Below are 52,094 nucleotides of genomic sequence, written 5' to 3' on the forward strand. Positions count from 1 at the left end.
GGCTAGGGTTCATACGTGGGTCAGGTTTGAACGGAAATCAGTGACGGTTGAGGGTCAGTTCTTGCCGGAAATCAACACGGGGTCAATTTCCATGGAAATTGACCCCCTCTTGGACACTATCGCAGGACTGGCATGCCGCATGGTTTCGTCCGATCCTAGAGCGAAAGGTTGGAGTTCCCGTCAGCCTAGATCTTTGCGGCGAACCGCCGCTTTACTTCAGAACCTGCCGACGGGCCGGTCATCCTGAACGACGGCAGCCAGCCTCCGGTCCAAGCCGCTCGCACGGCAACTGCTCCGGCAGCCACCGTTGATCTCGACCGAGCACGCCTGACAACGTCGCTCTGGAAGCCAATCGGCCTTGCCCTTCAACAGGAGCAGGACCAGGCGCAAGGAACCGCGGGCGACCATAGCGCACTGCCCACGACGCGAAATCCACGCCAGCAGCGGTTGGCGAGTTCATGCCGCCAGCCGCTCAAGCACCTCATCCGTGTAGCTATGCCGCTGTGCAGGCCAACCCGTCCGAAACTCCCCGGCGATCTTCCGGGTGTGCTCTTGAACCAGATCAGACGCGCGTCGCAGGCGCTTGTAGTCCAGCGGCAAGATAACGGCACGCTCCAGAGCCTCCTTCAGCGGCAAGATGGGGTACTCGGTGCCGAGCCGAGCGATATCCGACTGGGTGTAGGTGGTGTGGTGCACGCTGCGAGCCTGCTCCTCAGTCAACGTGCCCTTCCGGATGGCGTGCTCCTGCGCTTCATGGCCGCAGATCTGCATCGCGTGCGACAAAGGAACGCCTGCGTCGTGAAGCACATTCACCACCGTATGCCTGAAGCTATGGAACACAAGCTGGGGCGATGTCAGGCCGATGACGTCAAGGTTGGCTGCAAACCTGACTGACTGCGTCTTGGACGGATCCCTCAACGCCGTGGGGGTCGTCCAATCCCTATTCGGGAACAGGTACTCCGCGCCCAGGCGCCGCAGGTGCTTGACGTACTCGATGAACCCCAGGTCAATCAGCGGCTGCGTGATCGGCAGGCGGCGGACGGAGTTGCTGTTCTTCGCACCTTCTTCGGGCACATCGATGTACCAGACGTCCACCTCACGGATGTGGCCGATGTCGGACAGCTTGCGATTGACGACCTCACCGAGCCGACAGCCAAGGTGCGCGCCCAGGAGCGGACTCCAATAGTGGTCCGGGTCGCGAGTGTGCGCCAGGTAGTGTTCGGGCTTGAAGATCTTGACGAAGTCGTCGTTGCGGAACGGCAGATAGTGGAAATCATCGGCGGTGGCTTGGGCCTGCCACGCCTCTCGCGCATCCTTCAAGCCGTGGACGGGGTTCTTCAGGGCGACCTTCTCGACGTCGACCAGGAAATCGAAGAAGTGGTTCAGGTCCGACAGCTTCCTGATGAGTGTCAGGGGTGCCGCGCCGGCCTTGCCCTCGCCATCTGGCGCATCTCGCTTCCCCGGACGCTCTTGCTGCTCGCGCATGAAGCCTCGCAGGTGGGGCGTGTCGATCAGGTGGACGAGCGGATCGTCGCCCAGTTCCGGGTGCTTTCGCTGCAGGTATTCCACCAGCAGTTCCAGCAGTCGGCTCTTGTCATCGGCGGTCCGGTCTTTCTGAGTCGAGAGCTCCTTGCCGTAACGGTTGCGATAGGCCCTGCGCGCAGCCGCCATGCGCATCGTGTAGCTCGGTGCGGGCATGGCCATGGCGTACTGGGCGGGCGTGGCCACGAACTGCTGCGCCGGCTGGCCCGGCAGCATGATGGCGCTGGCCGAGGTGGCGCGCTCGGCCTGGTCCGCCAGACTGTTCAGGTAGCGCGCCCGAGCCTTCATCTGGTCGAGGATGGCTTGCTCGATCTCGGGCTTCTTGTCAAGGAAGCGCAGCAGTCGCTCCTGGTCGTCGTCGTCGGAGGCGGAAATGCCACCTGGCAGTGTCCAGGTGTTGATGGCGTGTCGGAGGTGCGTGTCCACGTGAGCAGTTCTTTCGTTGAAGGGAACACGCTCCAGCAGCGCGTTCATGTACGAAGAAATGCTACGTGCGACGGTCAGGCTTTTCGTGCCGAGGGACCGTCTTAACTCCTGTTTAGTTTGGCCGTTTTCGGCAGGGCCCAACTTTGCTGGGCCTAACAGGATGCGGATGAAGAAGATGCCGGATTTTTTCTGGTAAAGACGCGCCGGTCGCCGGATGCCCATGATCAAGTGGACCTCTCAGGTGGACCCCGGAAAAGACAAACCCCTGGTAAATCATTGATCTACCAGGGGTCTAGGTGTTGGTGGCGCTTCAGGGATTCGAACCCCGGACCTGCGGATTATGATTCCGTCGCTCTAACCGGCTGAGCTAAAGCGCCTCAAGCCCATAAGTATAGCCAACTTTTAGAGGACAATGCAAGTGTCGCCGAGGCATTTTTTTTGACCCGCTTTCGGCCCCTGCACCGCACCTTCGCGAAGAGTCCTCGATGTTCAGTTTTCTCAAGAAGAAGTTCGGCGCCGCTCCGGCGCCTGCGCCCGTCGAGGCGCCGGTCGCCGTACCGCCGCCCCTGCCTCCTGTGGCCGAGGCGGCCCCTGCACCAACTGCAGCCATGGAGGTCGCCGCGGCTGTGCCGGCGCCGACCCCCGAAGCGCCGCGCAAGAGTTGGCTGGACAAGCTGCGCCAGGGGCTGCGCAAGACCGGCTCCAGCATTGCCCAGGTCTTCACCGGCACGCAGATCGACGATGCCCTGTATGAAGAGCTGGAGGCCGCGCTCCTGATGGCCGATGCCGGCGTCAAGGCCACCGAGTTTCTGCTGGAGGACCTGAAGCGCCGCGTCAGGGAGGCCAAGGCCACCGAGCCGGCCGCCGTGCGCGGGCTGCTGGTCGAGGCGCTGAGCGAGCTGCTGCGCCCGCTGGAAAAATCGCTGGCGGTGGGCGAAGCGAGCCCGACCGTGATGATGGTGGTGGGCGTCAACGGTGCCGGCAAGACCACCAGCATCGGCAAGCTGACCCGCCATCTGGCCGATGCCGAGCAGAAGGTGCTGTTGGCCGCGGCCGACACCTTCCGCGCCGCGGCGCGCGAGCAGCTCTCGGTGTGGGCCGACCGCACGCGCGTCGAGATCGTCAGCCAGGAGGGCGGCGATCCTTCGGCCGTCACCTTTGATGCGGTGGTCGCGGGCCGCGCACGCGGCTGCGATGTGGTGATCGCCGATACGGCGGGCCGCCTGCCCACGCAGCTGCACCTGATGGAGGAGCTGAAGAAGATCAAGCGCGTGATCGCCAAGGCCCAGGAGGGCGCGCCGCACGAGGTGCTGCTGGTGGTGGACGGCAACACCGGCCAGAACGCGCTGGCCCAGGTCAAGGCCTTCGACGACGCGCTGGGCCTGACCGGCCTGATCGTCACCAAGCTGGATGGCACGGCCAAGGGTGGCGTGCTGGCGGCGATCGCCCGCGAGCGCGCGATCCCGGTCTACTTCATCGGCGTGGGCGAGAAGCTGGAAGACCTGCAGACCTTCAGCGCGCGCGAGTTCGCGCAGGCCTTGCTCGAGTAGCACCGACCGCATTGATCCAGCGGAGCCCGACGATCCGGCTTTGCCGGGCGTTCGGGCTCGCCCCTTGAGGGGGCCTGCGAAGCAGGTAGGGGGTGTTACTTCAACCCCGGCGGCATCATGCCGCCCAGGCCTTTCATGCCGCCCATCTTCTTCATCATCTTCATCAGGCCGCCGCCCTTCATCTTCTTCATCATGCCCTGCATCTGGTCGAACTGATTCAAGAGGCGGTTGACTTCCTGGATCTGCACGCCGGCGCCGGCGGCGATGCGGCGCTTGCGGCTGGCCTTGCTCTTGCCGTCCATCAAGAGGCTGGGCTGGCGGCGTTCCTTGGCGCTCATCGCGTTGAGGATGCCTTCCATGCGCTTCATGTCGCGCTCGGCCTTGTCCATGTCCTGCGCGCCGGCCTTGGCGGTCATCTGGGTCGGCAGCTTGTCCATCAGGCTGGACAGGCCGCCCATCTTCTTCATCTGCGAGATCTGGGCCAGGAAGTCGTTCAGGTCGAAGCCGTCGCCGCTCTTGAGCTTGTTGGCCAGCTTCTCGGCCGCGGCCATGTCCACGCCCTTGGTGACCTCTTCCACCAGCGCGACGATGTCGCCCATGCCCAGCACGCGGCCGGCATGGCGTTCGGCGTCGAACACCTCCAGCCCGTCGATCTTCTCGGACACGCCGGCGAACTTGATCGGCGCGCCGGTGATCTGGCGCACCGACAGCGCGGCGCCGCCGCGCGAGTCGCCGTCCAGCTTGGTCAGCACCACGCCGGTCAGCGGCAGCGCGTCCTTGAAGGCCTTGGCGGTGTTGATCGCGTCCTGACCCTGCATCGCATCGACGACGAACAGGGTCTCCACCGGGTTCAGGGTGGCGTGCAGATCGCGGATCTCGGCCATCAGGGCCTCGTCGATCGCCAGACGGCCGGCGGTGTCGACCAGCAGCACGTCGAAGTAATGCTTCTTCGCGTAGTCGATCGCGGCCAGCGCGATGTCATGCGGCTTCTGATCCGGCGCGGAGGGGAACCACTCGCCGCCGGCCTGTTTGGTGACCGTCTTCAACTGCTCGATGGCGGCCGGGCGGTAGACGTCGGCCGAGACCGTCAGCACCTTCTTCTTGCGCTTCTCGATCAGATGCTTGGCCAGCTTGGCCGTCGTCGTGGTCTTGCCGGCGCCCTGCAGGCCGGCCATCAGGATCACGGCCGGCGGCTGGGCGGCCAGATTGATATCGGCCACGCCCTCGCCCATGGTGGCGGCCAGCTCCTTTTGCACCACCGAGACCAGCACCTGGCCGGGGTTAAGCGAGCCCACCACCTCCTGGCCCAGCGCCTTCTCCTTGACGCGGGCGATGAAGTCGCGCACCACCGGCAGGGCCACGTCGGCCTCCAGCAGGGCCATGCGCACTTCGCGCAGCATGTCCTGCACATTGCTTTCGGTGATGCGGGCCTGTCCGCGCATTGTCTTGACAAGCTGGCTCAGGCGATCGGTCAGGGTGGAGGCCATGGGGGAGGCGCCGCGGCGGAGCGGGCGCGCAAATTACACTGTGGCGATGATTTTATCGTTCGCGTCCTCGGGCCTGCCCGCGACCCTGCTGGCGGCCAGCAGTCTGGTGGCCCTGCTGGCCTATGGCGCGGCCGCGTTGACGCCGGAGACGACCGGCGGCGCCAGGCTGCGCGGCCTGCTGGTGCTGGCCTGGCTGGCGCACCTGGCGGCCCTGGTGCTGGACATTGCCGGGCTGGGCCTGGCAAGACCTGGCGCCCGCTTCGGCTTCGCGCCGGCGCTGTCGATGACCCTGTGGCTGGTGCTGGCCGTCTATATGGTGGAAAGCCGCTTCGTGCCGCTGCCCGGCGCGCGGCGCGTGCTGGCCGTGCTGGCCGCGCTGGCGGTGCTGCTGGCCTGGGGCTTTCCGGGCGAGAGCCGGCCGCTGGCGGTTTCGCCCTGGGCGCCGCTGCACTGGGTGATGGGCCTGGCCTCCTACGGCCTGTTCGGCGTGGCCGTGCTGCATGCGGTGATGCTGAACCGGGCCGAACGCCAGATGCGCCTGAAGAGCCCCAAAGGTCAGGCCGGCATGCCGCTGCTGCGCCTGGAGCGCCTGACCTTCCAGTTTGTCGGGGCCGGCGTCGTGGTGCTGTCGCTGGCCCTGCTGCTGGGCTGGTGGTTCACGCCGCATTGGCGCTGGGACCACAAGAACCTGCTGTCGATGCTGGGCTGGTTGGTGCTGACCGGCCTGCTGACCGGCCGGCGGGTGTTCGGCTGGCGCGGCCGGCGCGCCACGCGCTGGCTCTATTTCGGCGCGGCCCTGTTGCTGCTGGCCTATGCCGGCTCGCGCTTCGTGCTGGAAGTTTTGCTGCAACGCGGTGCGGGCTACTGAACGACACGCATGAAATACCTGTTGCTGATCCTGATCGTCGGGCTGGTCTTCTTTGTGCTGGGGCTCAAGCGCAGCCGCCCGCCGGCGCCGCCGGCGCGCCGCGCCGAGCCCGAGAAGCCCGCCGCCAGCGCCCCGGACATCGTGGCCTGTGCGCAATGCGGCCTGCATGTGCCGCGCAGCGAGGCATTGCCCGGGCGGGGAGGCCTGTTCTGCAGCGCCGCGCATCGCGCGGCCTTCGAGGCCGAACAGGGTGCGTGAACGCCGCGATCCGGCCACCGCGGCCGGTGCCGCGCGCGCCTGGTTCGGCGCCGCTGGCAGTGACAGCAGTGCCATCGACAGCGATCTGATCGATGGGGTGGAGGGCGATGCGGGCGCCGACTCGCAGTTCTTCTTCCGCCAGGGGTTCCGCCCGGTGAAGGCCGGCGACACCACCTTCCAGCGCTTGTACCGCGCCTGTCTGGCCGCGCGCGCCGCCCTCGGCATGGCGCTGCTGGGCACCCAGGTGCTGGTCGGCATGCTCGGGACGGCGATGCCCGCCTGGGCGCTGCCGCTGTGCGGCTTTTATGCGGTGCAGGCCCTGATCCAGTGGTTCCTGCCGCGGCTGCAGCATGGTGTCACGCCCCAGTCCTTTGCGCGCCTGAGCAGCCCGCGCTGGTGGGCCAGCATCGGCCTGGACCTGGGCTTGTTCAGCATGCTGCACCTGCTCGATCGCGGCAGCGGGTTCAGCTATGGCGCGCTGCTGGTGATGCCGGTGCTGATGGCGGGCGTGCTGACGCCGCGCCTGCTGGCGCTGGCGACCGCATCCATGGCCGCCCTGGTCATGTTGGGGGTGGGCTGGTGGCACATGCTGCTCGGCGCCGATGTCGGCCTGCGCATGACCCAGGCGGGGCTGGCCGGGATGGGCTTTTTCGTCGTCGGCCTGCTGGCCAGCGAACTGGCGGGGCGTCTGGCGCGCGAGGAGCGCGCGGCGCGCGGCAGCATGGAGCTGGCACGCCAGCAGGCACAACTGAGCCGGCTGGTGATCGATGAGATGCAGGAAGGGGTGCTGGTGGTGGACCGGCGCGGTCATGTGCGGGCCGCCAACCCGGCCGCGCGCGGCCTGCTGTCGGCCGGCAACCTGGTGCGCACGGCGCCATTCCCGCTGCACGGCGTGGCGTCCTGGGAGCCCCTGGTGCAGGCGGTGGATCGTGCCTTCGCCGACGGCGCCTGGCCGGCCGAGGGGCGCGACGTGGGCTTGCCGCTGGCGCCCGGCGAGATGCGCAGCCTGCGGCTGCGCATGCGCTTCACGCGTCGGCGCGAAGGGCAGGGTACCGAAGACCTGTGCGTGCTGTTCATCGAGGACATGCGCAATGTGCTGGCGCGCAGTCGACAGGAGAAGCTGGCCGCGATGGGGCGCGTCTCGGCCGGCATCGCGCACGAGATCCGCAATCCGCTGGCGGCGATCGACCAGGCCAATGCCCTGCTGGCCGAAGACTGCGTCGACCCGCACGCGCAGGCGCTGACCGCCATGGTGGCCTCCAATGTGCAGCGCCTCAAGCGCATCGTGGACGACGTGATGGAGCTGGCCCCCGGCCTGCCGCCGCAGCCGGTCAGCCTGGATGTGGTCGCGCTGGTGCGCGAGGCCTGCGCCGACTGGGCCAAGACCAACAAGCTGCCGCCGGGAGATCAAAGCCCGCTGAACCTGCAAATGCCCGAGCAGGCGCTACTGGTCGCCTTCGAGCCCGAGCATCTGCGGCGCGTGCTGATCAATCTGCTGGACAACGCGCTGCGCCATGCCGCGCCCGGACCCGGCGCCCTGCTCGTGAGCCTGCGCGCCCAAGCCGAGCAAGGGGTGCGGCTCAGCGTTTTCAGCGCCGGCGAACCGATCGCTCCGGACGTGGAGCGTCATCTGTTCGAGCCCTTTTTCTCGACCCGTAGCCGCGGATCGGGTCTCGGCCTGTATATTTGCCGCGAGCTGTGCGAGCGCTATGGCGGGCGCATCGATTACCAGCGCCAGCGCGCAGCCGGGCACAGCGGCAACGAGTTCGTCATCACCTTGCGGCGCCTGCCGGCCGAGACCCCATTCCCATGAATGCTGCCCCCGCCTACAGCCTGCTGGTCGTCGACGACGAACCCGATCTGCGCACGCTCTACGAGCTGACCCTGCTGCGCGAGGGCTACGAGCTGGACACCGCCGGTTCGGTGGAAGAGGCCATCGCCCGGCTGAGCGAGCGGGGCTACAGCGCCGTGATCACAGACATGCGTCTGCCCGATGGCACCGGCCTGGACGTGCTGGACTGGCTGGAGCAGCAGAGGCGGCCCGAGAAGGCCCTGGTGATCACCGCCTTCGGCTCGGCCGAGAACGCGGTGGAGGCCCTGAAGGCCGGCGCCTACGACTACCTGACCAAGCCGGTGGACCTGCGCCAGTTTCGCAGCGTGGTGGCCTCGGCGCTGGGGCGCCAGCCGTCCGCTGCGCCGTCCGCCGCACCGCCGGCCCAGAGCTTGCCGGCAGAGCGGTCGCCGCGTCCGGCCGCGCGCCCGCGCGGGGCTAGCGGGGTTATCGCGCCGCCGCCGGCCGCTGCGACCCTGCATCGGCTGGCCGGTGATTCGGCGGCCATGCAGCAGGTGCGGGTCCTGATCGCCAAGGTGGCGCGCAGCATGGCGCCGGTGCTGCTGCAGGGCGAATCGGGCACGGGCAAGGAGCTGGTGGCCCGCTCCATCCACGAGTCCAGCCCGCGCGGCGCGCGCGCCTTCATCGCGGTGAACTGCGGCGCCATTCCCGAGCAGCTGCTGGAGGCCGAGTTCTTCGGCTTCCGCAAGGGCGCCTTTACCGGCGCCAACGAGGACCGCGAAGGCTTCTTCCAGGCCGCGCACGAGGGCACCCTGTTCCTCGACGAGATCGGCGACCTGCCGCTGGCGATGCAGAGCAAGCTGCTGCGCGCCATCCAGGAGCGCTCGGTGCGGCCGGTCGGCGCGGTGGCCGAGGCACCGGTCAATGTGCGCATCCTCAGCGCCACCCACAAGGACCTCTCGGCCGAGGTGGCGGCCGGGCGCTTTCGCCAGGATCTGTTCTACCGTTTGAACGTGATCCAGATCCGCGTGCCGCCGCTGCGCGAGCGCATCGAGGACCTGGGGGCGATCAGCGAACGGGTGCTGGAGCGCATTGCGCGCGATGCCGGCGTGTCGACGGCGCCACGCCTGGCCGCGGCGGCCCTGTCGCAACTGGCGCGCTACGCCTTTCCCGGCAATGTGCGCGAGCTGGAGAATCTGCTGCACCGGGCGCTGGCCCTGTCCGGCGGCGAGATCATCGCCGCCGAGGACCTCGGGCTGCCCGAGGCCCTGCTGGACGATGCCCGCCAGGCGGCCTTGGATGCGCCGGAGGAGGGCGCGCCCGCGGTACCGCTTGCCCTGCTCGCGGGCAATGGCGGCGACGACACCCCGCTGCCCCAAGACCTGGCCCTGTATCTGGACGAGGTCGAGCGCAATATTCTGTTGCGGGCCCTGGAGCGGCATCGCTTCAACCGCACGGCGGCGGGCGCTTCCTTGGGGCTTTCCCTGCGCCAGATGCGCTATCGGATGGCGCGGCTGGGCATCATCGAAGGTGCCGGCGTGGACGCCGAGGGCGGCTGAGCCGCCATCGAGGCTAGTCCTGACGCGGCCTGGCAGCCCGATTCGTGCTGCAAGCCAGGCCCGGCGCGGGCCTGGCAGGGCGATCTCGCTGTTCATCGAGTCCGGCGCCGAGCCCGCCGCCATCGGGCCCTTCGCCGCGTGACTCGCTAGCGCGATCGCTCCCTCAGGTCAACGGGGTTTGAACGCTATCGGTAGTGCTTGAAGCGAGCATGCCCGCTAGATATAGTGTTCTCCATGGTATCCTTCTGACCTCGGCAAGACCCGACATGCTTCAAGCATTTGCAGCTGCCACGCCCGCCACCGCCCTGTTCTTGGCGGGGTACAAGAGGTGGGCATCGAGGTCAGCAGAAGGGGTGCCGGTGCCGCTCGATTTCAGTCGTGCGAGCGCCCGGTCGCCTCAAGCCAGCAACAAAACCGAATGCGATTCCAGGGCAGCGCGCCGCTCGCCCGGGCATTGCGTTCTTTGATTCGAACAAGACACGCAGACGAGGATTTTTGATATGCAAACCGTTGTAGCCAGCACCTCATCGGACACGGTCGCCCAGCACGCTCACGGCGCGAGCGCTGCGGTGGCGCATTCCTCGGCCTACCAGGCCTACCAGATCATCCGCCGCAACGGCGCGGTGGTGTCCTTCGAGCCCAGCAAGATCGCCGTGGCTCTGATGAAAGCCTTTCTGGCGGTGCATGGCACCAGCGGCGCGGCCTCGGCCAGCGTGCGCGAGACGGTGGACGGCCTGACCGAGAACGTGGTGCGCGCGCTGCTGCGCTCGCGCCCGGCCGGCGGCACCTTTCATATTGAAGACATCCAGGACCAGGTCGAGCTGGGCCTGATGCGCGGCGGCCATCACGAAGTGGCGCGCGCCTATGTGCTGTACCGCGAGCGCCGCGCGCAGGAGCGCGTGGCCAAGGGCGAGGCGGCCGTGGCCTCCTTGCCGGAGTCCGGCCTGAGCGTGATCGACGGCGGCCAGCGCGTGCCGCTGGATATCGCTCAGCTGCAGGCCCTGATCGGGTCCAGCTGCGAAGGCCTGGGCGCGGACGTCAAGCCCGAGCCCATCATCGCCGAGACCAAGCGCAATCTGTACGACGGCGTGCCGATCGACGAGGTCTACAAGGCCTCGATCCTGGCCGCCCGCACCCTGATCGAGAAGGATCCCGGCTACAGCCGCGCCACCGCGCGCCTGCTGCTGCACACGATCCGCCGCGAGATCATCGGCGGCGAGGTGAGCCAGGCCGAAATGCAGTCGCGCTATGCCGACTACTTCCCCGGCTATATCAAGAAGGGCGTGCAGGCCGAGCTGCTGGACGAGAAGCTGCAGCAGTACGACCTGGCCCGCCTGGGCGCCGCGCTGAAGGCCGAGCGCGACCTGCAGTTCGACTACCTGGGTCTGCAGACCCTGTACGACCGTTACTTCCTGCACATCGGCGAGCAGCGCATCGAAATGCCGCAGGCCTTCTTCATGCGCGTGGCCATGGGCCTGGCGCTGAACGAGATCGACCGCGAGGCGCGCGCGATCGAGTTCTACGAGGTGCTGTCGAGCTTCGACTTCATGAGCTCGACCCCGACGCTGTTCAACTCCGGCACGCGCCGCTCGCAGCTCTCCAGCTGCTACCTGACCACGGTGGCCGACGATCTGGACGGCATCTACGAGGCGCTGAAGGAGAACGCACTGCTGTCCAAGTTCGCCGGCGGCCTGGGCAATGACTGGACCCCGGTGCGCGCTTTAGGCTCGCACATCAAGGGCACCAACGGCAAGAGCCAGGGCGTCGTGCCCTTCCTGAAGGTGGTGAACGACACCGCCGTCGCGGTGAACCAGGGCGGCAAGCGCAAGGGCGCGGTCTGCGCCTATCTGGAGAGCTGGCACCTGGACATCGAGGAGTTCCTGGAGTTGCGCAAGAACACCGGCGATGATCGCCGCCGCACCCACGACATGAACACCGCGAACTGGATCCCCGATCTGTTCATGCGTCGTGTGATGGATGGCGGCGACTGGACCCTGTTCAGCCCCTCGACCTGCCCGGACCTGCACGACCTGTTCGGCAAGGCCTTCGAGAAGGCTTACTGCGAGTACGAGGCCAAGGCCGACCGCGGCGAGATCAAGCTGTTCAAGCGCATGCCGGCCAAGGACCTGTGGCGCAAGATGCTGTCGATGCTGTTCGAGACCGGTCATCCCTGGATCACCTTCAAGGACGCCTGCAATGTGCGCTCGCCGCAGCAGCATGTGGGCGTGGTGCATTCGTCCAATCTGTGCACCGAGATCACGCTGAACACCAATGACAACGAGATCGCGGTCTGCAACCTCGGATCGGTGAACCTGGTCCAGCATCTGAAGGACGGCGCCAACGGCAAGGAAATTGACCACGAGAAGCTGAAGAAGACGGTGGCCACGGCGATGCGCATGCTGGACAACGTCATCGACATCAACTACTACGCGGTCAAGAAGGCGCGCGACTCGAACCTGCGTCACCGCCCGGTGGGTCTGGGGATCATGGGATTCCAGGACGCGCTGTACGCGCTGCGCACGCCCTACGCCTCCGACGCCGCGGTGGAGTTCGCCGACCGCTCGATGGAAGCCGTTTGCTACTACGCCTACTGGGCCTCCACCGAGCTGGCCGCCGAGCGTGGCCGCTACTCGAGCTACCGCGGCTCGCTGTGGGACCGCGGCATCCTGCCGATCGACTCGCTGGACCTGCTGGCCGAGGCGCGCGGCGGCTATGTCGACGTGGATCGCAGCGTCAGCCTGGACTGGGACGCGCTGCGCGGCCGCATCGCGACCCACGGCATGCGCAACAGCAACTGCGTGGCGATCGCCCCGACCGCGACCATCTCCAACATCATCGGCGTCGATGCCTCGATCGAACCCTGCTTCGGCAATCTGTCGGTCAAGTCCAACCTCTCCGGCGAGTTCACCGTGATCAATGAATCGCTGGTGCGCGACCTGAAGAAGCTGGGTCTGTGGGACGACGTGATGGTGATGGACCTGAAGCATTTCGACGGTTCGCTGCGCCGCATCGACCGCGTGCCGGAAGAGCTGAAGGCCCTCTATGCCACCGCCTTCGAGGTCGAGACGCAGTGGCTGGTGGAAGCCGCCGCGCGCCGCCAGAAGTGGATCGACCAGGCGCAGAGCCTGAACATCTACATGGCCGGCGCCTCGGGCAAGAAGCTGGACGAGACCTACAAGCTCGCCTGGCAGCGCGGTCTGAAGACCACCTACTACCTGCGCACGATGAGCGCCTCTTCCGCCGAGAAGAGCACGGTGAGCAAGGCCGGTCAGCTGAACGCGGTGTCGAGCGGCACGCCGGCGGTGATGTCGGCGCCCGCTGCAGCGGCGCCGGTCGTCGCGGAAGAGTCGCTGCCGGCGACCGACATGAAGTTCTGCTCGATCGACAACCCGGACTGCGAAGCCTGCCAGTAAGAGAAGAGGCAAGACCTGGCCGCGCAAGCGGCCGGTCTTGCATGAACGCCCGCGATGCGAGTGTTCATCGATGCAAACGCCGATCGGGTGTCGGCGCTGCATCGATGAATGCTTGACCCGAGGACCTTGTGCGTGCCGCCGCTTCGATGCAGCACAGCAACAGCGAGAGGGTCTCGCTGTCAAGAAGTCCTTGGTGTTTGAACACAACACTCTGATAATTCAACGCGATAGGAAGTCCACCATGTTGGTTTGGGAAGAAGACCTGAAGCCCTCTCAAAGCGCAGCACATAGCGCCACCGCGAACGCAGCACCGAGCAAGGCTCCGGTCGCGCGTGCAGCAGTCTCCGCGCCCCAAGCCAGCACCGCCACTTCCAGCTCGGCCCAGGCCGCCAGCCAGCGCCGCGTCAACGCGGCCGACAAGCGCATCATCAACGGCCAGACCGACGTCAACCAGCTGGTGCCCTTCAAGTACAAATGGGCCTGGGAAAAGTACCTCGCCACCTGCGCCAACCACTGGATGCCGCAGGAAGTGAACATGTCGCGCGACATCGCCTTGTGGAAGGACCCGAACGGTCTGACCGAGGATGAGCGCCGCATCATCAAGCGCAATCTCGGCTTCTTCGTGACCGCCGATTCGCTGGCCGCCAACAACATCGTGCTGGGCACGTACCGCCACATCACGGCCCCCGAGTGCCGCCAGTTCCTGCTGCGCCAGGCCTTCGAGGAAGCGATCCACACCCACGCCTACCAGTACATCGTCGAGTCGCTGGGCCTGGACGAGAGCGAGATCTTCAACGCTTACAACGAAGTCAAGTCGATCCGCGACAAGGACGAGTTCCTGATCCCCTTCATCGAGGCGATCATGGATCCGAACTTCGTCACCGGCACGCCCGAGGCCGATCAGACCCTGCTGAAGAGCCTGATCGTGTTCGCCTGCCTGATGGAGGGGCTGTTCTTCTACGTCGGCTTCACGCAGATCCTGGCCATGGGCCGCCAGAACAAGATGACCGGCGCCGCCGAGCAGTACCAGTACATCCTGCGCGACGAGTCCATGCACTGCAACTTCGGCATCGACCTGATCAACCAGCTCAAGGCCGAGAACCCGCACCTGTGGACGACCGAGTTCAAGGCCGAGATCAAGGCCCTGTTCCTGCACGCCGTCGAGCTCGAGTACCGCTACGCCGAGGACACCATGCCGCGCGGCGTGCTGGGCCTGAACGCCTCGATGTTCAAGGGCTATCTGCGCTACATCGCCAACCGCCGTGCCACCCAGATCGGACTGGAGGAGCTCTTCCCCAACGAAGAGAACCCCTTCCCCTGGATGAGCGAAATGATCGATCTGAAGAAGGAACGCAATTTCTTTGAAACCCGCGTCATCGAATACCAATCCGGTGGCGCTTTGAGCTGGGACTGAGATCGGACGCAAGACCGGCCATGCGGGCGGTCTTGTGCGATCGAAGCCGAGCCGCCCGCAAGCGGCTGGGCCGAGCAGACAGAGGCCGAAGAAGAGCCTTCACGCTGCGCAGTTTCCAGGTATGTGAGAGATCAAGATCCGCATGACCCTGACCGCGGCCATAGAAGCCAAGGCAGGTGAATGCAACCCCATTCACCGTACCGGGGCGCTCCTCCTGGGTGACTCTCGGATGGTGAATAACCGCTATGCGATGGACCGGTCCATCGCGGGCGGTGCTCTTTCCACTTGATCAAGGAGAACTGAAATGGCAACTGCAAAGAAGGCTCCGGCCAAGAAGGCCGCTCCCGCGAAGAAGGCCGCTCCGGCCAAGAAGGCGGCTCCCGCGAAGAAGGCCGCTCCGGCCAAGAAGGCGGCTGCTCCCAAGAAGGCCGCTCCGGCGAAGAAGGCGGCTGCTCCCAAGAAGGCAGCACCGGCGAAGAAGGCGGCTGCTCCCAAGAAGGCAGCACCGGCGAAGAAGGCGGCTGCTCCTAAGAAGGCTGCACCGGCGAAGAAGGCGGCTGCTCCCAAGAAGGCTGCACCGGCCAAGAAGGCGGCTGCTCCCAAGAAGGCTGCACCGGCCAAGAAGGCCGCTGCTCCCAAGAAGGCTGCACCGGCGAAGAAGGCCGCTGCTCCCAAGAAGGCTGCGCCTGCCAAGAAGGCCGCTGCTCCCAAGAAGGCTGCCGCTGCTGCCAAGCCGCCTGCCAAGAAGGCTGCGAAGAAGCCGGCTGCCAAGAAGGCTGCCCCTGCTCCCGCTGCCCCTGCCGCTGCGAAGCCTGCTGCATCGGCGCCGGCTGCCAAGACGGCTCTGAGCCCTCAGGCCGCTTGGCCCTTCCCGACCGGCAACAAGCCCTGAACGGAACAGGCCTGATCGGCCTGAACCAAGCAAAACCCGGCCTCGGCCGGGTTTTTTTTGGGCGGATGGGACCGAGGGTGTCGCGGGTACCGCGATGCTGCGAGGCTCAGGGGTGGAAGATCACCACGTGGTAGCCGCTGACCTTCTGTGTGCCGGTGCTGAACACGAGTTGCAGCGGCTCCTCGCTGTGCCCGGCGATCGCGCTCTTGCTGGACGCGAGCTCCGCGGGCTTGAGCATGCGCCGAGCCACCTGGGCGCCGCTGGCGTCGGTGAGGCTCAGGTCCACCCAAGGCAGTGCCACCGGATAGGCGGCCTTGTTGCGCAGCATCACGCTGAGCTTGTAGTGATTGCCGGAGCCGGCCTGCGTCAGGCCACTGCTCTCGACCTCCAGTGCGTCGATGCGCTTCCAGGGCTCCAGCGTGCAGCCTGCCAGGCCGCAGAACGACTGCAACAGGGGGCGGCTCTGCGGATGGATGGCGAGCAGGGCGTTGCGGTACTGAAAGGTCAGTTGCAGCAGCAGCGCGACCAGCAGCAGCGCGGCGGCCAGCGCCAGCGCGATGCGCATGCCCGGCCCATTCCAGCGGCTGCGGGCTGGGCGCCCCTGGCGCAGGAAGCTGGCCTGGGGCGCGTCGGCCGTCGCGGCCTCGCTCGGAGGGATCAGACCCTGCTCCATGGGGCCGGCCGTGGCGCCGCGATCCTGCTGCAGGGTCGTCAGCGAGGGGGCCAGGGTTACATCGTCGGCACGCAGTTCGGGCAGGGCTGCCGAGGGCTCGGCGACCGGCTCGGCCGCGCCCGACCAGTAGGGTTCGCGGCGTGACGGCGCTTCGGGCAGGGCGCTGATGGGGAAACCTGCCGCGTCGCCGTCGTCCACGCGAGAGCGCATGGGCAGGTCCGGAGGCAGCGCGGCCGGCTCGGCTTCCAGATCGGGCTCAGGCTCGAGGACATGGGCCGGCGCGGCCATCGTCGGCTCGGGCTCGGTCGCGAGCGGCTCGGCCTGCTCGGTCTGTAGCGCGGGCCAGGGCGGCGGAGCCTCGCGGTCCATGTCGAACAACTGCTCGCGGGCGTCGAACACCTCGGCGCAGCGGCCGCAGCGCACCCAGCCTTCGGAGACGCGCAACTGATCCTGCACCACCCGGAAGATGGTGCCGCAAGCGGTACAACGGGTGGCGAGGCTCATGGCCGGCATCATGCCATGGGACATCGGTCCTGCATGCTCAGACGCGCTGTGCCGTCATCAGGATCCAGCCCTCTTCGCTGTCGCTGACGTCCAGCTTCAGCCAGGGCGCGTAGGCCGCCTTCAGCTCGTCGGCCTGGCGCTCCAGGATGCCGGCCAGCACCAGGTGCGCGCCGGGGGCCAGGTGTTGACACAGCAGCGGCGCCAGCAGCTTCAGCGGCGTGGCCAGGATGTTGGCCAGCACCAGCGGGTACTCGCCCTTGGCCGCATCGGGCAGGGCGGCGTGGATGCGCTGCGGCACCTGGTTGGCCTCGGCGTTTGCCACCGTGGCGGTGACGGCCGCCGGGTCGATATCCACCGCGTCGATCTGCTGCGCGCCATGCAGGGCCGCGCCGATCGCCAGGATGCCCGAGCCGCAGCCGTAGTCCAGCACGCGGTCCCAGCCCGGGGCCAGGTCTTGATGGCGGGCGATCCAGCGCAGGCACATGCGCGTGGTCGGGTGGGTGCCGGTGCCGAAGGCCAGGCCCGGGTCCAGGCGCATGACGGTCGTTGCCTGGGCCGGTGCCTCGTGCCAGGAGGGCACGATCCAGAACGCGGGCGTGATCTCGACCGGCGCGAACTGCGACTGGGTCAGCCGCACCCAGTCCTGTTCGGGCACGGCCTGGATGGCCTGTACATGCACATCGGCCGCCCAGTCCTGCGCCAGCAGCAAGGTCACGCATTCGGTGGCCTCGGCCTCCTCGGCGAACAGGGCCTTGACGACCGAGCGCTGCCAGCCGGGCTTGGGCGCCGGCATGCCGGGCTCGCCGAACAGGGCATGCTCGGCCTCGGTGTCGGCATCGGCGTCCTCCACCGAGACCGACAGCGCGTCCAGCTCCATCAACGCGTCGCTGACGGTCTCGACCGCCTCCTCGCTGCAGACCAGCACCAGTTCGAACATCATGCTCATCGCTTGTGGTCGCGCATCCAACCCTCGAGATAGTGGATGCTGGTGCCGCCTTCCATGAACTTGGCGTCGGCCATCAGTTCGCGGTGCAGCGGGATGTTGGTCGAGATGCCTTCCACCACCGTCTCCGACAGCGCGATGCGCATGCGCGCCAGCGCCTGCTCGCGGGTGTCGCCGTGCACGATGATCTTGCCGATCATCGAGTCGTAGTTGGGCGGCACGAAGTAGTTGGTGTAGGCATGCGAGTCGACGCGCACGCCGGGGCCGCCGGGGGCGTGCCAGGTCGTGATGCGGCCGGGCGAGGGCGTGAACTTGACCGGGTCCTCGGCGTTGATGCGGCATTCGATCGCATGGCCGCGCATCTCGATATTGCGCTGCGCGAACGGCAGCTTCTCGCCGGCGGCGATGCGGATCTGCATCGCGACGATGTCGATGCCGGTCACCATCTCGGTCACCGGATGCTCGACCTGCACGCGCGTGTTCATCTCGATGAAGTAGAACTCGCCGTTCTCGTAGAGGAACTCGAAGGTGCCGGCGCCGCGGTAGCCCATCTTCTTGCAGGCCGCCGAGCAGCGATCACCGATCTTCTCGATCACGCGGCGCGGGATGCCCGGCGCCGGTGCTTCCTCGATGATCTTCTGGTGGCGGCGCTGCATCGAGCAGTCGCGCTCGCCCAGCCAGACGGCGTTCTTGTGGCCGTCGGCCAGCACCTGGATCTCCACATGGCGCGGGTTCTCCAGGAACTTCTCCATATAGACCTGCGGATTGCCGAAGGCCGCGCCGGCCTCGGTCTTCGTGGTCTGCACCGCGTTGACCAGGGCCGCCTCGGTGTGCACGACGCGCATGCCGCGTCCGCCGCCGCCGCCGGCCGCCTTGATGATCACCGGGTAGCCGACCGCGCGGGCGATCTTGACGATCTCCTTCGGATCGTCGGGCAACGCGCCCTCCGAGCCGGGCACGCAGGGCACGCCGGCGCGGATCATCGCCTGCTTGGCCGAGACCTTGTCGCCCATCATGCGGATGTTCTCGGGCGTCGGGCCGATGAAGACAAAGCCGCTGCGCTCGACGCGCTCGGCGAAGTCGGCGTTCTCGCTGAGGAAGCCGTAGCCGGGGTGGATGGCCTCGGCATCGGTCACCTCGGCGGTGGCGATGATGGCCGGCATGCTGAGGTAGCTCTGGGCCGAGGGCGCCGGGCCGATGCAGACGGCCTCGTCGGCCAGCTTGACATATTTGGCGTCGCGGTCGGCCTCGGAGTAGACGACGACCGACTTGACACCCAGTTCGCGGCAGGCCCGCTGGATGCGCAGGGCGATCTCGCCCCGATTGGCGATCAGGATTTTCTTAAACATGGCAGTTGCTCAGCGCGCAAGGCGCAACGCGGCAAGAGAGCCCTTCCAGCGGCTGTCGTGGAACCGGCTTTGCCGGGCCGCCGACAGCGCCCCCTTGAGGGGGCCGGCGAAGCCGGTAGGGGGTGGGTTTCATTATTCGATGACGAACAGCGCCTGGCCGAATTCCACCGGCTGGCCGTTCTCGACCAGGATCTTGGTGATGGTGCCGGTCTTGTCGGCCTCGATCTCGTTCATGATCTTCATCGCCTCGATGATGCAGATCGCTTCGCCTTCCTTGATCTGCTGGCCCACCTCGGCGAAGGCCTTGGCGTTCGGGCTGGAGGCGCGGTAGAAGGTGCCCACCATCGGCGACTTCACCAGATGGCCGGTTTCGGCGGCCGGGGCGGGCGCGGCGGCGGGCGCGGCCACCGGGGCGGCGGCCACCGGGGCGGCCGGCGCCATGGCCGGCATGGCCATCATCGGCACGCCGGTCGTTCCGTCGGACTTGACGATGCGCACCTTGCCGTCGGCCTCGGTGATTTCAAGTTCGGAAATGTTCGACTCGGACACCAGGTCGATCAGGGTCTTGAGCTTGCGCAGATCCATGATGAAAGTTCTCCAACGGAATGGGTTGTTGTGTTGTTCCAGTACCGGCTTCCACGGGAGCCCGGTCGGGGGTTCAGGCCCGGCTGCCCAGCTTGGCGATGGCGTATTGCAGGGCCAGTTGATAGCCCTGGGCACCCAGTCCGCAGATCACGCCGTCGGCGAGCTCGGAGAAGAAACTGTGGTGCCGGAATGCCTCGCGCTTGTGGATATTCGACAGATGGACTTCGACAAAGGGCAAGGCAACCGCCGCCAGCGCATCGCGCATGGCCACGCTGGTATGCGTGTAGGCAGCCGGATTGATGATGATGAAGCGACAGCCGTCGCGGCCCGCGGCCTGGATGCGGTCGACCAGGGCACCTTCGTGGTTGCTCTGGAAGGATTCCAAAGTGATTCCGGCTTCGGCTGCGATCTTCAACAGATCAGCATCGATCTGAGGCAAAGTTTTCGAGCCGTAGACCCCGGGCTCCCGAGTTCCCAGGAGATTGAGGTTGGGTCCGTGAATGACAAGAATCTGCATCGGCAGCGCGCCCGTAGCGTTAGAGCCTGGACACTAGAAGCGATAAAGGCTGGACTTTACGCTTTTTAGGGCCTGATCGAAGCCGGTCGTCGAAAATTTATCGCTTGACCCGCGACGCATCGCGGGTGCTGGATTTTGCGGCGCGGGCCGGCGGGCTCAGGCCTGGCTGCGTGCCAGTTCCCGCAATTCGGTCAGGTTCGTCGGCCCCAGCTTGCGCCAGAAGGGCTCGCCAGAGGCATCGAAGGCGACGCTGAAGGGCAGGCCGCCCTGCAGGTTGCCGAGTGTGCGCAGCAGCTCGGTGCCGGTCAGGCCGGCCATGCCGATGGTGAAACCGACCGGCAGCTTCCTCAGGAATTCGCGGACCGGGGCGGCGCCGTCGATCGCCAGGCCCAGCACGGCCCAGCCCGGATGTTCGCGTCCGAACTGGTCCAGCTCGGGCATTTCCTTGACGCAGGGCGCGCACCAGGTGGCCCAGAAGTTCAGCAGCAGGGGGCGGCCGCGCAGTGCCGCCAGGTCCAGCGGACCGCCCTCCGGGCGTTCGAAGCCGGCCGACCAGAAGGCCCGGGCAGCCGCCGACGGCGCGCTGGGCTGCGCCGGTCGGCCGTGGCGCCAGGCCAGGCCGGCGCCCGCGGCCGCCGCGGCCAGGCCGGCAGCGCCGAGCATCAGTTGGCGTCGTTTCAAGACGGCTCTCCTTCTTGTTCGGCGATCAGCCGCCGCAATGCGGCCAGGTCGCCGCGTTCGCTGCGCCCGCGCGTGTCCGGCTTCAGGGCGCCGCGCAGGTCGTCATGATCCAGAATGGTCAGGGCCAGGGTCACCGTCTCGCCCAGCTCGCGGCAGGGAACGGCCAGCAGCAACTGGTCCACCTGCTGGCCGCGCGGCCCGGGGGCGCTGCCCACTTCGTAGTCGACCCGCCAGTTCAGCAGGGCGATCTCGGCGGCCTTGCTGTCGTCGCAGTAGAGCTGCAGATGGATGGGCGAGAGCCGGGTCGCGGTGCCGCGCCAGACCGCGCCGGTCAGATGCGGGCGGAACTCGGCCAGGCGCTCCATCCACAGCGCGGCCAGCGCGCGCAGCGCCGCCAGTTCGGCCGGCTGGGTGTCGGCGCAGAAGATCGCCAGGTACTCGCGCACCTGCTCCTCCAGCAACTCGTTGTCCGGCAGGGCGGTGCGCTTGGGCAGGCCCAGGCTCTTCAGCGCGCGCTGCTTGGCCGGACCGTACTCCATGCCTTCCTCCACCACGATGCGGGCGGCGGCGGCGGCGATTTCCAGGCTCAGCTCGTCGTGTTCCATGGCTTCAGGGCAGTTCCACCGCCCCCATGCGGGCCTCGATGGTGCCGGCGCGCGACAGCACATAGGCCGAGGCCGGGCGCTTCTCGAAGCGCTTGGGCGCCGGCAGCATCACCGCCAGGCGGGCCGCCTGGCCGGGCGACAGGCGCGCGGCGTCGATGCGGAAATAATGGCGCGCCGCCGCCTGGGCGCCGAACAGGCCCTCGCCCCATTCGACATGGTTCAGATAGATCTCCAGGATGCGCCGCTTGTCCAGCAGCGCCTCCAGCATGAAGGTCAGCGCGAATTCCTGGCCCTTGCGCAGCAGGTTGCGCTCGCCGGAGAGGAACAGGTTCTTGGCCAGCTGCTGGGTGATGGTCGAGCCGCCGACGATCTTGGCCACCGGCGCCGCGCGCCCCGGCCGCAGGTGGGAGGCCTGCTTCTCGGCGCGTGCCTCGGCCTTCTGGTTCTTCTCCCAGGCCTTCTCGATCGCCTCCCAGTCCACGCCGCCATGGTCGGCGAAGGCGGCGTCCTCGCTGGCGATCACCGCGCGCTGCAGGTGCTTGGACAGGCGCTCCTCGTCCACCCATTGCTGGCTCCAGGCCACCCGGCCCTTTTCCGTGGCCAGGCGCCAGATTTCCGAGCGCTGGAAGGTGGTGGACTGCGGCGCCAGCAGATTCATCAGCGCGATGCGACCCGCGAAATAGAGCTGCAGCGCCACCAGGCCCAGCAGCAGCAGGGCCAGCAGGCGCGCCAGTTTGCCGATCATGGCTTCTTCTCGATCCGGGCGCGCAGCGCCGCCAGCACCGGCGCGCTGTCCGGGCGCACGCCTCGCCATATATGGAAGGCCTCGGCCGCCTGCTCCACCAGCATGCCGAGACCGTCGCGGCCCTCGAAGCCATGGGCCGCGGCCCAGTCCAGGAAGCCTTGGGCGGCCGGACCGTACATCATGTCCAGCGCCAGCGCCCCGGGCTCCAGCACGGCCGGCGGCACCGGCACGCCGGCGCCGGCCATGCTGGCGCTGGTGCCGTTGACCAGGATGTCGAAGCCGTCGCCGGTGCCGTCCAGCGTGCAGGCGCGCAGGCGCACGCCATGCGCGGCCGCGCAGTCCGCATGGCCGGCCACCAGGGCCTGGGCCTTGTCGACGCTGCGGTTGGCCACGGTGATCTCGGCCGGGCGGCCTTCGATCAGGCTGCCCAGCACGCCGGCCGCGGCGCCGCCGGCACCCAGCAGCAGCAGGCGCCGGCCCTGCAGCGGCCGGCAGCGTTCGATGTCGCGCGCCAGGCCCACGCCGTCGCTGTTGTCGCCGTACCAGTCGTCGGCCGTGTCGAAGCGCAGCACATTGCAGGCACCGGCCAGGCGCGCGCGCGCGGAGTGGCGCCGCGCCAGTGCATGGGCCTCGAACTTGAAGGGCACGGTGACGTTGCAACCGCGCCCGCCCTGGGCGGCGAAGGCACGCAGCGTGGGCTCGAAGGCGTCCAGCGGGCACAGCAGGCGCTCGTAGACCAGGGCCTCGCCGGTCTGCGCCGCGAACATCGCGTGGATGTCGGGCGAGCGGCTGTGGGCCACCGGGTTGCCGGCGATCACATAGACATCGGGACCATGGGCTTGAGGCTGGGTCATGGCTGGGCGGACAGGCTGGTTTCCAGGCCGTCGTCTCGGGTGAAGCGGAAGCGCGAGGTGATCACCAGCACCTCGGCGCCCTGGCGCATCGCGGCGCTGAAGGGGCCGAAGGGGCCGGCGGCACGCACGATCGCGATGGCGCGCCGGTCCAGGATGGCATTGCCGGAGCCGGCCACGACATCGGTCTCGACGACCCGGCCGCGGTGATCGACATGGATGTTCAGGGTCAGCTCGCCATAGAGCTTGCGGCCCTTGTATTCGGGAAAGTCGCGCGTGCCGCGCGCCTCGATGCGGCGGCGCAGCTGGTCGTAGTACTGGGCATAGACCACCTCGCGCGTCGCGGGGCTGATGTAGCGCTTCTTCGGGCGCGCGTTCTCCTCGTTGACGCGCTTCTCGATCTCGGCCATCAGGTCCACCAGGCGGCGGCGCTTCTCGGTCTGCTCGATGGCCTCGGGTGTGCCCTGGTCGCGCCGCGGGTCGGGCGGCGGCAGCAGGGCCAGCGCGCGCCGCACCTGGGCCAGCAACTGCTGCTGCTGCTCATGCAGCTGGGCGATATGGGCGCGCTGGTACTCGGCCTGGTCGCCCTGCTCGACCTGGCGTGCCGGCGGCAGCGGCGAGGTGGCGCGGCCGGCCTCGGCCTCGCCGCCGCCGGCCAGATTGACCTGGGCCAGCGCCTGGGCCTTGGTCGGGCGCTCGTTGCCCTTGGTGTTGACCAGCACCACCTCCAGCGGCGTGTCGCGGAACAGGCGGTTGAAGCCTTCCGGATTGGCCACGCGCAGGGTCAACAGGCCGCCGTGCAGGCCCAGCGAGGCGAGCAGCGCGATCTGCAGCGTGGAGAGCCGGCCCAGCATCGTCAGTTCTGCGGCGTCTCGGTGGCGGCGGGCTCGCCCTCGGGCGCCAGGTCGATGGCCAGGGTGAGCGCGCCGGTCGGCTCCTCCTCCTCGTCCTCGGCCTCCTCGGCGACCCCGGCCGCCGGCTGATCATCCAGGCGCGCGGCCAGGCTGGCATGCAGGTCCAGGGTCATCTCGTCGATGCCGGTGATGCGCACCCGCACATGGGCGCCGCGCGGCAGGCTTTCGCAGCCCAGCGCCTTGAACACCAGCGGCAGCGCGTCGGCGCGCACCAGGCCGTCCTTCATCACCGCGGCGTCCAGCTCGGTGATGCCCTGCTGCTGCAGATAACGCAGGGTCCAGAAGCGCTCGATGCCATTCTGGAAGCCGTTGTAGGCGCTGTAGGCGGCATCGAATCCCGAGATGATCGAGAACAGCTGCGCGTCCTTAGGTCTAAAGGGCGCCACCAGCGCCGCCGTGCGGCCATGGCGCGCGCAGGCGATGATCTGCCACTGGTTGACCAGGTCCACATAGCGGCGCAGCGGCGAGGTGGCCCAGGTGTACTGCGCCACGCCCATGCCGGCATGGGGCTGGGCCTTGGTGCCCATCCTGACCTTGACGCCGGGCGCCAGGCTGGCCTGGCTGCGGTAGATGCCGGGCAGGCCCAGCTCGGCCAGCCAGCCGCCCCAGGTCGAGTTGGCCAGGATCATCGCCTCGGCCACGATCAGGTCCAGCGCCGAGCCGCGCTGGCGCGTCGTGATGCCGACCTGCTCGCTGCCGTCCGGCTCGTGCAGGCCGCCGCTGTCGAGGCGGAAGTTGTAGTCCGGGCGGTTGAAGGTTTCGGGCTTGCCGCGCACCAGCTCGCGCTTGGCCTTCAGGTCCTTGGCCAGGCGGTGGCAGAAGGCCAGCTCGGCGGCGAACTCGTAGTCGGCCGGGGCCTGGCCGGTCAGCGAGGCCTCGGTGATCACCGCGTCCAGCTTGTCGTGGCGCAGATTGGCCTTGATCGGCACGCGCTCCAGCTTGGTCTCGCTGCCCTTGATCTCCAGGGTGGCCTCGTCCAAGGTGAAATAGATCGACACGGCCGGGCAGTCGCGGCCCTCGATCAGCGTGTAGGTCTGCACCACCTCGTCCGGCAGCATGGTCAGCTTCCAGCCGGGCATGTAGACGGTGGAGTAGCGCTCGCGGGCGACCTTGTCGACCGCCGAATCCGGCGCAAAAGCCAGGCCCGGCGCCGCGATATGCACGCCGAACACCACGCTGCCCGTGCCCAGGCCCTGCACCGACAACGCATCGTCGATCTCGGTGGTGGCCGAGTCGTCGATCGAGAAGGCGGCCACCGGACTGAGCGGCAGCTCGTCCTTGATCTCGGGCGCGGTGAGTGCCGGGAAGCCGGTGCCCTTGGGGAAGTTCTCGAACAGGAAGCGCTTCCAGTGGAACTGGTAGGGGCTGCCGATCGCGCCGGCGCCCTGCAGCAGTTCCAGCGGCGCCTTGTGCGCGCGCTTGGTGGCCTCGACCACGGCCTTGTACTCGGGACCGTTCTTGTCGGGCTTGAACAGGATCTTGTAGATCTGCTCCTTGATCGGGGCCGGGCAAAGGCCCGCGGCCAGCTCGTCCGCCCAGGCCTCGATCTGCAGCGCCTGCTGGCGCTTGCGCTCGATGCCCAGCAGGGCGGCCTTGACGATCTCCTCCGGCGCCTTCTTGAACTGGCCCTTGCCGGCGCGGCGGAAATAGTGCGGCGCCTCGAACAGGCGGAACAGCGCGGCGGCCTGGTGCGCGAGGCCGGCCTTGGCGTCGAAATAGTCGCGGGCCAGGTCGGCGAAGCCGAACTCGGTCTCGGGGGCGAACTCCCAGGCCAGGTCCAGGTCGATCTCCTGCGCCAGGCGCTGAGCTTCGGCGATCAGCTCGGCGGGCGCGGGCTTGTCGAACTTGAGCAGCACATTGGCCGCCTTCACTTTGACGCGCTTGCCGGACTCCAGCTCGATCTGCAGCGAGCTTTCGGCTTCGGACATCACGCGGCCGGCGAGGAACTTTCCGGCTTCATCGAACAGGGCAAACATGGGAGGGATTGTCGCCGATGCTTGGGGGGGCTCTAAGATGGTCCGCTTCCCGGCTGTTCCGTCCACCATGCGCGCATTCGCTCTTGCCCTGCTGATCCCCGGTCTGGCCCTGGCCCAGCCCTATCCCGCCACGCCCAAGAAGCCGGTCAGCGATGCCTACCACGGCAGTACCGTGGTGGATGACTACCGCTGGATGGAGGACATGAAGTCCACCGAGTTCCAGACCTGGCTGATGACCCAGGCCCACTATGCGGGCGAGGTGCTGGCGCGCCTGCCCGGCCGCGCGGCGCTGCGCGAACGCCTGGGCCAGCTGCTGGATGCCGGCGAGGTCAGCGCGGGCTTCAGCGCGGCCGGCGGCGCCATCTACTACCTGCGCCGGGCGCCCGGACAGAACCAGTTCCGGCTCTGGATGCGCGAGGGCCTGGAGGGCGCCGAGCGCCAGCTGCTGGATCCCGAGAACCTGCCGGGCCAGCCGGGCAGCCATGCGATCGACTGGTTCAGCGTCTCGCGCGACGGCCGCCATCTGGCCCTGGGCCTGTCCAAGGGCGGCTCGGAGGACAGCGTGCTGCGCGTGCTGGAGGTCGCCAGCGGCAAGCTGCTGGCCGAGGCCATCCCGCAGACCGGGCTCAACGAGGGCGGCGTGGCCTGGCTGCCGGACGGCTCGGGCTTTTTCTACAACCGCAATCCGGTCGACCAGCGCTATCTGAGGAGCGCCGTCTTCCTGCACCGGCTCGGCCAGCCCGAGGCCCAGGACCGGCCGCTGTTCGGCTGGGGCGTGGCCAAGCAGCGCCCCTTTGCCGAACCCGACATTCCCTATGTGCATCTGCAGCGCGGCTCCGACTGGGCGCTGGCCGAGGTGCTGCACGGCGATGCCGCCGAACGCAGCTACTGGGTGGCGCCGCTGGCGCGGCTGACGGCGGGCAAGGAGGGCGCGGCACCCTGGCGCCGCATCGTCGGGCCGCAGGACAAGGTCACGCAGGCGGTGCTGGCCGGCGACAAGCTCTATGCGATCAGCCAGCGCCGGGCCTCGCGCCGCGAGCTGCTGAGCCTGGACCTGAAGCGGCCGCGCGCTCGGCCGACGGTCGCCCTGCCGGCCGGCGAGATGGTGCTGCAGGCCCTGCAGCCGGCCCAGGACGGCAGCGTCTACCTGAAGGCCCTGGACGGCGGGGTCAGCCGGCTCTGGCGCATGCCGGCGGCGGGCGCGGCCGCCCAGGTCGAGCTGCCCTTCGAGGGCACCTTGCGCGAAATCGAGCCGCTGCCCGGGGGCGAGCTGCTGCTGCGCATGGAGGGCTGGACCCAGCCGGCCCAGACCCTGGTGCTGAACCCTCTCAGGCCGGAGCAGGCGGCACGGCCCAGTTCGCTGCAGAAGCCGCTGGCGCTGGACACCTCGGGCCTGCAGGCGCGGCGCGTGCTGGTGGCGGGGCAGGGTGGGGTGCGGGTGCCGCTGTCCATCGTCGTGGCCAAGGGAGCGCCGCGCGACGGCCGGCGCCCCACCATCCTGTCCGGCTACGGCGCCTACGGCGTCGTGATGGAGCCGCGCTTCTCGGCCACCCGCATGGCCTGGCTGGAGCGCGGCGGCGTCAGCGCGGTCTGCCATGTGCGCGGCGGCGGCGAGCTGGGCGACGAATGGCACCGCGGCGGCTATATCCTGACCAAGCAGAACACGGTCGCGGACTTCATCGCCTGCGCCGAATGGCTGCAGGCCAATGGCTATGCCTCGCCCACCACGCTCGCCGGCACCGGCGGCAGCGCGGGCGGCATCACGATCGGCGGCGCCATCACCCAGCGGCCCGAGCTGTTCGCGGCGGCGCAGAGCGCGGTGGGCATCTCCGACATGCTGCGCATGGAGCTGACGCCCAACGGCGCGCCCAATGTGGCGGAGTTCGGCACCGTCACCAAGCCCGATCACTTCAGGGCCATGCATGCGCTGAGCCCCTATCACCGCGTGCAGGACGGCAAGCCCTATCCGGCGGTGATCGTCACCACCGGCGCCAACGACCCGCGGGTCGACGCCTGGATGCCGGGCAAGCTGGCCGCGCGGCTGCAGGCCGCCAACCCGGGCTCCTGGAAGCTCAGGCCGACCATCCTGCGCGTGGACTTCGACGGCGGCCATGGCATGGGGGCCGGCACCAAGCAGGCGCTGGACGAACTGGCCGATGTCTGGAGCTTCTTCCTCTGGCAGATGGGCGATCCCGCATTCCAGCCGAAATAGGCCCATCCGCTGTGGAATCCGGGAGAACGCGAAGATGGCCGGCCCGCCGCGGCCCGCCAGTTTCACAGTTCTGTCAGCTACCTGACCCAAGATAGAGAGCGCCTCCTCCCGCGAGCCGGTCGGTTTCTGACGGACTGAGCCGAGCCACTTCGCTCAAGGCTGGAGGCGCCGGCGAGGACCTGGGCCGGCCGCGCCGCGCCCGCGGCCTCATCTCGGATCCGGTACACGGCCGCAGCACCGGCCTTGGCTTCGAGGTTTCCGGCAGAGGAGGGCTTGACCCCACCCGGCGGGCACCCGAATTCCATCGGCTGCGCATGGTCATTGTGGGTGAAGGCCGGTCATCGAGTCGGGTGGCGTCGAACCCCCGCTCGCCTTGGGGCGATGTGTTGCCGGCACCCCGAGGGCGGGCGTACGCTGGTGGGACTCCCGCTTCGCACATGGAGGTCGTCGTGTCGATTCCCACCCGCCTGAGAAGCTATCTGGACCAGCAGGGCGCGCGCTACGAGGTCAGCACCCACGACCACAGCCATAGCAGCGCGGAAACCGCCCGCAGCGCGCGCGTGGCGCCGCATCAGCTGGCCAAATCGGTGATTCTGGAGGACGACATGGGCTGCGTGATGGCGGTCGTGCCGGCCGACAAGGACGTGATCGTCGACGAACTGGCGGACATGCTCGGCCGCCGGGATCTTCGGCTGGCCAAGGAGGAGCGCATCGCGACCTTGTTCGACGATTGCGAGCGCGGTGCCATTCCGCCGGTCGGCATGGCCTGGGGCTTGGAGACCATCGTCGACGATGAGCTCGAGGACAACGACAGCGTCTATATGGAAGGCGGCGACCACACGCGCCTGCTGGTGATGTCGCGCGCGCAGTTCCGGGCGCTGATGGGCTCGGCCCAGCATGGCCATTTCTGCCGGCCATCGCTCCACTGAGCGCATGGGCGGAGCCGGCGATGGGCGCGCAAGACGAAGAACTGCAGCGCACCGTCCGGGCGCTGGTGCAAGCCGGCAAGGGATTGCTCGCGGCCGACGAGAGCGGGCCGACGATAGCCAAGCGATTCGCGGCCTTCGGCGTCGAGTCCAGTGAGCCGGCGCGGCGCGCCTGGCGCGGCCTGCTGCTGTCGACCGCGGGCCTGGGCCGGTTCATCAGCGGCGTGATCCTCCATGAAGAGACGCTCGGCCAGCGCGCCGACGACGGCACGCCGATGCCCGAACTGGCAAGGCAGCAGGGCATCGTGCCCGGCATCAAGGTCGACGCCGGCAAGGGGCCGCTCGCGCTGTCGCCCGGCGACGAGATCACGCATGGCCTCGACGGTCTGGCCCTGCGGCTGGACGGCTACCGGCAGCAGGGGGCGCGCTTCGCCAAATGGCGTGCGGTCTACAACGTCAGCGACCAACTGCCGGGCCGCGCCGCGCTGGAGGCGAACGCCGAATCCCTGGCGCGCTACGCCGCCATCTGCCAGGAGGCCGGCGTCGTGCCGATCGTGGAGCCCGAGGTGCTGATGGACGGCGACCATACGCTGGCGCGCTGCGCCGAAGTGAGCGAAGCCGTGCTGCATGAGGTGTTCCACGCGCTGCGCCGCCACCGGGTGGCGCTCGAGCAGATGCTGCTCAAGCCCAGCATGGTGCTGCCCGGCAAGCAGCACCCGGCACGGGCAAGTTGCGCCGAGGTGGCGAAGGCGACGCTGCAAGTGCTGCAACGCACGGTGCCCGCTGCCGTGCCCGGCGTGTTCTTCCTCTCCGGCGGGCAGACTCCCGAGCAGGCGAGCGAACACCTGGACGCGCTGAATCGCCTCGGCCCCCAGCCATGGCTGCTGAGCTTTTCGTACGGGCGCGCGCTGCAGGAGCCGCCGCTGCAGGCCTGGCGCGGACAGGCCGCCAACCTGCGTGCGGCCCAGGAAGCCCTGCTCAAGCGCGCACGCCTGAATGGCGCCGCATGCCAGGGAAGTTATGACACGCCGCTGGAGCAGGCCTAGGACCGTTGTCGAGTAGGAGTAGAGTCGGGTGCGGCTTGAGCGCCTGCGTCGGGCTCTCATCCGGCGGCGCCCATGTGCAGGCAGGGCGCCGGCAGCGTGAGGCCGTGCTTCCGGATGCAGGCAAGGAATGCAAGGCCGGTACCCGGGCAGACCACGGACACGACTTCGCCCGCCAACCCGCTCAGGAGTTGCCGCGATGCAAACCATCCAATCCCGCTGGGAAGATTTTGAGCACACTGCGTTCGCCAATGCCGGGCCGGTGATCGAGCGGCGCGAGATGCGCTTGGCGTTCTTCGCCGGCTTCACCGCCTGTCTCAGCGCGGGTCTCGAGATCGCTGAGCTTGACGACCCTGGCGGTGCGCAGGCCCTGCACCTGCTTCACGAAGAGTCGCGTCTGTTCGCGAGATCGCTGTGAGCAGGCAAGGAGCGCGTCCGATCAGACCGTCATCCCGCCCGACACCTCCAGCACCGCGCCGTTGACATAGCTGGCCTCGTCGCTGGCCAGGAAGGCATAGACATTGGCGATTTCCTCGGGACGGCCCAGGCGCTTCAGCGGCACATGGGCCTGCATCTGCTCGATCACCTTGTCGGGGATGGTGGCGAGGATCGGCGTCTCGATGAAGCCCGGCGCCACCGCGTTGACGCGCACGCCCTTGGGGCCCAGCTCGCGGGCCCAGGTCTTGGTGAAGCCGATCACGCCGAACTTGCTGGCGGCGTAGTTGGTCTGGCCGAAGTTGCCGTAGATGCCCACCACCGAGCTGGCGTTCAGGATCACGCCCGCGCCTTGCGCCGTCATCTGGTCGGCCACCGCCTGGGCGCAGTGGAAGACGCCGCGCAGATTGACGTCGATCACCGCGTCGAACTGCGCCAGGCTCATCTTCTGCAGGCGCGCGTCCTTGGTGATGCCGGCGTTGTTGACCAGCACGTCGATGCGGCCGTACCTGGCCTTGACCGCGGCGACGACCGCGTCGACCTGCTCGCGCTGCGTCACGTCCAGCGCGAGGCCCAGGGTCTCGGCGCCCAGCGCATGGCATTGGGTGACGGCCGCGTCGACGGCCGCCGGCTTGATGTCGCAGGCGACGACGATCGCGCCCTCGCGCGCGAACTTCAGCGCGGTGGCCAGGCCGATGCCCTGGGCGGCGCCGGTGATGATGCAGACCTTGTTGGAAAGACGTTGGCTCATAGCTGGAGGAAGTCGGTCAGTTCGTGGAGGTAATCGTCGAAATCGGACAGGCCATGGTCGCTGCCTTCCAGCAGCTTGATGCGGCAGTCGGCATAGCGCGCCCGCATCTCGCGCCAGTCCAGCAGTTCGTCGCCCTTGGCGATCACGGCCAGATAACGCTCGGGCCGGCTCAGGGTGCCGGGCGCGAGGGCGCGCAGCTCGTCGACGAACTCGGGCTTGAAGTAGAAGTGCTGGCTGGGGTCTTGCCAGCAGCTCTGCTCGCCCAGGTAGTTCGCCAGGTCGCGCGCGGGATCCACCGCCGGGTTCAGCAGCACCGCCGGGCAGCCGAGGCGCTCGGCCAGCACGGTGGCATAGAAGCCGCCCAGCGAGCTGCCCATCAGCGCCATGGTCGCGCGCGGCCAGCCGGCCACCAGGTGTTCGGCCTGGGCGACGGCCTCGGCCGGCGAGGGCGGCAGCTGCGGGCAGGCAAAGACCAGGTCCGGCCGCTGCTGCGCCGCCCAGCGGGCCATGCGCTGGGCCTTGGCCGAACGCGGCGAGGAGCGGAAGCCGTGCAGATAGAGCAGATGGGTGGCGGCAGGCATGGCGGCGCAGTCTAGCGAGATCGCCGCGGGCGGACTGTCCGCTGGGCGTCTTTGCGCAAACGCCGGCGACCGGTGTGTGCGAACAGCGCGCGCCGACCGTGCGACGGGCCGCGGTTTTCGGGCCGTCGCTGGCGTTGTGCCGCATTGACGCCGGCCCGGGCGCAGGAGACAGTTGCCAGCCTCATTTACCAACCTTGCCGGCAAGGGCGGGCCCACAGGCCCGCGCCGGCGTGAATACAAAGAGTGTCTGCATGAGTCCTGTCGACAAATCCGGTCTGACCCTGGTGGCCGCCGCCGCCATCGTGCTGCTGAGCGGTTGCGCCACCACCGACAGCGCCAAGCCGGCCCCCGCTCCCGCCGCCGCGGCCAGCGCGCCTGCCGCCGGAGCCTCGGCGCCGGCCTCGGTGCCGGGTGCCGCCGCCAAGCCGCCCGCGGACCCGACGGCCCCCAAGCCCTTTGCCGACGTGACCAAGGGCGCCAAGGTGGACGACGGCCTGTTCCCGGTCTGGCGCAAGGACGAAAAGACCTGGATCGAGATCCCGAAGGAGATGCTGGGCAAGCCCTTCCTGTTCACGATCAACGTGGCCAATGCGGTCGGCGAGCGCGGCCTGTATGCCAGCCAGATGAACGACAGCGACATGGTCGAGTTCCGCAAGGTCGGCAACCAGGTGCAGCTGATCGCGCTGAACACCAAGTTCCGCGCCGTGGCCGACACCGGGTCGAAGCGCGCCATCGAGCAGGCCTTCTCGCCCAGCCTGCTGGGCGCCAGCCCGGTGGCCAGCGCCGAGCATCCGGAGCGCAAGTCCGTGCTGGTGGACGCCGGCTTCCTGCTGGCCGACATCGCCGGCTATTCCACGCGCCTGGAGCTGGCCTACCGCCTGCCCTTCGCGGTCGACAAGGCCAACTCCTACTTCGAGGCCGCGCGTGCCGACGCCCAGCTCTCGACCCTGACCGCGCGCCTGCACTACGCCACGCCGCGCATCCCGGCGCCGCCGCTGACCCCGCCGCCGATGCCCGTGCCGACGCCGCCGCAGGCCACGCCCGATCCGCGCAGCCTGTTCGTCAGCTTCGTCTACAGCTTCGCGGCCCTGCCCGAGGCGCCGATGGCGGTGCGCCATGCCGATCCGCGCCTGGGCCATTTCGCCGAGTCCTTCACCGATCTGGGCGGCGACCTGAAGGCCAATCCGCGCCTGCATTACATCAACCGCTGGCGCCTGGAGAAGCAGGACCCGGCGGCCAGCCTGTCCGAGCCGGTCAAGCCCATCACCTACTGGATGGACAAGAACATCCCGGTCAAATACCGCGGCGCGGTGGAGGCCGGCATCCTGGAGTGGAACAAGGCCTTCGAGAAGATCGGCTTCAAGAACGCCGTGCTCGCCAAGCAGCAGCCCGACGACGCCGACTGGGACAATATGGACGCCGGCCACGCGTCGATCCGCTGGTTCGTCGGCGCCGACGTGGGCTTTGCGATCGGCCCCAGCCACAAGGATCCGCGCAGCGGCGAGATCCTGGATGCCGACATCGGCATGAGCGACGTGTTCGCGCGCGGCTCGCGTCGCATGATCGTCGAGGACGTCGGCATGTCGAGCGAGCAGCGCCTGGCGCAGCTGACCGCCTCCTGGAAGAACGGCAAGCCCGCCGCCGAGGCCTTCTGCAACTACGCGCACGAGGCCGCCGCCGAGATGTTCTTCGCGCTCGACCTGCTGGAAGCGCGCGGCGACATCGCGCCCGACAGCCCCGAGGCCGAGGCCTTCGTGCGGGCGGTGATCAAGGACACCATCATGCACGAGGTGGGCCACACGCTGGGCCTGAAGCACAACTTCAAGGCCTCCACCACGATCAGCCGCGAACAGCTGAAGGACAAGGCCTTCACCGACAGCAAGGGCATCTCCGGCTCGGTGATGGACTACAACGCCTACAACCTGGCGCTGAAGGGCGAGCCGCAGGCCAACTTCAACAACACCACGCTGGGCGCCTACGACTACTGGGCGATCGAGTACGCCTACAAGCCGATCGCGCCGGAGCAGGAGAAGGCCGAACTGGCCAGGATCGCCGCGCGCAGCACCGAGCCGGCGCTGGCCTATGCCGACGACGCCGATGCCGGCGGCTTCGGCCCCTATGACGGCATGGACCCGCTGGCGAACCGCTTCGACCTGGGCGACGACCCGCTGGCCTATTACAAGAAGCGCCTGAAGCTCTCGCAGGAGCTGTGGGCCCGCGTGCAGGAGCGCAAGCCCCAGGTCGGCGACGATCCGCTGCGCCAGCGCCGCGCCCTGCTGGCCGGCTTCAACCAGCTCTACCGCGCGGCCGAGCTGGTGGGCAAGTATGTCGGCGGCATGCATGCCGTGCGCGACCTGCCCGGCACCACCGGCCGCCCGAGCTTCAAGCCGGTCGAGCCCGCCAAGCAGCGCGAGGCCCTGCAGTTCCTGGCCAGCGGCCTGTTCAGCGAATCGAGCTTCCGCTTCAAGCCCGAGCTGCTGTCGACGCTGACCCTGGACTACAACGAGTGGGAGCGCGGCGGCCCGCTGAACCTGCCGGCCACCGTGGCGCGCGTGCAGCTGGTGGCGCTGGACCGCCTGCTGAGCCCCAACACGGCCACCCGCATGCTGGACCTGCCGGGCTATGTGGAGCCGACGCAGCGCAAGGGCCTGATCTCGCTGAACGAGGTCTATGCCACCCTGCAGGGCTCGGTGTGGAGCGAGCTCAGGAGCGGCGCCGAGATCGACCGCCTGCGCCGCAATCTGCAGCGCGAGCATCTGAAGCGCCTGCAGACCCTGCTGACCCGCGGCTCGGCGGCCCTGCCGCCCGACGCGCTGAGCCTGCTGCGCTACAACGCCACCCAGCTGCAGGGCGAGCTGCGCGCCGCGGCGGGCAAGGGCGGCCAGTCGGTCGAGACCCGCGCTCATCTGGCCGAAAGCCTGACGACGCTGACCGAGGCGCTGCGCGCGACGATGCAGCGCAGCTGAGGCCTGCGGCCGTGGCAACGAAAAAGCCGGCGCCTGCGCCGGCTTTTTTTCTTGGAGAACCTGGCAGCGCCTACTCGGCCGGCGCGCGCGGCTTGCGCCGCCGCGGCCGCCGTGCGTTCGGTGGGCCGCCGTTCGGCCCGGGCAGCGGCCGGCCGTCGCGCCGCTCCAGCGCGACGATGCCCCAGACGGCCATGAACATCGCGGCGATCAGCGGGCCGATCACGAAGCCGTTCAGGCCGAAGATGGCCATGCCGCCCAGGGTGGAGATCAGCACCACATAGTCGGGCATCTTGGTGTCCTTGCCCACCAGCAGCGGGCGCAGCAGGTTGTCCACCAGGCCGATCACCAGCACGCCATAGGCGATCAGCCCGATGCCGGCCCAGACGGCGCCGGTGGCCAGGAAGTACAACGCCACCGGCAGCCACACCAGGCCCGCGCCCACCGCCGGCAGCAGCGACAGAAAGGCCATCAGCACGGCCCACAGCACCGGTGCATGCACGCCCAGGAACCAGAAGGCCAGGCCGCCCAGGGCGCCCTGCAGCGCGGCCACGGCGATATTGCCCTTGACCGTGGCGCGGATCACGGTGGCGAACTTCTCGCCCAGCTCGCGCTTGTAGCGGCCATGCAGCGGCAGCGCGTCGCGGATGCGATGGGCCAGCGCCTCGCCGTCGCGCAGCAGGAAGAACATCAGGTAGAGGCTGATGAAGAAGCCCACCAGGAAATCGAAGGTGTCCTGGCCGAAGCCCAGCACCTTGCCCGCCAGCACCTGGCTGCCCTGGTTCAGGGCCACCACCAGCTTCTGCTGCAGCAACGGCAGGTTGCCCAGCCCCACGCGGTCCAGCAGCTGGGTCAGCCAGCCGGGCAGGGCGGCGTAGATCTGCTGCACATAGACGCTGAAGCTGAACTCGCCCGACTTGACGCGCGTGTACAGCGCCGTGCCCTCCTGCAGCAGGGAGGCCGCCACCAGGGTCAGCGGCAGGATCACCAGCAGCAGGATGATGACGATGGTGGCCAGGGCCGCCGGCGTGCGCCGCTGGCCCAGCAGGCCCAGCAGGCGGCGGTTCAGCGGCGCGAACACGATGGCCATGGCCGTGCCCCACAGCACCGCGCCGTAGAAGGGCAGCAGGATCCAACCGAAGGCGAGGCTGACCAGGATCAGCATCACGAGAAAGCTCCTGTCGTGCAGGGCCGGGGCGTCGTCTTCGGGCAGCGGGGGAGTCGGCATGGTGGCGCTAGGGCTGTGGTGCGCGCATCGTAGCGGCAAGGGCAGGGTCGCCGCACCGGCGCTTCTGCGCTAGATTCGGTCTCCCGTCATCCAGCCCCTTGGAGCGCCCCGCCATGGACTCTCAGCAGAACCTGCGCATCACGCTGTCCTTCTCCGTCGACGACCAGGCCTGGTTGCGGCGCTCGCAGATCGCCGTGCCGAAGTTCTGGGCCGGTCATGGCGTGGCGCCGCTGGCCGGCGACGCGCTGCGCATCGGCGGGCGCCAGTTCATCATCCAGGCGCGCATCTGGGAGCATGACGCCGAAGGCCCGCTGCTGCGCCTGTTCATCGGCAGCAGCCACGCCGAGAGCGACACGGTGTTCGGCTGAGGCAGGCCCTCAGCCGCGGGCCGCGAGCGCGGCCAGCAGCTTCTCGTGGATGCCGCCGAAGCCGCCGTTGCTCATGCACAGCACATGGTCGCCCGGCCGGGCGGCCTTGACGACCGCGGCCACCAGCGCCTCCACGCCCTCGTGCACCTGGGCCTGCGCGCCCATCGGCAGCAGGGCCTCCCTGGCGTCCCAGGTGAGGCCGGCCTGGTTGCAGAAGGACAGGTCGGCCTCCTCCAACGCCCAGGGCAGTTGGGCCTTCATCGTGCCCAGCTTCATCGTGTTGGAGCGCGGCTCGAAGACGGCCAGGATGCGTTCGGCCGGCGCGATCTTGCGGCGCAGGCCGTTGACCGTCGTGCGCATCGCCGTCGGGTGGTGGGCGAAGTCGTCGTAGACCTTGACGCCGGCGGCCTCGCCGCGCAGCTCGAGGCGGCGGCGCACGTTCTTGAACGTGGCCAGCGCCGCGGCCGACCGTTCGGGCGTCACCCCCAGATGCTCGGCCGCGGCCATCGCGGCCAGCGCGTTGAGCTGGTTGTGCTCGCCCAGCAGCGCCCATTCGACGCGGGCCACCTTCAGGGCGCCGCGCAGCACGTCGAAGGCCTGGGGCTCGCCGCGCGCGCGCAGGGCGCCGGGCTCCTCCTTGCGTGCGCCGAAGCGCTGCAGCTCGCTCCAGCAGCCCTTGGCCAGCACGCGCTGCAGCGCCTCCTCGCGCGCATTCACCACCAGCCGGCCCGAGGGCGGCACGGTGCGAACGAGGTGGTGGAACTGGGTCTCGATCGCGGCCAGGTCCGGGAAGATGTCGGCGTGGTCGTGCTCGAGGTTGTTCAGGATCGCGGTGCGCGGCCGGTAATGCACGAACTTGCTGCGCTTGTCGAAGAAGGCGGTGTCGTACTCGTCGGCCTCGATGACGAAGGCCTTGCCTTCCCCGAGGCGCGCCGAGACGCCGAAGTTCTGCGGCACGCCGCCGACCAGGAAGCCGGGCTTCAGACCGGCCTGTTCCAGGATCCAGGCCAGCATCGAGGTGGTCGTGGTCTTGCCATGGGTGCCGGCCACGGCCAGCACATGGCGGCCCTGCAGCACGTTCTCGGCCAGCCACTGCGGGCCGCTGGTGTAGGGCAGGCCGGCGTCGAGGATGGCCTCCATCAGCGGGAAGCGACCCTCGCTGGAGCGCGTCACGACATTGCCGATCACGAACAGATCGGGCTTCAGTTCCAGTTGCTCGGCACCGAATCCCTGGATCAGGGTTATGCCCAGCTGCTCCAGCTGGGTGGACATCGGCGGGTAGACATTGGCATCGCAACCGGTCACCTTGTGGCCGGCCTCGCGGGCCAGCGCGGCCAGGCCGCCCATGAAGGTGCCGCAGATGCCGAGGATGTGAATGTGCATGGTCAGAACCAGTGATCTAGATGAGCCAAGGCCTCGTCCAGGGACTGCAGCACCAGGCATTGCGGCGCGATCTCGGGATCGGGCGCCTTCAGGTCGGGCACCAGCACCACGCCGGCGCCGGCCGTCAGCGCGCCGCGCGCGCCATGGCTGGAATCCTCGAACACCAGGGCCTTAGCAGGATGGATGCCAAGGCTGGCGGCGGCCAGCTCGAACAGGTCGGGGTGCGGCTTGCCGCGCGCCACCTGGTCGCCGCCATGGATCGGGCCGAAGAAGCCGACGATGCCGGCCGCCGTGAGGCGCTCGATCACCTTGGCATGCCGCGTCGACGAGGCCACGGCCAACGGCACGCCGCGGCCTTGCAGGTCCTGCAGCAGGGCGAGGGCGCCGGGCATCAGCGCGAAGGCGCGGCCGACGAACCGCGCCGCCAGATGGGCGTCGACCTTCTCGTACATGGCCTCGGCCGCGGCCAGCGAGCCGAAGCGCTCGGCCAGCACCGCCAGGCTGTCGGGGCGGTTGCGGCCGACGGTGCGCAGATAGTCGGCCTCGCCGAGCTCCGACAGCGCCAGCCAGGCGTCGCGGATCGGTCGCTCGGAATCGAGCAGCAGGCCGTCCATGTCGAAGATCACCGCATCGAAGCGGCGGCCGTCCAGCATGGCGGTCTCAGCGCAGCGCGGCGCGCGCGGCGGCCAGCGTGGCGGCGATGTCGGCTTCGGTATGCGCGGCGCTGACGAAGCCGGCCTCGTACAGGGCCGGCGCCAGGTAGACGCCGGCATCCAGCATGGCATGGAAGAAGCGGTTGAAACGCTCCTTGTCGGTCGCCATCACCTGGCCATAGTTCTGCGGCAGCGCGCCCAGCAGGAAGAAGCCGAACATGCCGCCCTCGCAGTCGGCGCTGAAGGGCACGCCGTTGTCGCGGGCGATGCCGGCCAGGCCGTCGATCAGGCGCCGGGTCTTCGCGCCCAGATCGTCGAAGAAGCCGGGCTTCTGGATCTCGCGCAAGGTCGCCAGGCCGCAGGCGGTGGCCACCGGATTGCCGGACAGCGTGCCGGCCTGGTAGACGCCGCCCAGCGGGGCCAGGTGCTTCATGATGTCGCGGCCGGCACCGAAGGCGGCCAGCGGCATGCCGCCGCCGATCACCTTGCCGAACACGCTGATATCGGGCCGGAAGCCGGGGATCAGGCCCGCATAGTGGCCCTGCGCGCTGGCGAGGCCGACGCGGAAGCCCGTCATCACCTCGTCGAAGACCAGCAGCGCGCCATGGGCCGAGCAGAGCTCGCGCAGCCGCGTCATGAAGGGCAGGCTGGCGCGCACGAAGTTCATATTGCCGGCGATCGGCTCGACGATCGCGCAGGCCAGCTCGGGCCCGTGCAGCGCAAAAGCCTCTTCCAGCTGGGCGACGTTGTTGTACTCGAGCACCAGGGTGTCCTGGGCGGCGCCGGGCGTGACGCCGGCGCTGGTCGGGTGGCCGAAGGTGGCCAGGCCCGAGCCGGCCTTGACCAGCAGGGCGTCGGTGTGGCCGTGATAGCAGCCCTCGAACTTGATGAACTTGGCGCGCGAGGTGGCGCCGCGCGCCAGGCGGATCGCGCTCATCGTCGCCTCGGTGCCCGAGGACACCAGGCGCACCTGCTCCATGCTGGGCACCAGCTTCAGGATCTCCTCGGCCAGCTCCAGCTCGCGCTCGGTCGGTGCGCCGAAGGAGAAGCCCTCGCGCGCGGCCGCGGTCACGGCCTCCAGCACGGCCGGGTGGCCGTGACCCAGGATCATCGGGCCCCAGGAGCCGATGTAGTCGATATAGCGCTTGCCTTCGGCGTCGATGATGTAGGCGCCTTCGCCGCGCTTGATGAAGCGCGGCGTGCCGCCGACGGCGCGGAAGGCGCGTACCGGCGAATTGACGCCGCCGGGGATGACGCGCTGCGAGCGCTCGAACAGGTCTTGATTGGTGCTCATCGGGGAACTGGCTTCAAGGCATGCCTTCAGTGCATGCGACGGGGAGGGCGGCTGGGCGGTGCTTCGGCGGGCGGGAGTTCCTCCTGCGCGGCGGCGAGTTCATCCTCCGCGCCTTCCTCGGCGGGGGGCAGGGCCCAGAAGAAGCGGTCGGGGATCACATTGCCCATGCCGGGGCGGAAGCCCGCGTCGAGCGACTGGTCCAGGAAGGACAGGGCTTCGCCGACGGCGCTGTGCACCTCGGCGCCGACCGACAGCAGCGCGGCCAGCGCGGCCGACAGGGTGTCGCCGGCACCGACGAAGCCGACTTCGAAGCGCTCGAACTTCTCGCCGGTGATCGGGCCCTGGGGATTGGCCAGCACGTTGTCGACGAACTGGTTGGGCAGGTTGATGCCGGTCACCAGCACATGCTCGGCGCCATGCTGGCCGGCGGCGACGGCCAGCTCGCGCGGCGAGGCCGGGCGGTCGGCGTCCCAGTCGGGCAGCAGGAAGTCGGTCAGGGTCTTGTGGTTGCCGACCAGCACCAGGGTCTGGGGCAGCACCAGCTCGCGGAAGGCGTCCAGGTAGCTCTGCTGCTGCTCCTCGTCCAGCCAGGAGATGGCCGGCAGGTAGGCCACCAGGGGCACGTCAGGGTAATCGCTGAGGATCTCGGCGACCGCGCTGACGCCCTCGGCGCTGCCCAGGAAGCCGACCTTCCAGGCGTTGATGGTCACGTCCTCGAGGATCGAGCGGGCCTGCTCGACGACGACGTCGCTGTCCAGCACATGCTGGTCGAACACCTCGGCCGTGTCGCGCAGCAGCACACCGGTGACGACGGGCAGGGCATGCGCGCCCATCGCGGCGATGGTGGCGATGTCGCAGGCCAGGCCGGCGGCGCCGCTGGGCTCGCTGGCGTTGAAGCTCATCACGCAGGCCGGCGCGGGGGCTTCCTCCTGGTCTTCCAGGGGCGGGTCGGAGGCTTGGGGGAGATCTGCTGTGCTCATGGTCAGGAAGGGGTGAAAGGTCCTGTTACCAGGGACCCAGACAATGCGTGACTAAGCACCGCTTAAGCGTGGATATGGTTGTTGCATCCGTGCCTATTCGCTCCATGGGGGCGAAGATGGGGCTGGCTACAATCTTCGGCATTGTAGTGAGCATGCGAACCGACCGTGACCGAAGCAAGTACTTGGATGTGCCTGATCTGTGGCTGGATCTATGACGAGGCCGCCGGAGATCCGGAGCATGGCATCGCCCCCGGCACCCGCTGGGAGGACGTTGACATGAACTGGACCTGCCCGGAATGTGGCGCACGCAAGGAAGACTTCGAGATGGTGCGCATCTGATCGACGGCTTGCCGTTGCCGCTTTAGGGGAATCAGTTTGGAATTGCAGGCTCCGCAAGCTTCGGCGAAGACATCGGCCAAGGTGCTGGTCATCGATGACAGCAACACGATACGCCGCAGCGCCGAGATCTTCCTGAAGCAGGCCGGCCACGAGGTGGTGCTGGCCGAGGACGGTTTCGACGCGCTGGCCAAGCTCAGCGACTATCAGCCCGATCTGGTGTTCTGCGACATCCTGATGCCGCGCCTGGACGGCTACCAGACCTGCGCCATCATCAAGCGCAATCCGCAGTTCGCCGCGGTGCCGGTGATCATGCTGTCCTCCAAGGACGGGCTGTTCGACAAGGCGCGCGGACGCATGGTGGGCTCGCAGGACTATCTGACCAAGCCCTTCACCAAGGATCAGCTGCTGCAGGCGGTGCAACAGCACGGCCGCGGCGCCTGAGGCGACGGTCCCGGGGATGCCCCTTCAAGAGGCAAGCGAGGAGCACGAGATGCCGATTCGAAACATTCTGCTGGTCGACGATTCCAAGACCGAGCTGCACCACCTGAGCGAGATCCTCGTCAAGCGTGGCTATCTGGTACGTACCGCCGAGAACGGCGAGGAGGCGCTCAAGCGCCTCGACGAGGAGAAGCCCGACCTGATCCTGATGGACGTGGTGATGCCCGGCCAGAACGGCTTTCAGCTGACCCGCTCGATCACCCGCGACGAGCGCTTCACCGACGTGCCGGTGATCATGTGCACCAGCAAGGGCCAGGAGACCGACAAGGTCTGGGGCCTGCGCCAGGGCGCGCGCGACTATGTGGTGAAACCCGTCAAGGCCGAGGAGTTGCTGGCCAAGATCAAGGCGCTGGGCTGAGCCCGATGATGACCAGCCGCCCGCTGCCCCTTGAGTCGGATTTGCGGGCCCTGCGCCGGGCCGCTCCCGGGCTGGCCCGCCGAGGGGGATGCGCATGAGCAACAAGCAAGCGCTGCGCGAACTGCAGCAGCGCCTCGCGCAGCGCATGCGGGCCGCGCGTGAGCAGCCGCAGACGGCCAGCTGGCTGGCGGTGGAGGTGGGCGGCGTGCCCCTGCTGTTCTCGCTGCGCCAGGCCGCCGAGATCTTCACGCCGGTGCCGCTGAAGACCGTGCCCTATACCCAGCCCTGGCTGCTGGGCGTGGCCAATCTGCGCGGCGGCCTGCACACGGTGGTGGACCTGGCGGCCTTCCTGGGCCTGCGCGAGGCGAATGCCGCGCCGCGCGGCGAGGGCGCGCGCCTGGTGACCATCAATCCCGATCTCAACATCAACTGCGCCCTGCTGGTCGACAAGCTGATCGGCTTGCGCGGCGATGCGCAGTTGCAGCAGGGCGAGGCGGGCGAGCCGTCCGCCGGCCGGCCGCGGTTCGCCGGTACCCAGTGGCGCGACCAGGACGGGAGGCGCTGGCAGGCGCTGGACCTGGAAGCGCTGGCCAAGCACGAGCAGTTTCTGCGGATTGTGGCCTGACGAAGTCGCTGTCAGCGACCCCGTCGGCCATCGACATTCACGAGGGTGAGATGAGCTTCCTGGACAAGATCAAGAATCTGGGCAAGACCGAGGGCGCGAAGCGTGCGCCGTCCGCCGTGCAAGCATCCGCCGTGATGCCGCTGAGCGCGCCCGGGCCGCTCAGCGACCCGCCGCGCCACCAGCACTCCATCATTTCCGAGGCGCTGCCGACCGAGATCGCCGCCACCGATTTCCCCGAGACCAGTGCCGCCTTCAGCCCCAGCACGATGGCCGCGGAAAGCGCGGCGCCGGTGCCGGCCGCGGCCGCCGCCGGGCGGCGCAGCCAGGGGCTGCTGACCGCGCTGGTCGCGGCCGGCCTGATCGGCACGGCCGCCACGGTGAGCCTGCTCCTGGTCAGCGCCAACCGCAGCTCGGCCCAGGTGCGCTCCACCGGCCAGGCCCTGATGCAGTCGCAGCGGCTGGCCAAGTCGGTGTCGTCGGCCCTGGTGGGCAATGCCGGGGCCTTTGCCGAACTGCGCGAGAGCGTGGACGTGCTGAACACCCTGGTGCCCGATCTGCGCGAGGGCGCCCAGGGCGTGGCCTCGGTGCAGTCTGGCCTGGACAAGGTCGAGCCCCTGATCCAGAAGGCCGACAAGAACGGCAAGGTCGTGCTGGCGCAGGAAAAGGTGCTGACCCAGGTGGGCCAGGCGCTGCGCAGCATCAACCGCCAGAGTTCCGACCTGCTGGAAAGCGCCGAGGCCGTGTCCTCGCTGGCGCTGCAGCAGGGCGCGTCGATCGGCGAGATCTCGGCCGTGGGCCAGCTGGTGATGCTGACCCAGCGCATCGGCAAGAGCGCCAACGAATTCCTCACGCAGGAGGGCGTCAGCCCCGAGGCCGTGTTCCTGCTGGGCAAGGACCTGAACACCTTCCGCGAGATCGCCGAGGGCCTGCTGAAGGGCAATCCCGAACTGCGCCTGCCGGGCGCGCGCGATGCCCAGGTGCGCGAACGCCTCGCCACCCTGCTCAAACAATACGAGGACACGCGCACCCAGGCCTCGGCCATTCTGTCCAATCTGCAGGGCCTGGTGTCGGCGCGCGAGGCGCAGACCTCGATCCTGGCCGAGTCCGAGCCGATGCGCCGTCAGCTCGAGCAGATCGCGGCCGACCTGGAAGCGTCGGGCGGCGCCAGCTGGTGGCTGATCCTGCTGATGCTGGCCTCGCTGGCGGCCCTGGTGGTCGGCGCGCTGGGTTTCCTGCGCCTCTATGTGGCCGACCAGGCGCAGCGCGCCCAGCTGGCCGAGGCGCAGAAGCGCGAGGCCGAGGCGCAGGAGCAGGAGGCCAAGCGCGTCAACGACGCCAACCAGGCGGCCATTCTGCGGCTGATGAACGAGCTGCAGTTGGTGGCCGAGGGCGATCTGACCCAGCAGGCCACCGTGACCGAGGACATCACCGGCGCGATCGCCGACTCGGTGAACTACACCGTGGAAGAGCTGCGCAGCCTGGTGGGCCAGGTGCAGAGCACGGCCGGCCGCGTGACCGAGACCACCGGCCAGGTGGACCAGACCTCCACCGAGCTGCTGGCCGCCTCGACCGAGCAGCTGCACGAGATCCGCGCCACCGGCGAGGCGGTGCTGCAGATGGCCGGCCGCATCAACGAGGTGTCGTCCCAGGCGCAGCAGACCGCCGAGGTGGCACGCGCCTCGCGCGAGGCTGCCGAGACCGGCCGCCAGGCGGTGCAGAACAATATCGGCGGCATGCATGCGATCCGCGAGTCGATCCAGGAAACCTCCAAGCGCATCAAGCGCCTGGGCGAAAGCTCTCAGGAGATCGGCGAGATCACCGAGCTGATCTCCGACATTACCGAACAGACCAATGTGCTGGCGCTGAACGCCGCGATCCAGGCCGCGTCGGCCGGCGAGGCGGGCCGCGGCTTCTCGGTGGTGGCGGAAGAGGTGCAGCGTCTGGCCGAACGCTCCGGCGACGCGACGCGCCGGATCGCGGCCCTGGTCAAGACGATTCAGACCGACACCCAAGATGCGGTGGCCGCGATGGAGCGTTCCACGGTCGGTGTGGTGCAGGGTACCAAGCTGTCCGATGCGGCCGGTTCGGCGCTGGAGGAGATCGACAAGGTGTCGCGCCGCCTCGACCAGCTGATCGCGCAGATCTCGTCGCAGGCCCTGTCGGAAGCGCGTGCCGCCAACGAGGTGGCCGCCAATATCCAGCACATCTTCGCAGTGACCGAGCAGACCTCGGAGGGCACGCGCTCCACCGCCCAGATGGTGCATGAACTGTCGCGTTCCGCCGAGGCGCTGCGCGCCTCCGTGGCCCGCTTCAAGGTCGCTTGAGCCGGACGGCGCTCATGGCAGCAAGCATGGATTCGAGGATGGACCTGCAGCGCGAATCGGAATTCCCGGCCGACCTGAGTCCGCTGGCCTGGGTGCAGGAGGAACTGCGCCGCTCGCTGGAGTCGGTGCACAAGACCCTGCGGCGCTTCCTGCGCGATGGCGACAGCCGCGGCTCCGCGCTGGCCGGCCTGCCCGGCGATCTGCAGGGGGCCGCGACCAACGGGCCGCTGCAGGGGGCCGCCGCCCAGTTGCACCAGGTGTCCGGCGTGCTGGCCCTGGTGGGCCTGCCCGGCGGCGCCACCATGCTGCGCGCGGCCGAGACCGCGGTGCAGCGCCTGGCCCAGGCGCCGCAGAACATCGACCTGGCGACGGTCGAGATCATCGAGCGCGCCGACTTCGCCCTGCTGTCCTTTGTGGCCCGCCTGCTGGCCGGCAACAAGACTTCCGGCCTGGCGCTGTTCCCGGCCTATCGCGAGCTGCAGCTGCTGAACGGCGCCGAGCGCGTCCACCCGGCCGATCTGTGGTCGCAGGACTTCGCCTGGCGCGAGCTGCCGGCCGAGGCCGGCGTGCGTGCGCTCGGCCCCGACGCCACGCGCAGCGCCTTCGAATCGGCCCTGCTCAAGCAGATGCGCACGCCCGGCCCCGAGAATGCCGGCCAGCTCAGCGAGCTGTGTGCCGGCCTGGCCGCCGGTCTGCGCGACCCGCATTCGCGCACCCTGTGGCAGCTGGCCGCGGCGCAGTTCGAGGCCCAGGCCCTGGGACTGCTGCGCAGCGACGTCTATGTGAAGCGGCTGGGCTCGCGCCTGCTGTCGCAGCTGCGGGCCGGCGGTGCCGCATCGCAGCGCCTGGCCCAGGACCTGCTGTTCTTCTGCGCCCAGACTCCGCCCGTGGCCGCCGCTCGGGCACCGCGCCTGGCGGCCGTGCGCGAGCGCTACAACCTGGCCGAGGACGGAGCCGGCGACTACGAGGACGAGACGCTGGGCCGGATCGATCCGGCCTGGGTGGTGCAGGCCAAGCGCCGCGTCGCCGTCGCCAAGGAGAGCTGGTCCTCCGCGGCCGAGGGCGAAGGCCATCGCCTGGCGGGCCTGGACGAGCAGTTCGCCGGTCTGTCCGAGTCGCTGGCGCGCCTGTTCCCCAGCGGCGAGGTGCTGGGCGAGACCCTGCAGCGCGCCGTCGTCGCCACCCTGCGTTCGGGCCAGCCGCCCAAGCTCGATCTGGCGATGGAAATCGCCACCGGACTGCTCTACGTCGAGGCGGCGCTGGACGATGCGGCCTTCGACCAGCCCGCGCAGGGCGAGCGCGTGCGCGACCTGGCCAGCCGGGTCGAGGCGGTCGCCCATGGCGAGCCGCCGCGCCCGCTGGAAGCCTGGATGGAGGACCTGTACCGCCGGGTCTCCGAGCGCCAGACCCTGGGCAGCGTCGTGCACGAGCTGCGCGCCAATCTGTCCGAGGTCGAGCGCCTGGTCGACGCCTATTTCCGCGACCCCGCGCAGCGCGAGGTGCTGATCCCGGTGTCGGGTCAGCTGCAGGCGATGCGCGGCGTGCTGACCGTGCTGGGCCTGTCGCACGCGGCCCAGGCCACGCTGCGCATGCGCGACGAGGTCGACGAACTGGCCAATACCGAGGTCGATCCCAGCCTGCCCGGCCCGCGCGAGCTGTTCGAGCGCCTGGCCAACAATCTGGGCGCGCTGGGCTTCCTGATCGACATGCTCAGCGTCCAGCCGCAGCTCGCCAAGCGCATGTTCCGCTTCGACGAGGCCACGGGCCGGCTCGACGCGGTGATGGGACGGCATGCCGACGCGGTCAGCCTGCCGCCGCTGGAGGCAAGCAAGACCGACGAGCCGGTGCTCGAGGCCGAACCCAGCCTGCTCAGCCAGGTGCAGGCCGCAACCCAGGCCGCCGCCGAGGGCGAGCGTCCGGCCCAGGATCTGGCGCGCGATCTGGAGCGCCTGTCGCTGCAGGCCCGCGCCGCCGACGAACCCGGCCTGGCCCAGGCCGCCCAGCAGGCGAAAGCCCTGCTGGACCAGGCGCAGCCGGTCGAGCAGGCCACGCAGTCGCTGAACGAATTCCTGGAAGCGCATGCCCCGGCGCCCGCGCCCGCCCCGGTCGCCGCATCGGCGCCGGTGCTGGACGAGGACATGCTGCCGATCTTCATGGAAGAGGCCGAGGAGGTGATCGCCACGGCGCGTGCCGCGCTGGCCGAGTTGGAGGCGGCGCCGCAGGACGCGGAGCAGCTGACCACGGTGCGGCGCGCCTTCCACACGCTCAAGGGCAGCTCGCGCATGGTGGGCCTGATGGCCTTCGGCGAGGGAGCCTGGGCCTGCGAGCAGCTCTACAACGACCGCATCGGCCAGCAGGCCGGCGCCGACCCGGCCCTGCTGGCCTTCAGCGCCGAGGCCTTGGACTATCTGGCCGACTGGTGCGGCGCGATCGCCGGCCGCGGCGCCGGCCCGCACCAGCCCGAGGGCCTGCGCCGCAGCGCCGATGCGCTGCGTCTGGAAGGCCGGCTGCTGTCGCTGGACTGGCCGGCCGAGACCCGGCCGGAGCCGGAGCCGGAGCCTGTGCCGGAAGTCGCCGCGCCGTCGCCGGCCGAGCCGCTGTTGGCCTTCGATCTGCCGACCGAGCCCGCGCCGCTGCCCGAGGTCGCGCTTGAGCCCCTGGCGCCGACCCTGCCCGAACCGGTCGAGCCCGCCTTTGTGCTGGACCTGTCCTCGCCCGAGCCCGTCACCCTCAGCGATAGCAGCGGCAGCGAGTTTGTCGAGCTGCCGGAGTTCGAGTTGCGGCTGGATGTCGACGCCGCGCCGGCGGCCGCGCCCGAGATAGCGACCGAACCACGGCCCGAACCCGAATCCGACCGCGAGCCCGCGGCGCCGGTGCTGGAGCTGGTGTCGCCGACCCCAGCGCCGGAGCCGGCCGAGCCCGGGCTGGCCGAGGGCGAGGATGGCATCAAGGTCATCGGCCCGCTGCGCATCAGCATCGCGCTGTTCAACATCTTCCTCAACGAGGCCGACGAGCTGTCGCGCCGCCTGTCGACCACGCTGGCCGAATGGGCGCTGGAGCTGTCCGTGCCGGTGCCGGCCAATGCCGAGGCCCATGCCCATGCGCTGGCCGGCAATGCCGCCACCGTGGGCTTCGAGGACCTGTCCGCGCTGGCCCGCGAGCTCGAGCATGCGCTGGGTCGCGCAGCGCTGGCCGGCCGCTACAGCGAGCAGGATGCCCAGCTCTTCGTCGCTGCCGCCGAGGCCCTGCGCCGGCTCTTGCATCAGTTCGCGGCCGGTTTCCTGAAGTCGGTCGAGCCCGCCCTGCTGGTGGAGCTGCAGGCCTATCTGCCGCTGGACCCCGTCGACCTGCGCGATCCGCCGAGCAGCATGCCCTCGGCGCTGCAGGATCTGCCGGCGCTGCCGGTGGCCGAGCCGCCGGAAGACGAGCAGGCAGCGCAGGACGACGATCCGCTGACCAGCTTCGATGCGCGCGCGGCCCTGGCGGCCGCGGACGACAGCTTCGTGCCGGGCACGCCCGACCAGATCGATCAGGAGCTGTTCCCGATCTTCGAGGAAGAGGCCCAGGACCTGCTGGAGCAGCTGCACGCCAGTCTGCGCGACTGGGCGGCCCAGCCGCAGGACCGCGCTCGCGCCGCGGCCACGATGCGCGCGCTGCACACCTTCAAGGGCGGCGCACGCCTGTCCGGCGCGATGGGCGTCGGCGAGCAGGCGCACCGGCTCGAATCGGCCGTCGAGGCCCTGCTGGCGCGCGAGCATCTGCAAGGCGCCGATGTGCGCGAGCTGCAGGCGCACAGCGATGCGCTGGAAGCCGGTTTCGAGCAGCTGCGTCGTCGCCTGAAGGCGCAGCCGGGCCCGGTCGAGCCGGCCTCCGAGCCCACGGCCGAGCCCGCGGTCGAGGCCGTCATTGAGACCGTGATCGAGGCGGCGCCGCAGCCCGAGCCGGTGACGGCGCCGGCGTCCGCCCCGGCCACCCCGGCGGCGGAGCCGGACAGCGGCCCGCAGATCGACTGGAGCCGCTTCGCCCAGCCCTCCGGCGCCGCTGCCGGCGTCGAGGAGTCCGGCACCGCGGCATCGGGCCAGGCCCAGGTGCGCGTGCGCGGTGCGCTGCTGGAGCGCATGGCCACGCAGGCCGGCGAGGTCAGCATCCGGCGCGCGCGGCTCGATTCCGAGCTGTCGCAGATGAAGTCGGCCCTGCTCGATCTGGACGACAACCTGGAGCGCCTGCGCAACCAACTGCGCGAGCTGGAACTGCAGGCCGAGGCCCAGATGGGCTCGCAGCAGGATGCCGCCAAGCAGGCCGGCCGTGATTTCGACCCGCTGGAGTTCGACCGCTACACCCGCTTCCAGGAGCTGACCCGCATGCTGGCCGAGTCGGTCGGCGACGTGGCGACGGTGCAGCGCTCGCTGCAGCGCAATGTGCAGCTGGGCGAAGACGAGCTGGCCGCGCAGTCGCGCCTGACGCGCGAGCTGCAGGACGATCTGCTGCGCACCCGCATGGTCGAGTTCGACAGCCTGGCCGAGCGGCTGCACCGCGTGGTGCGCCAGGCGGCGCGCGAGGCCGGCAAGCAGGCCCAGCTGCAGATCGTCGGCGGCCATATCGAACTGGACCGCAGCGTGCTGGAGCGCCTGACCGGCTCCTTCGAGCATCTGCTGCGCAACAGCGTCAGCCATGGCATCGAGACGCCCGAGGCGCGCGCGGCCGCCGGCAAGCCGGAGCAGGGCACGATCACGCTGCGCCTGGCCCAGGAAGGCAACGAGGTGCTGCTGGGCTTCAGCGACGATGGCGCCGGCCTGAACCTGGCGCGCATCCGCGAGCGCGGCGAGATGCTCGGCCTGATCACCCAGGGGGTGGAGGCCAGCGATGCCGAGCTGATGGACCTGATCTTCACGCCCGGCTTCTCGACCGCCAGCCAGGTGACCGAGCTGGCCGGCCGCGGCGTCGGCATGGACGTGGTGCGCTCCGAGGTCGACACCCTGGGCGGCTATATCGACACCCATTCGACGCCGGGGCAGGGCGCCGGCTTCGAGCTGCATGTGCCGCTGACCACGGCGTTGACCCAGATCGTGCTGCTGCGCTACGGCGAGCAGCAGGTAGCGGCGCCCGCCAGCCTGCTGGAATCGGTGCTGCGCCTGCCGCTGGAGCAGGTGGAGCGCGCCTATGCCGAGGGCCATGTGACGATCGGCGACGCGCAGCTGCCCTTCTACTGGCTGGGCGGCCTGATGAACCACAGCGGCCGCGGCGTGCTGGCCGGCCGCAGCCTGCCGGTGCTGCTGATCAAGAGCGCGCACCAGCGCCTGGTCCTGCATGTGGACGAGGTGCTGGGCAACCAGGAAGTGGTGGTCAAGAACCTCGGCCCGCAGCTCAGCGGCGTGCCCGGTCTCGCGGGCATCAGCCTGCTGGCCTCGGGCGACGTGGCGCTGATCTACAACCCGGTGGCGCTGACCCATTGGTATGGCGCGGCCGCGCTGGCCCATGCCCAGCATGCGGCGCAGGCGGTGGCGGCCTCGCCGGTGGATGCGGCCGAGGTGCTGGCGCCGCTGGTGATGGTGGTGGACGATTCGCTGACGGTGCGCCGCGTCACCCAGCGCATGCTGGACCGCGAGGGCTATCGCGTGCTGCTGGCCAAGGACGGCATGGATGCGATGGAGAAGCTGTCGGGCGACGAGCTGCCGGCGGTGGTGCTGTCCGACATCGAGATGCCGCGCATGGACGGCTTCGACCTGGTGCGCAATATGCGCGCCGATGCCCGCCTGGCCGAGCTGCCGGTGATCATGATCACCTCGCGCATCGCCCAGAAGCATCGCGACTATGCGCTGGAGCTGGGCGTCGAGCATTACCTGGGCAAGCCCTATGACGAAGAGCTGCTTTTGGGCCTGATAGGCAGATACACTTCGTCACACGTCGCGGCCTGACAGACTCCTCTTCGGCACGGCGATTTGGTCGGGCCCGGCCGGCGCAATGCGTCGGCCCCGGGCCATCACATGCATCGCCGCGGCGCCCGGGGAGGGAGCCTCGACTGGGTTTTATCGGGCGCTATGTCAGAAGTCGTTGAGCATCTCGCGGAGTTGACCGGATTCAGGGACCGCGACGTCATGGACGTGACCCTCGTGTCGGCGCTGCGTGACCTGCTGGAGCCGCAGTCGGTGGCGATCTTCCGCATCGTCGGCGAGGCCGGCCAGGAGCGTTGGCTGACGCGCGCGCGCCTGCAGGGCGACGAGGTGGTGGCCAGCGCCGACTCCTTCTGGACCGAGCCGGCGCGCCTGCCGGCGCTGCAGGCCCATCCCGAGCGGCTGGAATGCATGCGCGAGCGCCATGTGCTGCAATGCCAGCCGGACGGCGAGAGCGGCGCATGGCTGACCCTGTTCCCGCTGGCCACCGAGCGCGAGGTGCTGGGCGTGCTGGAGGTGGCCTCGGCCGAGAAGCTGAAGGGCTCGGCCCAGCGCATGGTGGGCAGCATCCTGCGCATCTATCACAACTTCCAGGGCCTGCTGGACTACAGCGAGCGCGACACGCTGACCGGCCTGCTCAATCGCAAGACCTTCGACGAGAGCTTCCTGAAGGCGGTCGGCGATCTGGCCCCGCCGCAGCTCCATGACGGCCATTTCCACGATAGCCAGCTGGCCGACGACGGCCGCCGCCACGAGCTGGAGCGGCCGCGCTACTGGCTGGGCGTGATCGACATCGACCACTTCAAGTCGGTCAACGATCGCTTCGGCCACCTGATCGGCGACGAGGTGCTGCTGCTGCTGTCGCGGCTGATGCGCAACAGCTTCCGCTTCCACGATCTGCTCTACCGCTTCGGCGGCGAGGAGTTCGTCGTGCTGATGCGCTGCGAGGACGAGGACGACGCGGCCCATGCCTTCGAGCGGCTGCGCCACAACTGCGAGCATTACCTGTTCCCGCAGGTGGGGCGCATCACGGTGAGCATCGGCTTCACCGAGGTGCGGGCCGACGATGCGCCGGCCGGCGCCTTCGAGCGCGCCGATCGCGCCGTCTATCACGCCAAGGCGCATGGCCGCAATCAGGTGCAGAGCCATGGCCATCTGGTGGCCATCGGGCAGATGCAGGAAGTGACGCAGCTCAGCGCGATGGAGCTGTTCTAGTCGCGGGGACGTGCTACCGGCTCGGACCGGGGCGGCTGCATTCGACCCATCTGCGACATCCACCTCGCCGATGTCGATGCCGCAAAGCGGTCGTCGGCGCCGACTACTGATTCGACCTTGCTCCAAAGAGTTTCGCCGCCAACGCCTTGGCCTTCGACAACCCCTCGCCGGTCAAATGCACAGCTCAGCGCGGCTATGAGGGTCACTGATCAAGCCCTGGTGGTGTAGCGCCGCCATCACGGCGAAGTCATACCGCTTCCACGCGCGGCCGCCATCAAACTCGAATACACCGAGCAGCGCGAGGACGGCTTCCTGCACCCCTAAATCCTCGGAGTCCATACGGCCCTCACACAACGTTCGCGCTGAGCGGGCGGCGAAGGCGTCTGCTGCAGCAAAATGTTAGCCATCGCGGTTTGGCAAGGTAAGTGCAACACCGTCTCCAAAGAAGGTAGGGAGCTGGCCATAGTGCAGAGACCCTCAACC

Annotated in this window: 43 protein-coding genes and 1 tRNA gene; 22 read left to right on the forward strand and 22 right to left on the reverse strand. The window is 68.9% G+C overall.

What is annotated here, in order from left to right; genetic code table 11:
• Positions 1-456: 456 nt before the first annotated feature.
• Complete coding sequence (locus AC07OQ_RS20385) at positions 457-2,190, reverse strand: site-specific integrase (RefSeq protein WP_495055014.1); 1,734 nt, start codon at positions 2,188-2,190, stop codon at positions 457-459.
• A 78-nt stretch (positions 2,191-2,268) separates the two neighbouring features.
• Positions 2,269-2,345 (reverse strand) — tRNA-Met (locus AC07OQ_RS20390).
• A 108-nt stretch (positions 2,346-2,453) separates the two neighbouring features.
• Between AC07OQ_RS20390 and ftsY the strand changes: the two genes are divergently transcribed.
• Positions 2,454-3,518 carry a signal recognition particle-docking protein FtsY gene (ftsY, locus tag AC07OQ_RS20395; RefSeq protein WP_495054975.1) on the forward strand — a complete coding sequence of 355 codons (1,065 nt, stop codon included), beginning with the start codon at positions 2,454-2,456 and terminating at the stop codon, positions 3,516-3,518.
• Between the two features lie 95 nt (positions 3,519-3,613).
• On the opposite strand, the gene ffh is transcribed toward ftsY, so the two are convergent.
• Positions 3,614-5,005, reverse strand: a complete 1,392-nt coding sequence (gene ffh / locus AC07OQ_RS20400) for a signal recognition particle protein (protein ID WP_495054976.1) — start codon at positions 5,003-5,005, stop codon at positions 3,614-3,616.
• A gap of 46 nt (positions 5,006-5,051) precedes the next feature.
• Between ffh and AC07OQ_RS20405 the strand changes: the two genes are divergently transcribed.
• From AC07OQ_RS20405 to AC07OQ_RS20440, 8 genes are all read left to right on the forward strand, one after another.
• On the forward strand, positions 5,052-5,873 hold the full coding sequence (locus tag AC07OQ_RS20405; RefSeq protein ID WP_495054977.1) for a cytochrome C assembly family protein: 822 nt from the start codon (positions 5,052-5,054) through the stop codon (positions 5,871-5,873).
• Between the two features lie 9 nt (positions 5,874-5,882).
• A complete protein-coding gene (locus AC07OQ_RS20410) occupies positions 5,883-6,131 on the forward strand; it encodes a PP0621 family protein (RefSeq protein WP_495054978.1) in 249 nt (82 codons plus the stop codon).
• The gene (locus AC07OQ_RS20415; RefSeq protein WP_495054979.1) at positions 6,124-7,944 is read left to right on the forward strand and encodes a sensor histidine kinase; all 1,821 of its coding nucleotides are present in this window, start codon (positions 6,124-6,126) and stop codon (positions 7,942-7,944) included. The genes AC07OQ_RS20410 and AC07OQ_RS20415 overlap by 8 nt, the downstream gene beginning before the upstream one ends.
• Positions 7,941-9,482, forward strand: coding sequence for a sigma-54-dependent transcriptional regulator (locus tag AC07OQ_RS20420; protein ID WP_495054980.1), 1,542 nt, complete (start codon positions 7,941-7,943; stop codon positions 9,480-9,482). Before AC07OQ_RS20415 ends, AC07OQ_RS20420 begins: the two co-directional genes overlap by 4 nt.
• 500 nt (positions 9,483-9,982) lie before the next feature.
• Positions 9,983-12,895, forward strand: a complete 2,913-nt coding sequence (locus AC07OQ_RS20425; protein WP_495054981.1) for a ribonucleoside-diphosphate reductase subunit alpha — start codon at positions 9,983-9,985, stop codon at positions 12,893-12,895.
• 241 nt (positions 12,896-13,136) lie between these two features.
• Positions 13,137-14,309, forward strand: a complete 1,173-nt coding sequence (locus tag AC07OQ_RS20430; RefSeq protein WP_495054982.1) for a ribonucleotide-diphosphate reductase subunit beta — start codon at positions 13,137-13,139, stop codon at positions 14,307-14,309.
• Between the two features lie 142 nt (positions 14,310-14,451).
• A complete protein-coding gene (locus AC07OQ_RS20435) occupies positions 14,452-14,598 on the forward strand; it encodes a hypothetical protein (RefSeq protein ID WP_495054983.1) in 147 nt (48 codons plus the stop codon).
• 15 nt (positions 14,599-14,613) lie between these two features.
• Entirely contained in the window at positions 14,614-15,201 is a 588-nt protein-coding gene (locus AC07OQ_RS20440) for a histone (protein WP_495054984.1), read from the forward strand.
• A 106-nt stretch (positions 15,202-15,307) separates the two neighbouring features.
• Here the strand turns inward: AC07OQ_RS20440 and AC07OQ_RS20445 are convergent, their stop codons facing one another.
• The 11 genes from AC07OQ_RS20445 to AC07OQ_RS20495 form a co-directional block, all read right to left on the reverse strand.
• Positions 15,308-16,378, reverse strand: coding sequence for a zinc-ribbon and DUF3426 domain-containing protein (locus AC07OQ_RS20445; RefSeq protein ID WP_495054985.1), 1,071 nt, complete (start codon positions 16,376-16,378; stop codon positions 15,308-15,310).
• 37 nt (positions 16,379-16,415) lie between these two features.
• A complete protein-coding gene (gene prmA, locus AC07OQ_RS20450; RefSeq protein WP_495055015.1) occupies positions 16,416-17,315 on the reverse strand; it encodes a 50S ribosomal protein L11 methyltransferase in 900 nt (299 codons plus the stop codon).
• A 5-nt stretch (positions 17,316-17,320) separates the two neighbouring features.
• Positions 17,321-18,670: an acetyl-CoA carboxylase biotin carboxylase subunit gene (gene accC, locus AC07OQ_RS20455; RefSeq protein ID WP_495054986.1), complete on the reverse strand. Its 1,350-nt coding sequence runs from the start codon at positions 18,668-18,670 to the stop codon at positions 17,321-17,323.
• A 132-nt stretch (positions 18,671-18,802) separates the two neighbouring features.
• Positions 18,803-19,255 (reverse strand): acetyl-CoA carboxylase biotin carboxyl carrier protein, encoded by a 453-nt coding sequence (gene accB / locus AC07OQ_RS20460; protein WP_495054987.1) that lies wholly within the window; start codon positions 19,253-19,255, stop codon positions 18,803-18,805.
• 73 nt (positions 19,256-19,328) lie between these two features.
• Complete coding sequence (gene aroQ, locus AC07OQ_RS20465) at positions 19,329-19,772, reverse strand: type II 3-dehydroquinate dehydratase (RefSeq protein WP_495054988.1); 444 nt, start codon at positions 19,770-19,772, stop codon at positions 19,329-19,331.
• Positions 19,773-19,928: 156 nt separating this feature from the next.
• Complete coding sequence (locus tag AC07OQ_RS20470) at positions 19,929-20,453, reverse strand: TlpA family protein disulfide reductase (RefSeq protein ID WP_495054989.1); 525 nt, start codon at positions 20,451-20,453, stop codon at positions 19,929-19,931.
• Positions 20,450-21,058: a hypothetical protein gene (locus tag AC07OQ_RS20475; protein WP_495054990.1), complete on the reverse strand. Its 609-nt coding sequence runs from the start codon at positions 21,056-21,058 to the stop codon at positions 20,450-20,452. The genes AC07OQ_RS20470 and AC07OQ_RS20475 overlap by 4 nt, the downstream gene beginning before the upstream one ends.
• A 4-nt stretch (positions 21,059-21,062) precedes the next feature.
• The gene (locus AC07OQ_RS20480) at positions 21,063-21,800 is read right to left on the reverse strand and encodes a transglycosylase domain-containing protein (protein ID WP_495055016.1); all 738 of its coding nucleotides are present in this window, start codon (positions 21,798-21,800) and stop codon (positions 21,063-21,065) included.
• Positions 21,800-22,657 carry a shikimate dehydrogenase gene (gene aroE / locus AC07OQ_RS20485; RefSeq protein WP_495054991.1) on the reverse strand — a complete coding sequence of 286 codons (858 nt, stop codon included), beginning with the start codon at positions 22,655-22,657 and terminating at the stop codon, positions 21,800-21,802. The genes AC07OQ_RS20480 and aroE overlap by 1 nt, the downstream gene beginning before the upstream one ends.
• Complete coding sequence (locus AC07OQ_RS20490; protein ID WP_495054992.1) at positions 22,654-23,508, reverse strand: energy transducer TonB; 855 nt, start codon at positions 23,506-23,508, stop codon at positions 22,654-22,656. The genes aroE and AC07OQ_RS20490 overlap by 4 nt, the downstream gene beginning before the upstream one ends.
• Positions 23,509-23,510: 2 nt before the next feature.
• Positions 23,511-25,544: a ribonuclease catalytic domain-containing protein gene (locus tag AC07OQ_RS20495; protein WP_495054993.1), complete on the reverse strand. Its 2,034-nt coding sequence runs from the start codon at positions 25,542-25,544 to the stop codon at positions 23,511-23,513.
• A 67-nt stretch (positions 25,545-25,611) separates the two neighbouring features.
• On the opposite strand from AC07OQ_RS20495, the gene AC07OQ_RS20500 reads away from it, so the two are divergent.
• The 4 genes from AC07OQ_RS20500 to AC07OQ_RS20515 all read left to right on the forward strand — a co-directional run bounded on the left by AC07OQ_RS20500 (position 25,612) and on the right by AC07OQ_RS20515 (position 30,143).
• Complete coding sequence (locus tag AC07OQ_RS20500) at positions 25,612-27,756, forward strand: prolyl oligopeptidase family serine peptidase (RefSeq protein ID WP_495054994.1); 2,145 nt, start codon at positions 25,612-25,614, stop codon at positions 27,754-27,756.
• A 449-nt stretch (positions 27,757-28,205) separates the two neighbouring features.
• Entirely contained in the window at positions 28,206-28,685 is a 480-nt protein-coding gene (locus AC07OQ_RS20505) for an aminoacyl-tRNA deacylase (RefSeq protein WP_495054995.1), read from the forward strand.
• Positions 28,686-28,705: 20 nt separating this feature from the next.
• A complete protein-coding gene (locus AC07OQ_RS20510) occupies positions 28,706-29,728 on the forward strand; it encodes a class I fructose-bisphosphate aldolase (RefSeq protein WP_495054996.1) in 1,023 nt (340 codons plus the stop codon).
• Positions 29,729-29,924: 196 nt separating this feature from the next.
• A complete protein-coding gene (locus AC07OQ_RS20515) occupies positions 29,925-30,143 on the forward strand; it encodes a hypothetical protein (RefSeq protein WP_495054997.1) in 219 nt (72 codons plus the stop codon).
• Positions 30,144-30,164: 21 nt separating this feature from the next.
• On the opposite strand, the gene fabG is transcribed toward AC07OQ_RS20515, so the two are convergent.
• Both fabG and AC07OQ_RS20525 read right to left on the reverse strand, forming a co-directional pair.
• Positions 30,165-30,911 (reverse strand): 3-oxoacyl-ACP reductase FabG, encoded by a 747-nt coding sequence (fabG, locus tag AC07OQ_RS20520; RefSeq protein ID WP_495054998.1) that lies wholly within the window; start codon positions 30,909-30,911, stop codon positions 30,165-30,167.
• Entirely contained in the window at positions 30,908-31,492 is a 585-nt protein-coding gene (locus tag AC07OQ_RS20525; RefSeq protein WP_495054999.1) for a YqiA/YcfP family alpha/beta fold hydrolase, read from the reverse strand. Before AC07OQ_RS20525 ends, fabG begins: the two co-directional genes overlap by 4 nt.
• 251 nt (positions 31,493-31,743) lie before the next feature.
• On the opposite strand from AC07OQ_RS20525, the gene AC07OQ_RS20530 reads away from it, so the two are divergent.
• A complete protein-coding gene (locus AC07OQ_RS20530) occupies positions 31,744-34,458 on the forward strand; it encodes a zinc-dependent metalloprotease (protein WP_495055000.1) in 2,715 nt (904 codons plus the stop codon).
• Positions 34,459-34,528: 70 nt separating this feature from the next.
• Here AC07OQ_RS20530 and AC07OQ_RS20535 read toward each other — a convergent pair whose 3' ends face one another.
• Positions 34,529-35,683 carry an AI-2E family transporter gene (locus AC07OQ_RS20535; RefSeq protein ID WP_495055001.1) on the reverse strand — a complete coding sequence of 385 codons (1,155 nt, stop codon included), beginning with the start codon at positions 35,681-35,683 and terminating at the stop codon, positions 34,529-34,531.
• Positions 35,684-35,796: 113 nt separating this feature from the next.
• Between AC07OQ_RS20535 and AC07OQ_RS20540 the strand changes: the two genes are divergently transcribed.
• The gene (locus tag AC07OQ_RS20540) at positions 35,797-36,051 is read left to right on the forward strand and encodes a hypothetical protein (protein ID WP_495055002.1); all 255 of its coding nucleotides are present in this window, start codon (positions 35,797-35,799) and stop codon (positions 36,049-36,051) included.
• Positions 36,052-36,060: 9 nt separating this feature from the next.
• Here AC07OQ_RS20540 and mpl read toward each other — a convergent pair whose 3' ends face one another.
• The 4 genes from mpl to thiD are packed head-to-tail and all read right to left on the reverse strand — an operon-like array spanning position 36,061 to position 40,361.
• A complete protein-coding gene (mpl, locus tag AC07OQ_RS20545) occupies positions 36,061-37,434 on the reverse strand; it encodes a UDP-N-acetylmuramate:L-alanyl-gamma-D-glutamyl-meso-diaminopimelate ligase (RefSeq protein WP_495055003.1) in 1,374 nt (457 codons plus the stop codon).
• 2 nt (positions 37,435-37,436) lie between these two features.
• Positions 37,437-38,087: an HAD family hydrolase gene (locus AC07OQ_RS20550; RefSeq protein WP_495055004.1), complete on the reverse strand. Its 651-nt coding sequence runs from the start codon at positions 38,085-38,087 to the stop codon at positions 37,437-37,439.
• 7 nt (positions 38,088-38,094) lie between these two features.
• The gene (gene hemL / locus AC07OQ_RS20555) at positions 38,095-39,381 is read right to left on the reverse strand and encodes a glutamate-1-semialdehyde 2,1-aminomutase (RefSeq protein ID WP_495055005.1); all 1,287 of its coding nucleotides are present in this window, start codon (positions 39,379-39,381) and stop codon (positions 38,095-38,097) included.
• 26 nt (positions 39,382-39,407) lie between these two features.
• The gene (thiD, locus tag AC07OQ_RS20560; RefSeq protein ID WP_495055006.1) at positions 39,408-40,361 is read right to left on the reverse strand and encodes a bifunctional hydroxymethylpyrimidine kinase/phosphomethylpyrimidine kinase; all 954 of its coding nucleotides are present in this window, start codon (positions 40,359-40,361) and stop codon (positions 39,408-39,410) included.
• Positions 40,362-40,547: 186 nt separating this feature from the next.
• Here thiD and AC07OQ_RS20565 point away from each other — a divergent pair, with 186 nt between their 5' ends.
• The 7 genes from AC07OQ_RS20565 to AC07OQ_RS20595 all read left to right on the forward strand — a co-directional run bounded on the left by AC07OQ_RS20565 (position 40,548) and on the right by AC07OQ_RS20595 (position 51,611).
• On the forward strand, positions 40,548-40,700 hold the full coding sequence (locus tag AC07OQ_RS20565; protein ID WP_226882515.1) for a rubredoxin: 153 nt from the start codon (positions 40,548-40,550) through the stop codon (positions 40,698-40,700).
• Between the two features lie 42 nt (positions 40,701-40,742).
• A complete protein-coding gene (locus AC07OQ_RS20570) occupies positions 40,743-41,141 on the forward strand; it encodes a response regulator (protein ID WP_495055007.1) in 399 nt (132 codons plus the stop codon).
• A gap of 49 nt (positions 41,142-41,190) precedes the next feature.
• Positions 41,191-41,556 carry a response regulator gene (locus AC07OQ_RS20575; RefSeq protein ID WP_495055008.1) on the forward strand — a complete coding sequence of 122 codons (366 nt, stop codon included), beginning with the start codon at positions 41,191-41,193 and terminating at the stop codon, positions 41,554-41,556.
• A gap of 94 nt (positions 41,557-41,650) precedes the next feature.
• The gene (locus AC07OQ_RS20580) at positions 41,651-42,181 is read left to right on the forward strand and encodes a chemotaxis protein CheW (protein WP_495055009.1); all 531 of its coding nucleotides are present in this window, start codon (positions 41,651-41,653) and stop codon (positions 42,179-42,181) included.
• Between the two features lie 50 nt (positions 42,182-42,231).
• On the forward strand, positions 42,232-44,505 hold the full coding sequence (locus tag AC07OQ_RS20585; protein WP_495055010.1) for a methyl-accepting chemotaxis protein: 2,274 nt from the start codon (positions 42,232-42,234) through the stop codon (positions 44,503-44,505).
• Between the two features lie 14 nt (positions 44,506-44,519).
• On the forward strand, positions 44,520-50,420 hold the full coding sequence (locus tag AC07OQ_RS20590) for a hybrid sensor histidine kinase/response regulator (protein ID WP_495055011.1): 5,901 nt from the start codon (positions 44,520-44,522) through the stop codon (positions 50,418-50,420).
• A gap of 180 nt (positions 50,421-50,600) precedes the next feature.
• Positions 50,601-51,611, forward strand: a complete 1,011-nt coding sequence (locus AC07OQ_RS20595) for a GGDEF domain-containing protein (RefSeq protein ID WP_495055012.1) — start codon at positions 50,601-50,603, stop codon at positions 51,609-51,611.
• A 171-nt stretch (positions 51,612-51,782) separates the two neighbouring features.
• Here the strand turns inward: AC07OQ_RS20595 and AC07OQ_RS20600 are convergent, their stop codons facing one another.
• Positions 51,783-51,950: a DUF6429 family protein gene (locus tag AC07OQ_RS20600; protein WP_495055013.1), complete on the reverse strand. Its 168-nt coding sequence runs from the start codon at positions 51,948-51,950 to the stop codon at positions 51,783-51,785.
• Positions 51,951-52,094: the final 144 nt, after the last annotated feature.

The sequence above is a fragment of the Roseateles sp. GW821-FHT09B06 genome, assembly GCF_059418245.1.

Coding starts and splice junctions, on each gene's coding strand:
- aroE (WP_495054991.1), bottom strand. CDS start 22,657: ATGACCCAGCCTCAAGCCCATGGTCCCGATGTCTATGTGATCGCCGGC.
- AC07OQ_RS20575 (WP_495055008.1), top strand. CDS start 41,191: ATGCCGATTCGAAACATTCTGCTGGTCGACGATTCCAAGACCGAGCTG.
- AC07OQ_RS20500 (WP_495054994.1), top strand. CDS start 25,612: ATGCGCGCATTCGCTCTTGCCCTGCTGATCCCCGGTCTGGCCCTGGCC.
- AC07OQ_RS20430 (WP_495054982.1), top strand. CDS start 13,137: ATGTTGGTTTGGGAAGAAGACCTGAAGCCCTCTCAAAGCGCAGCACAT.
- hemL (WP_495055005.1), bottom strand. CDS start 39,381: ATGAGCACCAATCAAGACCTGTTCGAGCGCTCGCAGCGCGTCATCCCC.
- AC07OQ_RS20565 (WP_226882515.1), top strand. CDS start 40,548: ATGTGCCTGATCTGTGGCTGGATCTATGACGAGGCCGCCGGAGATCCG.
- accC (WP_495054986.1), bottom strand. CDS start 18,670: ATGTTTAAGAAAATCCTGATCGCCAATCGGGGCGAGATCGCCCTGCGC.
- AC07OQ_RS20440 (WP_495054984.1), top strand. CDS start 14,614: ATGGCAACTGCAAAGAAGGCTCCGGCCAAGAAGGCCGCTCCCGCGAAG.
- AC07OQ_RS20530 (WP_495055000.1), top strand. CDS start 31,744: ATGAGTCCTGTCGACAAATCCGGTCTGACCCTGGTGGCCGCCGCCGCC.
- thiD (WP_495055006.1), bottom strand. CDS start 40,361: ATGAGCACAGCAGATCTCCCCCAAGCCTCCGACCCGCCCCTGGAAGAC.
- AC07OQ_RS20525 (WP_495054999.1), bottom strand. CDS start 31,492: ATGCCTGCCGCCACCCATCTGCTCTATCTGCACGGCTTCCGCTCCTCG.
- AC07OQ_RS20425 (WP_495054981.1), top strand. CDS start 9,983: ATGCAAACCGTTGTAGCCAGCACCTCATCGGACACGGTCGCCCAGCAC.
- prmA (WP_495055015.1), bottom strand. CDS start 17,315: ATGTTCGAACTGGTGCTGGTCTGCAGCGAGGAGGCGGTCGAGACCGTC.
- AC07OQ_RS20475 (WP_495054990.1), bottom strand. CDS start 21,058: ATGGAACACGACGAGCTGAGCCTGGAAATCGCCGCCGCCGCCGCCCGC.
- AC07OQ_RS20495 (WP_495054993.1), bottom strand. CDS start 25,544: ATGTTTGCCCTGTTCGATGAAGCCGGAAAGTTCCTCGCCGGCCGCGTG.
- mpl (WP_495055003.1), bottom strand. CDS start 37,434: ATGCACATTCACATCCTCGGCATCTGCGGCACCTTCATGGGCGGCCTG.
- AC07OQ_RS20600 (WP_495055013.1), bottom strand. CDS start 51,950: ATGGACTCCGAGGATTTAGGGGTGCAGGAAGCCGTCCTCGCGCTGCTC.
- AC07OQ_RS20580 (WP_495055009.1), top strand. CDS start 41,651: ATGAGCAACAAGCAAGCGCTGCGCGAACTGCAGCAGCGCCTCGCGCAG.
- AC07OQ_RS20435 (WP_495054983.1), top strand. CDS start 14,452: ATGACCCTGACCGCGGCCATAGAAGCCAAGGCAGGTGAATGCAACCCC.
- AC07OQ_RS20405 (WP_495054977.1), top strand. CDS start 5,052: ATGATTTTATCGTTCGCGTCCTCGGGCCTGCCCGCGACCCTGCTGGCG.
- AC07OQ_RS20590 (WP_495055011.1), top strand. CDS start 44,520: ATGGCAGCAAGCATGGATTCGAGGATGGACCTGCAGCGCGAATCGGAA.
- ftsY (WP_495054975.1), top strand. CDS start 2,454: ATGTTCAGTTTTCTCAAGAAGAAGTTCGGCGCCGCTCCGGCGCCTGCG.
- AC07OQ_RS20490 (WP_495054992.1), bottom strand. CDS start 23,508: ATGCTGGGCCGGCTCTCCACGCTGCAGATCGCGCTGCTCGCCTCGCTG.
- accB (WP_495054987.1), bottom strand. CDS start 19,255: ATGGATCTGCGCAAGCTCAAGACCCTGATCGACCTGGTGTCCGAGTCG.
- AC07OQ_RS20515 (WP_495054997.1), top strand. CDS start 29,925: ATGCAAACCATCCAATCCCGCTGGGAAGATTTTGAGCACACTGCGTTC.
- AC07OQ_RS20510 (WP_495054996.1), top strand. CDS start 28,706: ATGGGCGCGCAAGACGAAGAACTGCAGCGCACCGTCCGGGCGCTGGTG.
- AC07OQ_RS20585 (WP_495055010.1), top strand. CDS start 42,232: ATGAGCTTCCTGGACAAGATCAAGAATCTGGGCAAGACCGAGGGCGCG.
- ffh (WP_495054976.1), bottom strand. CDS start 5,005: ATGGCCTCCACCCTGACCGATCGCCTGAGCCAGCTTGTCAAGACAATG.
- fabG (WP_495054998.1), bottom strand. CDS start 30,911: ATGAGCCAACGTCTTTCCAACAAGGTCTGCATCATCACCGGCGCCGCC.
- AC07OQ_RS20410 (WP_495054978.1), top strand. CDS start 5,883: ATGAAATACCTGTTGCTGATCCTGATCGTCGGGCTGGTCTTCTTTGTG.
- AC07OQ_RS20420 (WP_495054980.1), top strand. CDS start 7,941: ATGAATGCTGCCCCCGCCTACAGCCTGCTGGTCGTCGACGACGAACCC.
- AC07OQ_RS20445 (WP_495054985.1), bottom strand. CDS start 16,378: ATGAGCCTCGCCACCCGTTGTACCGCTTGCGGCACCATCTTCCGGGTG.
- aroQ (WP_495054988.1), bottom strand. CDS start 19,772: ATGCAGATTCTTGTCATTCACGGACCCAACCTCAATCTCCTGGGAACT.
- AC07OQ_RS20550 (WP_495055004.1), bottom strand. CDS start 38,087: ATGCTGGACGGCCGCCGCTTCGATGCGGTGATCTTCGACATGGACGGC.
- AC07OQ_RS20385 (WP_495055014.1), bottom strand. CDS start 2,190: ATGGGCATCCGGCGACCGGCGCGTCTTTACCAGAAAAAATCCGGCATC.
- AC07OQ_RS20595 (WP_495055012.1), top strand. CDS start 50,601: ATGGACGTGACCCTCGTGTCGGCGCTGCGTGACCTGCTGGAGCCGCAG.
- AC07OQ_RS20535 (WP_495055001.1), bottom strand. CDS start 35,683: ATGCCGACTCCCCCGCTGCCCGAAGACGACGCCCCGGCCCTGCACGAC.
- AC07OQ_RS20540 (WP_495055002.1), top strand. CDS start 35,797: ATGGACTCTCAGCAGAACCTGCGCATCACGCTGTCCTTCTCCGTCGAC.